At 44.9% G+C, this 57671-nt stretch carries 49 protein-coding genes and 1 tRNA gene (2 of these 50 running past the window's edge); 18 read left to right on the top strand and 32 right to left on the bottom strand.

Annotated elements, in window-relative coordinates:
- The 3 genes from polA to VNM22_11205 form a co-directional block, all read left to right on the top strand.
- Positions 1-1199: the end of a DNA polymerase I gene (polA, locus tag VNM22_11215; GenBank protein ID HWP47721.1), read on the top strand. Its footprint begins 1492 nt before the window's first position; 1199 of the gene's 2691 nt are visible here — the last part of the coding sequence; its start codon lies off the left edge, out of view; its stop codon occupies positions 1197-1199.
- A 105-nt stretch (positions 1200-1304) separates the two neighbouring features.
- A complete protein-coding gene (locus tag VNM22_11210; GenBank protein HWP47720.1) occupies positions 1305-1592 on the top strand; it encodes a hypothetical protein in 288 nt (95 codons plus the stop codon).
- Positions 1593-2066: 474 nt separating this feature from the next.
- Positions 2067-3746 carry an efflux RND transporter periplasmic adaptor subunit gene (locus tag VNM22_11205; protein ID HWP47719.1) on the top strand — a complete coding sequence of 560 codons (1680 nt, stop codon included), beginning with the start codon at positions 2067-2069 and terminating at the stop codon, positions 3744-3746.
- Between the two features lie 128 nt (positions 3747-3874).
- On the opposite strand, the gene VNM22_11200 is transcribed toward VNM22_11205, so the two are convergent.
- From VNM22_11200 to VNM22_11170, 7 genes are all read right to left on the bottom strand, one after another.
- Positions 3875-4060 carry a hypothetical protein gene (locus VNM22_11200; GenBank protein ID HWP47718.1) on the bottom strand — a complete coding sequence of 62 codons (186 nt, stop codon included), beginning with the start codon at positions 4058-4060 and terminating at the stop codon, positions 3875-3877.
- A gap of 183 nt (positions 4061-4243) precedes the next feature.
- Positions 4244-4585, bottom strand: coding sequence for a hypothetical protein (locus VNM22_11195; GenBank protein HWP47717.1), 342 nt, complete (start codon positions 4583-4585; stop codon positions 4244-4246).
- 372 nt (positions 4586-4957) lie between these two features.
- Positions 4958-5155, bottom strand: a complete 198-nt coding sequence (locus tag VNM22_11190; GenBank protein HWP47716.1) for a hypothetical protein — start codon at positions 5153-5155, stop codon at positions 4958-4960.
- Positions 5156-5244: 89 nt separating this feature from the next.
- Entirely contained in the window at positions 5245-6123 is an 879-nt protein-coding gene (locus tag VNM22_11185) for a hypothetical protein (GenBank protein ID HWP47715.1), read from the bottom strand.
- 166 nt (positions 6124-6289) lie between these two features.
- Positions 6290-6661 (bottom strand): gamma-butyrobetaine hydroxylase-like domain-containing protein, encoded by a 372-nt coding sequence (locus tag VNM22_11180; GenBank protein ID HWP47714.1) that lies wholly within the window; start codon positions 6659-6661, stop codon positions 6290-6292.
- 97 nt (positions 6662-6758) lie between these two features.
- A complete protein-coding gene (gene amrS / locus VNM22_11175; protein ID HWP47713.1) occupies positions 6759-7811 on the bottom strand; it encodes an AmmeMemoRadiSam system radical SAM enzyme in 1053 nt (350 codons plus the stop codon).
- Between the two features lie 567 nt (positions 7812-8378).
- Positions 8379-9206 carry a Stp1/IreP family PP2C-type Ser/Thr phosphatase gene (locus VNM22_11170; GenBank protein ID HWP47712.1) on the bottom strand — a complete coding sequence of 276 codons (828 nt, stop codon included), beginning with the start codon at positions 9204-9206 and terminating at the stop codon, positions 8379-8381.
- 377 nt (positions 9207-9583) lie between these two features.
- On the opposite strand from VNM22_11170, the gene VNM22_11165 reads away from it, so the two are divergent.
- Complete coding sequence (locus tag VNM22_11165; GenBank protein ID HWP47711.1) at positions 9584-11035, top strand: aldehyde dehydrogenase family protein; 1452 nt, start codon at positions 9584-9586, stop codon at positions 11033-11035.
- An 86-nt stretch (positions 11036-11121) separates the two neighbouring features.
- Here VNM22_11165 and VNM22_11160 read toward each other — a convergent pair whose 3' ends face one another.
- From VNM22_11160 to VNM22_11130, 7 genes are all read right to left on the bottom strand, one after another.
- Positions 11122-11994 (bottom strand): histone deacetylase, encoded by an 873-nt coding sequence (locus tag VNM22_11160; protein ID HWP47710.1) that lies wholly within the window; start codon positions 11992-11994, stop codon positions 11122-11124.
- A 301-nt stretch (positions 11995-12295) separates the two neighbouring features.
- Positions 12296-15523, bottom strand: coding sequence for an SNF2-related protein (locus tag VNM22_11155; GenBank protein HWP47709.1), 3228 nt, complete (start codon positions 15521-15523; stop codon positions 12296-12298).
- A gap of 3 nt (positions 15524-15526) precedes the next feature.
- The gene (locus tag VNM22_11150) at positions 15527-16924 is read right to left on the bottom strand and encodes an EH signature domain-containing protein (GenBank protein ID HWP47708.1); all 1398 of its coding nucleotides are present in this window, start codon (positions 16922-16924) and stop codon (positions 15527-15529) included.
- Positions 16921-17379, bottom strand: a complete 459-nt coding sequence (locus tag VNM22_11145; GenBank protein ID HWP47707.1) for an OmpA family protein — start codon at positions 17377-17379, stop codon at positions 16921-16923. The genes VNM22_11150 and VNM22_11145 overlap by 4 nt, the downstream gene beginning before the upstream one ends.
- Before the next feature lie 120 nt (positions 17380-17499).
- The gene (locus VNM22_11140) at positions 17500-17709 is read right to left on the bottom strand and encodes a hypothetical protein (protein ID HWP47706.1); all 210 of its coding nucleotides are present in this window, start codon (positions 17707-17709) and stop codon (positions 17500-17502) included.
- 11 nt (positions 17710-17720) lie between these two features.
- A complete protein-coding gene (locus VNM22_11135) occupies positions 17721-19580 on the bottom strand; it encodes a hypothetical protein (protein HWP47705.1) in 1860 nt (619 codons plus the stop codon).
- 567 nt (positions 19581-20147) lie between these two features.
- Positions 20148-20516, bottom strand: coding sequence for a DUF423 domain-containing protein (locus VNM22_11130; protein HWP47704.1), 369 nt, complete (start codon positions 20514-20516; stop codon positions 20148-20150).
- Between the two features lie 228 nt (positions 20517-20744).
- Here VNM22_11130 and VNM22_11125 point away from each other — a divergent pair, with 228 nt between their 5' ends.
- Entirely contained in the window at positions 20745-21779 is a 1035-nt protein-coding gene (locus tag VNM22_11125; GenBank protein HWP47703.1) for an MBL fold metallo-hydrolase, read from the top strand.
- Here VNM22_11125 and VNM22_11120 read toward each other — a convergent pair.
- From VNM22_11120 to VNM22_11065, 12 genes are all read right to left on the bottom strand, one after another.
- Positions 21766-22350, bottom strand: a complete 585-nt coding sequence (locus VNM22_11120) for a hypothetical protein (GenBank protein ID HWP47702.1) — start codon at positions 22348-22350, stop codon at positions 21766-21768. The two genes, VNM22_11125 and VNM22_11120, sit on opposite strands and share 14 nt — an antisense overlap.
- A gap of 5 nt (positions 22351-22355) precedes the next feature.
- The gene (locus tag VNM22_11115) at positions 22356-23525 is read right to left on the bottom strand and encodes a cysteine desulfurase family protein (GenBank protein HWP47701.1); all 1170 of its coding nucleotides are present in this window, start codon (positions 23523-23525) and stop codon (positions 22356-22358) included.
- Between the two features lie 2 nt (positions 23526-23527).
- On the bottom strand, positions 23528-24976 hold the full coding sequence (hemG, locus tag VNM22_11110) for a protoporphyrinogen oxidase (protein HWP47700.1): 1449 nt from the start codon (positions 24974-24976) through the stop codon (positions 23528-23530).
- 123 nt (positions 24977-25099) lie between these two features.
- Positions 25100-26053, bottom strand: coding sequence for a ferrochelatase (hemH, locus tag VNM22_11105; GenBank protein HWP47699.1), 954 nt, complete (start codon positions 26051-26053; stop codon positions 25100-25102).
- Positions 26054-26197: 144 nt separating this feature from the next.
- On the bottom strand, positions 26198-27226 hold the full coding sequence (gene hemE, locus VNM22_11100) for a uroporphyrinogen decarboxylase (protein HWP47698.1): 1029 nt from the start codon (positions 27224-27226) through the stop codon (positions 26198-26200).
- Between the two features lie 59 nt (positions 27227-27285).
- Positions 27286-28644, bottom strand: a complete 1359-nt coding sequence (locus VNM22_11095) for a glutamate-cysteine ligase family protein (GenBank protein HWP47697.1) — start codon at positions 28642-28644, stop codon at positions 27286-27288.
- Positions 28645-28964: 320 nt separating this feature from the next.
- On the bottom strand, positions 28965-30167 hold the full coding sequence (locus VNM22_11090; GenBank protein HWP47696.1) for a DUF4384 domain-containing protein: 1203 nt from the start codon (positions 30165-30167) through the stop codon (positions 28965-28967).
- Between the two features lie 226 nt (positions 30168-30393).
- Positions 30394-30756: a glycine zipper domain-containing protein gene (locus tag VNM22_11085; protein HWP47695.1), complete on the bottom strand. Its 363-nt coding sequence runs from the start codon at positions 30754-30756 to the stop codon at positions 30394-30396.
- Positions 30757-30886: 130 nt separating this feature from the next.
- A complete protein-coding gene (locus tag VNM22_11080; protein HWP47694.1) occupies positions 30887-31264 on the bottom strand; it encodes a hypothetical protein in 378 nt (125 codons plus the stop codon).
- 106 nt (positions 31265-31370) lie between these two features.
- Positions 31371-31949 (bottom strand): zf-HC2 domain-containing protein, encoded by a 579-nt coding sequence (locus VNM22_11075; GenBank protein ID HWP47693.1) that lies wholly within the window; start codon positions 31947-31949, stop codon positions 31371-31373.
- A gap of 4 nt (positions 31950-31953) precedes the next feature.
- Entirely contained in the window at positions 31954-32487 is a 534-nt protein-coding gene (locus tag VNM22_11070) for an RNA polymerase sigma factor (protein ID HWP47692.1), read from the bottom strand.
- A gap of 77 nt (positions 32488-32564) precedes the next feature.
- Entirely contained in the window at positions 32565-33260 is a 696-nt protein-coding gene (locus VNM22_11065) for a cytidylate kinase-like family protein (protein ID HWP47691.1), read from the bottom strand.
- A gap of 338 nt (positions 33261-33598) precedes the next feature.
- Between VNM22_11065 and VNM22_11060 the strand changes: the two genes are divergently transcribed.
- From VNM22_11060 to yqeB, 4 genes are all read left to right on the top strand, one after another.
- Positions 33599-33680: transfer RNA gene (locus tag VNM22_11060), tRNA-Leu, on the top strand.
- A gap of 126 nt (positions 33681-33806) precedes the next feature.
- The gene (gene dnaB, locus VNM22_11055) at positions 33807-35168 is read left to right on the top strand and encodes a replicative DNA helicase (GenBank protein ID HWP47690.1); all 1362 of its coding nucleotides are present in this window, start codon (positions 33807-33809) and stop codon (positions 35166-35168) included.
- A gap of 41 nt (positions 35169-35209) precedes the next feature.
- A complete protein-coding gene (gene alr, locus VNM22_11050; protein HWP47689.1) occupies positions 35210-36478 on the top strand; it encodes an alanine racemase in 1269 nt (422 codons plus the stop codon).
- 7 nt (positions 36479-36485) lie between these two features.
- Positions 36486-37289: a selenium-dependent molybdenum cofactor biosynthesis protein YqeB gene (gene yqeB / locus VNM22_11045; protein ID HWP47688.1), complete on the top strand. Its 804-nt coding sequence runs from the start codon at positions 36486-36488 to the stop codon at positions 37287-37289.
- Positions 37290-37326: 37 nt separating this feature from the next.
- Here yqeB and VNM22_11040 read toward each other — a convergent pair whose 3' ends face one another.
- The 4 genes from VNM22_11040 to VNM22_11025 all read right to left on the bottom strand — a co-directional run bounded on the left by VNM22_11040 (position 37327) and on the right by VNM22_11025 (position 40759).
- Positions 37327-38058: an ABC transporter ATP-binding protein gene (locus tag VNM22_11040; protein ID HWP47687.1), complete on the bottom strand. Its 732-nt coding sequence runs from the start codon at positions 38056-38058 to the stop codon at positions 37327-37329.
- A complete protein-coding gene (locus tag VNM22_11035; GenBank protein ID HWP47686.1) occupies positions 38048-38773 on the bottom strand; it encodes an ABC transporter ATP-binding protein in 726 nt (241 codons plus the stop codon). Before VNM22_11035 ends, VNM22_11040 begins: the two co-directional genes overlap by 11 nt.
- 171 nt (positions 38774-38944) lie before the next feature.
- Positions 38945-39883, bottom strand: coding sequence for a branched-chain amino acid ABC transporter permease (locus tag VNM22_11030; GenBank protein HWP47685.1), 939 nt, complete (start codon positions 39881-39883; stop codon positions 38945-38947).
- A 3-nt stretch (positions 39884-39886) separates the two neighbouring features.
- Positions 39887-40759 (bottom strand): branched-chain amino acid ABC transporter permease, encoded by an 873-nt coding sequence (locus VNM22_11025; protein ID HWP47684.1) that lies wholly within the window; start codon positions 40757-40759, stop codon positions 39887-39889.
- 780 nt (positions 40760-41539) lie between these two features.
- On the opposite strand from VNM22_11025, the gene VNM22_11020 reads away from it, so the two are divergent.
- From VNM22_11020 to VNM22_11010, 3 genes are all read left to right on the top strand, one after another.
- Positions 41540-42148 carry a hypothetical protein gene (locus VNM22_11020; protein ID HWP47683.1) on the top strand — a complete coding sequence of 203 codons (609 nt, stop codon included), beginning with the start codon at positions 41540-41542 and terminating at the stop codon, positions 42146-42148.
- Between the two features lie 211 nt (positions 42149-42359).
- Positions 42360-44525 carry an acetate--CoA ligase family protein gene (locus tag VNM22_11015; protein ID HWP47682.1) on the top strand — a complete coding sequence of 722 codons (2166 nt, stop codon included), beginning with the start codon at positions 42360-42362 and terminating at the stop codon, positions 44523-44525.
- Between the two features lie 194 nt (positions 44526-44719).
- A complete protein-coding gene (locus tag VNM22_11010) occupies positions 44720-45874 on the top strand; it encodes an acyl-CoA dehydrogenase family protein (protein ID HWP47681.1) in 1155 nt (384 codons plus the stop codon).
- A 68-nt stretch (positions 45875-45942) separates the two neighbouring features.
- On the opposite strand, the gene VNM22_11005 is transcribed toward VNM22_11010, so the two are convergent.
- The gene (locus VNM22_11005) at positions 45943-46275 is read right to left on the bottom strand and encodes a hypothetical protein (protein HWP47680.1); all 333 of its coding nucleotides are present in this window, start codon (positions 46273-46275) and stop codon (positions 45943-45945) included.
- A 151-nt stretch (positions 46276-46426) separates the two neighbouring features.
- On the opposite strand from VNM22_11005, the gene VNM22_11000 reads away from it, so the two are divergent.
- Genes VNM22_11000 through lpxA form a run of 3 tightly spaced genes read left to right on the top strand, consistent with a single transcriptional unit; the run spans position 46427 to position 52920 of the window.
- The gene (locus VNM22_11000) at positions 46427-51580 is read left to right on the top strand and encodes an AsmA family protein (protein ID HWP47679.1); all 5154 of its coding nucleotides are present in this window, start codon (positions 46427-46429) and stop codon (positions 51578-51580) included.
- 2 nt (positions 51581-51582) lie between these two features.
- Positions 51583-52047 carry a low molecular weight protein arginine phosphatase gene (locus tag VNM22_10995; protein HWP47678.1) on the top strand — a complete coding sequence of 155 codons (465 nt, stop codon included), beginning with the start codon at positions 51583-51585 and terminating at the stop codon, positions 52045-52047.
- 57 nt (positions 52048-52104) lie between these two features.
- Positions 52105-52920: an acyl-ACP--UDP-N-acetylglucosamine O-acyltransferase gene (gene lpxA / locus VNM22_10990; protein ID HWP47677.1), complete on the top strand. Its 816-nt coding sequence runs from the start codon at positions 52105-52107 to the stop codon at positions 52918-52920.
- A gap of 92 nt (positions 52921-53012) precedes the next feature.
- Here lpxA and VNM22_10985 read toward each other — a convergent pair whose 3' ends face one another.
- Entirely contained in the window at positions 53013-53183 is a 171-nt protein-coding gene (locus VNM22_10985; protein HWP47676.1) for a hypothetical protein, read from the bottom strand.
- Between the two features lie 716 nt (positions 53184-53899).
- Here VNM22_10985 and VNM22_10980 point away from each other — a divergent pair.
- The 3 genes from VNM22_10980 to VNM22_10970 form a co-directional block, all read left to right on the top strand.
- Positions 53900-54877, top strand: a complete 978-nt coding sequence (locus VNM22_10980) for a site-2 protease family protein (GenBank protein HWP47675.1) — start codon at positions 53900-53902, stop codon at positions 54875-54877.
- Between the two features lie 34 nt (positions 54878-54911).
- Positions 54912-55613 (top strand): HAD-IA family hydrolase, encoded by a 702-nt coding sequence (locus tag VNM22_10975; protein ID HWP47674.1) that lies wholly within the window; start codon positions 54912-54914, stop codon positions 55611-55613.
- A gap of 133 nt (positions 55614-55746) precedes the next feature.
- Positions 55747-57671, top strand: partial view of a hydantoinase/oxoprolinase family protein gene (locus VNM22_10970; GenBank protein HWP47673.1) — the 5' portion only. It continues 112 nt past the right edge of the window; 1925 of the gene's 2037 nt are visible here — the first part of the coding sequence; the start codon lies at positions 55747-55749; its stop codon lies beyond the right edge, outside the window.

Genomic DNA, 57671 nt, shown 5'->3' with positions numbered 1-57671 from the left:
AGGTAGAAATGCCCCTGGTTGAGGTGCTGGCTCAGATGGAGCGGAATGGAGTACGGATCGATCTGAACCTTCTTTCGGTTTTATCCCAAGAACTGGACCAGGAGCTGGATCGACTCAGTTCAGAGATCTATACCCTGGCCGGTGTTGAATTTAATGTGAATTCCCCGAAGCAACTGGGAGAAATCCTTTTTGAGAAATTAAAACTTCCGGTCATCCGGAAAACTAAAACCGGGTACTCGACCGATGTGGATGTCCTGGAAGAGTTAGCCAAGGGGCATCCCCTCCCTTCCAAAATTTTAGAGTATCGACAGCTCTCGAAGCTCAAATCCACCTATGTGGATGCTCTTCCGAAGATGGTTCACCCTCAGACAGGGAGGATTCATACCTCGTACAACCAGACTGTGACGGCTACAGGCCGTTTAAGCAGTAGTGATCCCAACTTACAAAATATTCCCATTCGGACTCCTATCGGTCGTCGTATCCGCCAGGCGTTTATTCCCGCCGATGGGTATCTTCTCCTGTCGGCAGACTATTCTCAAATCGAATTGAGGATTTTAGCCCATCTTTCGGGAGATGAAAAACTGATCGAGGCCTTCCGCCGGGATGAAGATATTCATACCCGAACGGCCATCGAAGTCCTGGGTGTTAAAGATGCCTCCAAGATGACCCCGGAACTCCGTCGGAAAGCAAAGGCCGTCAATTTCGGAATTATTTATGGAATCGGAAGTTTCAGCCTCTCTAAAGATTTAGGAATTTCCACGAAGGAAGCTCAGCAGTATATCAATAACTATTTTGCCCGATATGTAGGTGTTAAAAGATATCTGGACAAAATGATAGAAAAGGCCCGAACCGAAGGCTATGTGACGACCTTGCTTAATCGAATCCGATATATCCCGGAAATCAAAAGCAAGGATTGGAGTACCCGACAATTTGGGGAACGAACCGCCACCAATACTCCTATTCAGGGAACCGCTGCCGATATGATTAAGCTTGCCATGATCCGAATTCACCGGCAGTTAAAAGAGAAATTTCCGGAAGTTAAAATGATTTTGCAGGTTCATGACGAATTGGTCTTTGAAGTACCTGAAAACCAGGTCGAACTGGTTAAACCCCTGATTAAGGAAGGTATGGAGACGGTTCTGGAATTGTCTGTACCTATTAAAGTAGATATTCATGTGGGTAGGAACTGGAATGATTGATTTTTATCTAAATAGTAAATGGATATTTCTTAGAAGTTGTTTTTTGTAGAAACAGTCCCATAGGTATCCCATTAGGGCTGCGCCTACATCTGAAAAGGAGATCTTATGAGTGGTGAGATTACCCTAAGGTTGCAATCTGAGTATAATAATTACGAGCTTGAACAGTGCATCTTTCCTGAGTTTACAAATATTATGGATGGGTTTATCATATCCCTCAGGATGCTGGAAGAAAAACTCAATATCGAACTGGACAAAGATTACATTCGAGACCAGGTCAAAGAGCTGCTTTTAAGTCAGGTAAGATATAGTCTGGATAGAGTCATCCAAGACTCGGTCCGAAAAGCTTTAACAGACCTGGAACATAGAGGTATCAAGGTTCGATTTGTAGAATAAATCCATCCCCATCTCTCATTCTCAGGTTCTACCTGGGGATGAGAGATTTTTTGTCTTGTAAGAAATCCGGTGGCCCCTTCCTGCCAAACTCTCCTGCTAAAGGATTCTTTTCTCCCGGTTTCTCCTTCCCATACCGGAGAATAAGATTTCTTAAATACCCCGACTTTCACAAACTCCAACTGAATTTTTATTTTAATTAATTTTCGTAAATTAATAACCAAGTTATATAAAATTTTTATTGACAAAAGTAAATTAACCCCTTATAAGCAGAAGGAGTTTGGAGAGGCTTTTTTACAAACCCAAAAACAAGGGAAGTAGGGTGGTTCTACCCATCCGGAGATTACCGGTAATACCAGATCTGATAAGGAATCGGGGTGACGGGCCAGTCACTCCTGCGAGAGATTAGGCAATATAGTCCGTCAGAATGGGTGTAACAACCCCCAGATACTTCCTATTCTCTTTTCAGGACAGGTTATGGAGCCGAAATATTATCTGGTTTTAAAAAGACAAAGGCTTAAAATAGCTCGAATCCGGAAAATTTTGATTACAGGTTTTTTAATTTTCTTCGGTTTTCTCGGTTTCTTGATTTACCTCATGAACTCTTACTCCCAGGCTCAGAGTTCCGTAAACATGGGTTCTCTCACCTCGGTCCAGGTTCAACCCGTTAAAGTGGTAGAACTGGTCCAGGAAATAGGTACCGATATAGAAGTTCAACCTTCCTGGCAAGTTCACGTCACAACACCTATACCGGGGGCCAGGATTGCAGCGCTTTATGTGGATCTGGGCGATTATGTTGAAGAGGGTCAGGTTCTCTTGGAGTTGGACCCGGCTCTGTTGATGCTGGAGCTAAAGCAGGCAGAGGATGAGGTGAAAAGCGCAAAGGCCAGGTTAGAGGAGATTCAGAAGACCCAGGCGACGCGTCATGAAGAAAGGGTTGCCGCGGTTCATCGGGCAGAGGATGAGGTGAAGAGTGCAAAGGCCAGGTTAGAGGAGATTCAGAAGACCCAGGCAACGCGTCATGAAGAAAGGGTTGCCGCGGTTCATCGGGCAGAAGGGGAAGTAGAAAGTGCAAAGGCCAGGCTGGAGGAGATCAAGAAAATCCAGGAGGCCCGACATGGGGAGTTGGTTGCAGCCTTTCAACAAGCTGAGGAGGTCCTTCGGAGTATCCGTACCAGGGAGATTTCCAAATCTTCAGAACCTGCTCCTGCAGAATTTAACAACCGGCGGTTATTAGAGGATTTTGTTAGAGCTAAAAATACCTTAACCCATGAAAGTGTTATAAATCGATCTATGGTAACTTCGGCAGAAGCGACTTATAAGCTGGCCTTAGAAGCCGCGATCAAAGCCCGAAATGCTATGGCCAATGAAAAGGTACTGAACCGATCGGAACAGGCCGTAGCAGAGCTTGCCTATACCCAGGCCCTGGAAAATCTTGTAAAGGCCCAGAATCAATTAAAAAATGAAGAAGCAACCCTTCAATCCGAGCTGGCAGCAGCCGAAGCCAATTATACCACCGCTTTTGCCAGACGAACTCAAATTCAGTATAACCTGACCCATACCACCGTAAAAGCACCGGTCAGTGGAATCGTAATCGAGCAAAATATCCACCCCGGAGAAGTGATGACTCCCTATGAAGGCTCTTCCCGTAACCTTTTAACCCTGGGTGTTGTTGACCCTGCCGTGGTAATAGCAGGGATTGGCTCAGAGTCAAATCCTTCTGTTTATACCGGTCAACCGGCTCGCATTGTAGTAGAAGATCCTGCAGAAGCTGTTTTAGAAGGGACGGTGATTAAGATCGAACAGAACCCATCGAAGCCAGAGTTGAAAGTGTATGTTAAAATTTCAAACCCGAATTTAGCGCTCAAGCCCGGAGTATTTGCCCATGCCCGATTTCAAAATAAACGATTGGCCCCTGTTATTCCAAAAACAGCCCTTATCCATCCGGCAGATCCATGTATGGTATTGGTAGTTGACCCTGATTTTATAGTTCGGAAACGCCTTATTGAGGTAGGTCTTTCCATGGATGGACTTATTGAGGTGGTTCGAGGTATCCAAGAAGGCGAACAAGTGATAACCTCCGGGCAACAGTTTATAAAGGAAGGAGATAAGATTAAAATCGCTACGGATACTTTTGTAGCCTTAAACAGATCCTGAAGGAGAAGAGAGGGGTGTGGGAGTGTGAGAGTATGGAAGTATGGGAGTGTGGGGGTATGGGGGTATGGGAGACTAAGTACTTATACGTCCACACTCCCACACCCCCACACTCCTACATCCCTTCATTTTTACTTTTTCTGAACGACTTCTCCTTCTTCGATCTTTGGTTTCTCCGGCAAGCCTTTGGGATCGTTTCCGTTGGGAGTATGGAAAAGTTCTTTCAGATCCCTGCTTCCGGTATCGGCTTTTTCATCCAGCCTGGTTGTGACTTCCTTTTTTTGATTTGTAAAATGGGCAACATTGATTCCGCACATACTCTCCACTCCTTTATTTATTTTTTTAAGATATTATTAAAATCCCATTCTGCTACCTGCTTTATATTCTTATACCTGGACCTGAAGGAGTCAAGGAAATCTTGAGTTAATAAAGGATCCAAAAGGACGAATTTAATTTAAGCCGGGAAGTTTCCATAACTTAACAGGAGTTCAAGAGGAGAATTATTTTACGTAGTTAGCTCTTTTCATTCCGCAGAAAGGGCAAAAATTACTATAACTCGGGATTTGTTGCTCGCAGCGCTGACAGAAAATATTTCTAAACCCAGGTAGTACCGGCTGTTGTTTCGGAGTACTTTTTACCGTTTTTTGTTGTTGGATATTTTTATTTTTCTCTAATTCTTTGAAGGCAGAGCTTAAAAAGGCAAAAAGACCCATTCCCAGGCTAAAAGCCAGTGTTGCTGTGCCCAATATACCGAGTCCTAATCGGTTACCTGTTCTTTCTCGATAGCCGCAGTTAGGGCATTCATAAAGGTCTTTATATCCATCAATAGCGTAAAACTCCATTTGAACTCTTGGAGTATGGTTATAGCAGTATCTTATAGCCATATCGTGGGTTTTAATTCTAAGATGCAGCAGAATCGAAGGGGTGTCTTTTCTTTAAAAGATCGAAATCTTGCCAGCAAATTCAAAGGCAAAGGAAATTGTTTTAAAATGGAACTCCTTAGACACTGCATAATAGAACAAATATAAGAAGGTAAAATGAATGAACCTCAGTACTTAAATTGATAGGTTGTCTCAAGTCGCATGGAGGACCTCCCGGGTTTTAAACTTGTAGATAGGTTCGCCCCTGGAGGTCTATTTTGCCTTTGAGATATTTTTTAGTGCCAAAGCACACGAACTCTGTCTACAGCAAAAGATAAGCCAGCCCCTTTTGTTTCAATTTGATTCTTGCCGGGTAGAGTGAGGGGTTGAGGCCGGACTGGTAGTTCGTATATCGATGATCAGGTTCTGTCGAACCATTACGGCAAAATCTAACAAGATAAGTTGTAAAGTTTGTAAATGCTGCTGGAACTTGGGATCTTTCTCAAACTGGTCAAATTCGTCACTGAACCGGATAGTAGTACTGACTTCCATTTTTTAAGTTAGGTAAGTAAAACCTATTTCGCGCTGTTCTGGAGATGAAAACTTGCTGGTTCTGCGAAATAGGGCCTATGATAAAGTTTTTAAGGCGAATTTCCTTGAAGGCGGCATTTAAATTTTCCGTAAGCTCCCCGATATACCAGATACTCCGCTGTTCCGGTCGGTGAGGCAGCCGTAAAGGAAAATCGAATGGTTCCGAAGGTCATGGCATTTTTATCCAGTTGTTCTATAAAAAAAGTATTATCTATACTTCCATCCGGCTTTACTTCGGTTCCCTCATTGGTAATAAGGGTAAAATCGTTGTAAGATAACCGGCGTGAAGTATCGGATAAATTCTTTGCAGAAGCTTTAATAATTACAAAATTTAGAAACAGGTTGTTAAATTTAGCATCTTTGAGGGTTGTTGCCTCGAACCGGAACTTGATTAAAGGATTTCCACTGGAGGATATCACAATACTATCCTTGCAATCAAACTCTTCTTCCACGAAGGGCATGACTGGAGCGTTACTCTCTATATCTGTTATGTGTTCCTGTCCCTCCAGTTGACTTAATTTTATCTTTCTCTTCATGAGGTAGTTGGCTATCTTTCCAAAATCAATATCCGATTTTTTGTACTCTAAGATTTTGTTATCCTGGGTGATAACTTCAACCTTTTCCTCGTTTCGGATCATGTAACCTTTTGATCGGATGGCCTTACCATCTTTCAGATAGACGAGATTGGTTTCTACAAATTGAAATACGTTTTTATCTCCTGGAGTTCTCTTCCAATCAATATCGCTTACAGATAAATTCTGCTGTCTTCCGTCCTTAAGAGAGATCACCATTCTGGAGTCAAAAATCTTATACTGGGCTGCCGAATAAGACTGACCGCTTCGGGTATAAACCTCAAAACCCCAGGTCAGATAAGAAGAAAACAAAAAAGTGCTTATCATCCATATAGTTGCCTTGATCATTTTCCTCATGATCGACTCCTTTAAAAAATCGCCGGGGAAGATTCTGGACGATCCAGGGTGAGAAAAGACTTCAAGCCATCCATATGGCAAATAGCGAACACAGGGGAAGATAACACGGGAAATTAAAAATTGTCAATTAACAATTTTTAATTTTTAATTGAGGTGATCGTTGAGTTTATCCCTTCGGATTTCCTAAGGGATTTTGGTGTCTAGCCTGGACCACTTCACTGCAGGTTGCACAGGGGCAGAGATTTCTCAAATATTCGGCACCGTATAAACTTTCATGGGCATCTGCCCATTTAACACTGACTCCCTGACCCGGAAAGCGGCGAATTTCAAGGGGTTGAACCGCTGCCGGAGGGAAAGTCTGGTTTTTCTGCCTTACTTCCAGGCATCCTTTACAAGGGCAAAGACTTCGGAGTAAATCGAAAGAGTAAATACTATGGTGATGGTCTCCCCAGTCAACTCCCAACGCATAGCGCCCTACCTGACTGAGCCGGAGCGGTTGAAACTTTTCAGGCAGAGGTTGTATAACCTGAAGTTCCATGAAAGTAAACTATTAACCCCGAAGAGTATAAAAGTATGGAGGTACGGGAGTGTAGGAGTAAATACTCCCATACCCCCACACTTCCATACTTAAGGTCTTAATTCAAATAGATAGGAATCACCTGACCGCAAGAGCATCGATTCCCTTGCAGGTCATATTTTAAAATACTATGCCAGGAACGTCGGATCAGAAGCTTTTTACAATTTGGACAATAGGTATTTGCGCCCTCCGAGAATACATTACCAACGTAAACGTACTTAAGTCCTACTTCCATGGCAATTTCCCGGGCCTGTTCCAGGGTTTCCTTAGGAGTTGGAGGTAAGTCTAACAGCTTGTAATCCGGATGGAAGGCTGTAAAGTGTAAAGGTACTTCGTCTCCCAGATTATCCAAAATCCATTTGGATAGCTCTCTAGATTCCTCCTTTGCGTCATTGAGAGTCGGAATCATAAGGTTAGTAATCTCGATCCAAACGGAAGTTTCATGTTTGAGGATTTTTAAAGTTTTCAGAACCGGTTCCAGATGACTGAGGGTGATTTTGGAATAAAACTTTTCGGTAAAAGCTTTTAGATCCACGTTAGCGGCGTCGATATATTCATAAACCGATTTAAGGGCTTCCTCGGTTACATACCCATTGGTTACCATTACGTTCTTCAATCCGTACTGTCTGGCAAGTTTGGAAATATCCCTTACATATTCTGCCCAGATGGTAGGCTCATTGTAGGTATAGGCGATGCTTGGGCATCGGTACCGCAGGGCGTTAAAAACCACGGCTTCTGGGGATAATTCCCTTGAATTGACCTGATCAGCCTTTGCTTTGGAGATGTCCCAGTTTTGACAAAACTTACATCCCATGTTACATCCTGCCGTGCCCATGGAAAAAATCTTGGTACCGGGCAGAAAGTGAAATAAAGGCTTTTTCTCTATGGGATCGATATGAATGGCCGCAGGTCGTCCGTAACCCAGGGAATAAAGCTTACCACCTATATTTGCACGAATAAAGCAAAACCCGGTCTGACCTTCCCCAATTCTACAATACCTGGGACAAAGATAACAATAGACTTTGTTATTTGGAAGGGGTTCCCAGAAATCAGCTTCCTTTAAGTCTACTTCCTCAACTCCTGGAATCTCTTTAACAAGGGCTTCATTCATAAAACTCCACACCCCTTTTAAGAAGAAACATTAAAAAATAAAAATTTTATACTTATGTTTATAATATACCCCTTTAAAGGGATTAAATCAAGTAAAGCCCCTTAAGAAACCTATCCCTTTATACTTTCTTTCTTGGAGCTTTAAGTCTACTTCTACCCATTTGCAGTTTTCATATATTCATCCACGAAGGGGGTAAAAGTATGGGAGCAAATTTCCTTGTACCCCATCAGTATTAAAATGTGGCCTAAATGATAGGGGCAGCCAGATAGATCTGTTACTAAAGGCGCCCACACAAGGTCGTCACTACCCATTAGGCAACATCTTCATGGGGAATTGGTATTACACTGTTTACTTAATTTTGATCTCATAGGGCTGCTTTCACTCCCCGACTCCCCTCTCCCGCAGCGTGGGAGAGAGGCCGGGGGTGAGGGCCACTTAAACATTAAGCAAAATTAAAGTAACAACGCAGTATTACGCTTACACTTTCACATTTTCACACCTCTATACCCCCAATACCTCCACACTCCCACACTTCCATACCTTCATGGCCCTTCTAGGACTCAGGGTTTATTTCCTGCTTTTTACTTGGGTTATCAGCACCACCGTAATATTATCGTTTCCACCGGCTTCATTTGCCTTTCTGATGAGGGTTTTACAGATCTCCTGGGGGGATTTTTTCTCTAAAACTATGGCCTGAATCTCTTCATCCGACAGCATATCCCACAGTCCATCGGTGCAGAGAAGAATCCTATCCTCTGGATTCAAGGGATATTCATGATACTCGGGATCGAGACCAAAGGGAATTCCGACAGCCTGGGTAATGCGATTTTTAAGGGGACTCATCCGGGCTTCTTCTTTACTCATCCTTCCAAGCCTTACCAGATTGGCTACATGGGAGTGGTCCTGAGTAATTTGAGTTATATACGAAGTATTAATCACATAGACCCTCGAATCGCCCACATGACAGGTATAGAGGGTCTGACCATGAACAAAAGCAATGACCAGGGTAGATCCCATACCAAGGTATTCCTGGTTTGCTAAAATTATTTCCAGGATTCCCTGGTGGGTTATTTGGATAGCCTGAATCATCGTTTCTTTAATTTTTTCCCGATTTCTTTTCATCTCAGAAATACGCTTCAGGGTAAAGTATTCAGCGGCTATTCTGATCGCATGGGAGCTGGCTATCTCTCCGGCATTATGTCCCCCCATTCCGTCTGCAACAAAAAATATATCGCGCTCGGGTAAAAGAAGATAGCAGTCCTCATTGTTTCTTCTTTTTCTTCCCCGATCTGTGGCTCCATAAACAAATTCTTTCTTCACTTTACCTCCTGGATTAAGCCATTTTATAGAAATTCCATTTCCGGTTACCTGATTTTTGGTGATACCAATTTTCATGCCATAATCTTTCCCGTTTTGGATCAACTTTATTATCAACTACTTAGACTCTAAAAGCTCTCCCTCTAAACCCGAAACAGTGGATATTCCTTTTAAAAACCATCCAATTATTAGACGCCGACGGGAAATCTATGAAAGGAAAGAGGGGATGGGCATTTTATTGTATTCAAATAATTCTCGGGTACCTCTTGACTTTCCGCTCAAGAGGAGGTTAAAAATAATAAACTGACAGGTATTAAAGCCAGAAGGTTCTTCAAATTTTAGGAGTAAGTTTTCAGCGATCGGCTATGAGGGATCGGCTTGGGAAACCGGAGTACTCTTTCTCTCCCTTTTTAAGGGCCGAAGGCTTATGGTCGTTGGCTGAAGACTTTTTAAAGATGCCCACAACGTATAAAAATTTTATTGATGGGGAATGGGTGGAGTCTTCTTCAGGTAAAACTTTTCCCAATATAAATCCGGCCGATACCGATGAGGTTATAGGCTATTTTCAGCAATCTAATGTAGAGGATGCCCGAAGGGCGATAGAAGCTGCCGTCCGTGCCCAGGAAAAATGGGCGAAAGTTCCGGCGCCCAAGCGTGGTGCGATCCTTTACAAAGCAGCTCAGATGGTGGCCAGTCGGGTCGATGAGTTGGGGGAGATTTTAACCCGGGAAGAAGGAAAAACGATTGGAGAGGGGAAAGCAGAGGTTCTTCGAGCTTCTCAAATTTTAAGTTTCTTTGGTGGAGAAGGGGACCGATTTCTGGGTGATGCCGTCCCATCCCCCCGAGAGAATGTATTCGTCTTCACCATGCGGAAGCCCCTTGGAACGGTTTCTCTTATTACTCCCTGGAACTTCCCCATTGCAATTCCGGCCTGGAAAATCGCTCCGGCTCTGGTTTCCGGAAATACCGTAGTTTTTAAGCCTGCTTCCTTAGCACCCCTGACCTCCCTAAAGCTGGTAGAAATTCTCCATGAGGCCGGGCTTCCCAAGGGAGTTTTAAATTACATTACGGGACCCGGTTCCACCGTGGGACTCGAGATGGTCACCAATAAAGCCATCAAAGGGGTTTCTTTTACAGGATCTTGTGCCGTAGGGCAGGGAATTTATCAACGTACCCAACAGAACATGGTCAGAACCCAGCTAGAGATGGGGGGTAAAAATCCCACTATTGTTTTAGCCGATGCCAACCTGGAAGAAGCGGTTAACATAACCATCAACGGTGCATTCTTCTCTACTGGTCAGCGGTGTACGGCCACCAGTCGGGTTATTGTGGAAGAACCCATTCTGGACAAATTTACCCAATTGCTCATCGAAAAAACAAAGGCCCTCAAAGTAGGAAATGGTTTGGATCCTTCGGTTCAGATGGGTCCTTTAGTGGATGAAAACCAACTGAAAACCGTATTGAGTTACATTGAAATCGGGAAGAAAGAGGGGGCGACCCTTCTGCTGGGTGGGAATCGATTAACCGGTAAGGAATATGATAAAGGCTATTTTGTGGAACCGACCATCTTCAAGGATGTAAAACCTACCATGCGGATCGCCCAGGAAGAGATCTTTGGTCCGGTCCTGGCCATTATGCCCGCAAAAAACTTCGACGAAGCCCTGGAGATTGCCAATAATGTTCAGTTTGGACTCTCTGCATCCCTCTGCACCACAAATCTATCTCGAACCTTTGAGTATGCCAATCGCATTGAAGCAGGGGTTGTTAACGTCAATCTTCCCTCTGCCGGAGTCGATTATCATGTACCTTTCGGCGGTATGAAAGACTCCAGCTCAGGGCATCGCGAACAGGGTCGGGTAGCCATCGATTTCTATACCGAGCTTAAGACGGTTTATATTAAGTATTAATGAATGGGGCGATAGGCAACAGGTTACAGGCGGTGATTAACGAACAGAAGGGCAGGTTTCTCTATGCCGGACTTAACCTGGCCCGGTTATTTTCTGCCCAAGGCCTGTTGCCCATCGCTTTTTTTTACCTTTTCAGCCGCCAGGCGTACCGTCTGAAAGTGAATATCGACAGTGTCCTGGATATTCCGGGCATAACCACCTGCCATGGTGATAGCAACCGGAATTCCTGCTGCCTGACAAAGGTTAAAAACCAGGCGATCCCGTTCGGCGAGTCCCTGTTTGCTCAAGGCAAGCCGTCCCAGTTTATCGTCAAAATAAGGATCTGCACCGGCCAGATAAATGGCAAGCTGGGCGTTGGCAAGTTCGAGGGCCCTGGAAACACCCCATTCCAGGGCTTCCAGATAGGCAGTATCGTCTGTCCCATCCTCTAATTCCACGTCGAGGTCGCTCTTTTCTTTATCAAAGGGGAAATTATTCACCCCATGGATGGAAAAGGTGAAGATCGTTGGATCTTCTGCCAGAATCGACGCCGTGCCGTTTCCCTGATGGACATCGCAATCTATGATCACCACGCGTTGCACATGTCCTTCCGCTTGCAGGGCCCGGGCTGCGATGGCACTGTCATTAAACACACAATATCCTTCACCGTGGTCTCGGAAAGCATGGTGCGTTCCCCCGGCCAGATTAGCAGAGAATCCGTCAATCAGGGCATTACGGCAAGCTCCAATCGTTCCTCCTACCGAACGACGGGCCCGTTCCACCATGGCCGGAGACCAGGGAAATCCAATACGTCGCAATTCCTTGGGGGTCAGCTCCCCATTCTTTACCCGTCGTACATATTCTGGGTCATGGACCCGCTGGATCTGCTCATCGGTAGCCGGATCCGGAACCAGCAACTCCCCGGGCCCAGCAAGCCCTGCTTCTATAACCCGCTGTTTGAGAAGCGAATATTTTTGCATCGGAAAGCGATGTCCCTCTGGAAGAGGAAGTACGAAATGGTCACAGTAAAACATTTTCATAATTTTATCGACGACTCAATAAAAGATATCCCTTTTCTAATCCCATTTCTACGTTGAAACGTTGCCTAAACTGTAGGGGCTGCCCTGTTTAAGGGGGATTCCGGGTGATCGCCCTGTAGGTTCTACGACATTTCTATTTAGATTTAGTCTAAGCAAATCCAAAACCAACAGCTAATGCCCCGCCTTAAAATTACTGCCCCTTCCTATTCTTACATTCACAGAAGAGTCTAATGAGGTATTTCTATATGAGATTGGATAACCGACATTGTTCCATTTCTTTTATTTCTGTAAGGTATAAAGGACTTACTTCAAGAAACCTGAGTATTTCGGTACGATCGAAAACATAAACCTTGTTAAGCTGGGCAAGGTTTAAAGCACTTTGGGTTAAAGTTTGATTGGTCACGATACCCAGCGAAAAAGAAGTCTGATATCTTTGTTCATAAAAGCCCTTGGATTTGAGGATTTCTCCTATAGCCGTATCACCAACCGGATTTCTGGAATGTTTGGTCTGAAGGAGAATATTATGCCCTTGAGAACGGGCGATGATGTCTGCGCCTTTGTCATTGAATTTGGGTGTAAGCTCTACCTGATAACCTTTCTTTTGCCAGAGCACGGCTATAGCTGCCTCAAACAGATAAGGATCTAGGGCATCTAAATCTTCCAGGGTAAAAGGTCGAAAAGTTGGAATTTCTGATGGGGTTTCAAGCACTTCATGGAATATCTCCTCTGGTGTGACTTCAGCACGTTCAGTGGGAAAGAGTGAGACACTGGCCAGCTCGCGTTTTCGTTCCAACAATTCATCGAGGATTACATCGAAGGATTTAAAATTCGGAGCCGTTGCCATAGGCAGATAGACGTAAACCTCTTTCTCTTGACCAATTCGATAAACCCGATCAGTAGCTTGATCTTCCTTGGCGGGATTCCAGTGTCGGGAATAATGGATTACATGGTTAGCGGCTGTGATATTCAACCCAACCCCAGCGGCAAGAGGTGACATAATGATAGCGTAGAACCCCTCCTGGCGTTGAAATCGATCAATAGCCTGTTGACGACTTTCTTTAGAAGATATACTACCCCATCGACTTATTGGGGTATCCCCATTCACAATACTTGCCCGAATATGAAATTTCTCCTGAAGAACCCTCGCTAAAAGCCGTTGAGTTTCTCGCCGGTCCGCAAAGAGAATGACTTTTTCTCTCCGCTCCTGGATGGATTTTAGAATTTCAACGGTGATCTGAAGCTTCGCAGAAGTCGTTATCAGTTTATCTACATGGAATTGGTCGATTTGTTTGTCTGGTAGAAAGGGATGATCTGAAATATCCCGCAGGGTCCAAAGGACATGAAGAATTCTATTCTGACGGTCTGTGGCATTGTTCTGAATACTCTTTGCTTGTGCAATTTCTTCCAGGTATCTCTGAAATTGTATTTCAGGCATCGCACATTCGCAGCGATGCTGAGTTTTCTTTGGTAACCCCTGGAGGATATCCTTCTTCAAACGCCGCTTAATATAAATCCCGATCCGTTTCCGCAGAGATTCTCCCAGTTGCTTCACATCGATATCTTTATTCTTTAAAGGATTTTGGTACTCTTTGGCAAACTCTTTGGCACTGCCCAATAATCCAGGAACTACAAAATCCATAATACACCACAAATCCACCAGTGTATTTTCCACAGGGGTTCCGGTAGCTGCAATTTTAAAGTCAGCCTTGAGGGCTTTTACAGCATTAGTAACCAGGGTACCGGGCGTTTTGATTTTTTGTGCTTCATCTAGAATAACCACCGACCAATCTATCCCGCAAAGCTTAAGTTGTTGCTTCCGTAAAGTTTCATAGGTGGTCAGAACAATCTGCCTGTTCTTTAAGTGGGTCCCGTTTAGGAATTCGGGTAAAGGAGAACCGTAGAACTTGAGAATTTTCAACACACAGGGTTCAAAGAATTTAGGATATTCCTTTTCCCAATTTTCCAGTAGGGAAACAGGTGCAACGACCAAATAAGGTTTATCCTCAGTGTTTAAAGTGGTATTATGCCAGTCTATAAATGCCAACATCTGTAATGTCTTACCAAGTCCCATATCATCGGCTAGAAGTGCGCCGGAATAACCATCCCTATATAGGGATTGTAGCCAGGCAATTCCCTCTTCTTGATGTTCAAGAACTTGCACGGTCATTTTGAGGTTGGGAGGATAGCTATATTGATGATGGAAAGTTTCTGTAGAAAGAACAGGTTTTTCAAAAACTTCTTCATGTTCCAACTGGTCGATATTTTCTTTGATAATCAGGACTTTTTTCCTTGAGGCATCCTCTTGAACCGGTTCGTAAGGATTTTGGAATTGATGTTCTGCCGTTCTTAGAATGATATCGGTTTCAGAAAGTGGAATCTGAACGCCTCGCCATTCCACAAAATTTTCTCCCTCTTGTAATGCCTTTTCACATAACCTCTTAAATTCTTTAAGTTCTGCCGGGCTCCTAAACCCAATTTTCTTTTTATCTCCATTCGACGCTTCTATCAAAATACCGGGGATCCATTGGGATTTATAAGGACTAATAAAAGTATAAAACCGAGGTTTGTAGAGTCCAATATCGATAACGCGTTTGCTGAATTGATCCAGGTCAATAATATCTGGATCAAAAATTTCCTGGGGCTGCTCAAGAATTTTTCTTTTCTGATCTCCTTGAACTCGACGATAAGTCTTGATCTTTTTCAATTCTTGTTGCTGAGGTTCTGAAAAGGGAATTCGGGTTCTTTTACCCTTTTCATCTTGAAGCGTATAAACAGCCTGAACCGTGTGGAAAAAATCAAATTTCTCTTCAAATTGCCGGGCATTGACTCCCTCCACTTCGGGTAGAATTTCAAGGGTATCGCCTTGGCCGATTTTAGGTTTTAAGCTGAGGTTTTTAGGTACCACAACCTGTTCGTTTTCTAGATAGCTGTCCAGTATTGCTGCAGACTTTGCAGAAAGTTCTTTGATCTCTGCAAAACGAAGCAGGTTACCGTTTAAGTTTTTCATTTCGGGAGGCAGTGCATTGAACTCATCCAAAGCATTACAAAGGGCAAGTTGTTGGGAAGAAAGCAGATATTGGGTACCATCTTCCAACTTCAAGAGGCATCCAATACGTTCTCCAAAAAGTTGTCGGCCTTGAGGATGCTCATAAAATCCCCATTTAAATTGAAAATCTTGTTGCTGTAACATTCCACTGGCATCTACCCGGATATCGAAGGGATAGGGTGGTGGAAGATTGAGTAGTTGTTGATCTATTGTAGATAGTGTACAGATTTCTTCATGGGGAACCAATATGGAAGTCTCATCAGCCAGAGCTTTACCGTTATCAAGGAGTTCTCGGAATAGGAGAACCTGGGCGTAGGCGTTAGCAGGGAAGGGATAATTATTCCATGATTTCAGAGGAATTGGTTGATCCCCATCCCCAAAACTAAAGATCCAATACTCAGGAGAAACCTGCCAGGTTAACATGGATTATATCTCCAGATGGGTTTTAAGCCACCGGGAAAGGGAACATTTCCAACCGGCGGTATGAGAGAGTCTTCCTTCATTCTGTATAGAAGTTAATGGTTTCCGGTTTTTAGAATGTCGTAAGGCATGAATAGATAAAGAATCTTGAAGGATATCAGGACAGATAGGATTGGTTTTCCGATAGGCATAAAAAGCACCCCCACATTCACTAAATTCGACAAAAACATAATCTTTTACCACCATTACAAAGGCTCTCTGACTTCGTTCAGCATTTTTAATAAATCCAAAATGAGTCTTCAAATACTCTTCTTTGATTCGGTAATCTCCGGAGAGCTGAACTCGATCCTGACGATGACCGTAAATTTTAAAATTCGATATATGTCTGGAGTAATGTAACCAAAACGCTTTTCTATCCTCATCCATGGTCAGTTTTTCAAAAAAGATGACAATGAATTGCTGTGTCAGCCACTGATTAAGAATTGTTTGAGCCTTCTTTAGATCACTTTTATCTGTCTCATTGGCACCTGCCCATGGTAACCATTTATCATCTCGTATCGGATCTCCAATTAGTTCGAGGGTAGATACTTTAATCCGTTCTCTAAGTTCTGAATGATCACCATTTTGTAACTTTAAGATTATTTTACAGAGGCATTTTTTTGAAGTATCCAGAGTTCGGTGTTGTTTCAAGAATTCAAGGATATCTGGAATATACTGTTCAAATTGTTGCTTCCGCATCACCAGGGATGTAAAGGCTTCTCCAACCGTCGAAAAGTATTCATAACCCTTCATGGAGTCAGGTAAATCTAGATACTGCCATACCTCTGAAAGCTTCTTTTGATTTTGGATGAGATTAAGTCCGAGAGAAATAGTCCCCTGGTCTTCGATATAAAATGGAGCCTTATGTTTAAGGACAAGTAAGGTTTGATTGTTTCCAGAATACCGGTTTATCTTCTCACCAACGAACCTCCTGAGTCGTTCTATTCCCGGATAACTCCAGTTTTGCAAGAGGGTACGAAACAATCCCCCTAACATTCCATCACGCCAATATTTGTTGATAATCTGTAAGGCAAGGGGAAGAAATGCTGAACTCAGGATAGATAACTTAGGATTTTCTTTAGGATAGGCCAGTGAACGAACAAGCTTGCGCACTTTATATAAAGTATCGAATTCTTGCTTTAGAACTTCTATCCCTTTTGGAGCAAGGGCCATAAACGTTTGATAGATTTCACCAATGTCAGAGGGTTCTCTTTTATTTCCCTGATTTTTCGCTGCTATATCTGCCAGGGCTTCAGTAACCTTTTCAATGCTCTCTCGGGTTTTACGAGAAATAATATATCGGGCGTCTGCGGCAAACTGATTGGGGTCAAAATAGAAATTAAGTAATGATTTCGCACTCGTCATTTTGCTCTCTCCTGCTGAGCCAGGATTTTACCAATTTGACTTTCGGCATCTGTACGTACACGAAATTCAACCCGGCGTGAGGCTTCTTTATCTTCTTCTCCGTTGGGCTTGATAATAAGTTTGCTGGACGAAAGACCATTAGCTGTGATTTTATCTCGGGCCCATTGTTTAAGCGTATCATCTTTAATCATCTGGAGAACATAAATCAAAACACTTCGCGTTCTATCCTGGGAAAGTTCCATGTTTTTAAAATAGGCTGTTTCTGGATCAATCTTATATTCCATCCACTCGCTTGAAGTATGGCCTTCAATCCTTATCTCTTCGATATTGTCTTTATACTTCGTGAACAGTAGCTTAATATATCTGGGGAAGAAGTCATCTAATATTACTTTAAATTTTTCCTTGAGTTCCGCTTTACCCTGATCAAATAGTACCTCAGGTTCCTTAAATCGAATAGATAAAGTATCTCTTCGCAGTTCAGCTCGCCACTTTTCAAGATCATTCTTGAATTCATTAAAAAGATCTTTATACAGTTCATCCTGGAGCTTTTCATAAGTTTTAGCAATCTGTTGAACCTAGTCGGCAACTTTTTGTTTTTCTTGAGCCAGTCTTTCAGCTCTATCTGCTTCGTCTCTCTTTCTTCTATACTCGTCTTCCAGCTTTAGTAAGGTAGCAGAAAGAAGCAGTATAAAAATCAACAGCAGAGAGGCCATTAAATCCCCTACCGACATGATAAAGGGATTATCTTCATCAGAGGATTCTAAGATCTTTTTTCCTTTTAACATGATTACTTATCCTACGAGCTTTGACTACGGAGTTTGTTTGCAAGATCGTTCAATACTTCTATACTTTCGCTTAGTTCCTCAATACTTCCAGAGATGGAATGCACGGCCTGAGAGAACAGGTTTGTAAATTGACCCAGAGCATTGTTAAGACCCTCTCGCGTTGTCTCCTGATATCGGGATAGTCCTTGTTGAACCTCAGAAAAAATATCACGCAAACCATCTTGGATCTTCTTGAATTTACTGGCGTAATCCACCGCAACTTCCTGAGCTTGTTTAAGCGATTCTTGAAGCCTTAGAAGCGTACTTTGATTGGTATTAAGAAATTCTTTAGTTTGTTGGATGAACTGTGTAGTAGACGTTTGTAAGTTATTACTGCTTAACTCCAGGTTTTTTACAACCGCTACTAATCGAATTGAGAGAGGTTGTAATTGTTCAAGTGCTCCTTGAACTTCGCTATTTGCTGTGGTCATAGATTCGGTTAGTTTCAAACCTTTTTCAAGTATATCTTGTGAGGTTGAATTAAGCTTCTGTACAGTCTGCGAAAAAGCTTCTAAAGACTCAGAGATTCTCTGGCTTGTTTGTTGAAAGGAAGCTGGTAGTTCGGATAGGTTTTCACTGGCTGCTTTAACAATATTTCCCAAGGTTTGCATCTGTATTTCCAGAGAATTTGAAAAATTATCCATCAACTCTTTACTAATCTGTTGGAAAGAATTCGGTATGGTAGACAATCCAGCTTCCATGTCGACAATGTTTTTTTTCAGATCCTCTGTAAGGGTTTTAAAGTTGTCTTCTAGACTTTCTATTTGTAATTTTGCCGAGTTGAATAGAGGTGCAGAAAACTGCTGGCCTATTTCTCCGAGGAAATTTTTTAAATCGGAAACAGCCTGTTCTATAAAAGTATTAGAAGATTCTTCTTCCAAGCTTTGTAATTTCTGTATCTGGGCAGTTAATTCCTTCAGGCTGTCATCTATTTTGTTTAATAAAGGAAACAATTGGATATTAAAGGTGCGCTGTACTGTCTCTTGAATTTGATCTCTAGAAGCGTTTATGATTGTTTCTGTAGCCAAACTAATCTTATCTGCTAGATCTGTAGAGAAAGATTTGAGGGCTTTTGTCTGCTCTTCGGCTTCTCGATGTAAATCGCGAAATACATGAGCCGGTAATATTTCTGTGTTTTCTTCATTGTGAAAAACAAAAAGCTCTCCTAATAAATTTCTAAGCAATCTAGCTTCATCTTCCTGAGCATATCGCAACTCGTCTACCTTTTTTAGCCTGAATTTTTGATCCAGAAGAGTACAAAGGCTGCTAATTCGTTTACCTACCTGATTGAACCAAAACTTTTCTAGCACTCCAAACATAAGAGATAATAGCATCCCCCAAACAGAAGACACAAACGCTGTGCCCATACCAGATAAAAGGGTTTGAATACTTCGCTCAATTTTTTCCGTGGATCCAATATCAAAATTTGCAATACCAACAGTTAAGCCTACAAACGTTCCCAGAATTCCTACTCCAACCAAAATACCCGGTACAGCCAGCCAGTAACGAAGAATCAATCGATGACTGAGAATACTTTGCTCATTGAAATAGATTTCGGCATCTTCGCTGGTCTTGGGTCGATTCTCACTCAGAAAGGTTTGAGCATATTGCATCCAATTTTCTTTTAGGAGATCTTTCTTTTGGATGGAGTCTATGGAAAAACTTTTTTCCGTCTGGCGGAGGGTGGTGATAATGCGGTAACATCTTAGGAATAACCAGACCGCAGAAATTACGAAATACAAAATGGTACCGAGAACCCACCAGGCCGTGAGCGTATTATCATCTAAGGTAAGTAAAGAGTGGAAAGGAAAAAGTTTATAAAGAAAATTCATAATTTAGCTTTTACCAGGGTTATGTTCCATGTACTCGTCCCCTTAGTATCGATAAAAGCCCCCCAAAAACGGTTTTATACCGTTTTTTCCTCTAGCTAAATTCAATCTTTAGACTGAATTAGCATTAACGGTTTTTATTGTCAAGCTAAACCTCAGACCTGTGGTAATGACAAATAGAAGGGCTATTATCTTGAAGCAGGGTAAAAATAAAAAGGTTAATACCGATTGTTATTGAAAATAACTAATAGAAAAAAGATAGTAGGGACACGGCATGCCGTGCCCCTACAGTTCCTATTTAATGAAGACGACAAACCCTGAAGGAAGTTAAACCGGTTGGATCTTTTCTTTTTAGTAGGACTTTAAGTACGGGCGCAAGGCCTTGTGACCTTACGAGGCGTTAGAATAGCACGTGGGGAATTCGTTAGTTTGATAGGTTCGTTCAAAGATTCCGTAAGGGTGTACGACCGTGCGCCCCTACTATCCTTCCGGTGTTTGTCCACTCGAGATCAGGCTGAAGTGCTTTAGAGATATTATACCCTGACATTTGCAATATAGGGAAATGGTTATTTATCCCCGCAAACCGGCTACTATCAAACATACCCAACCCCCCAGGAACGCCAGACCACCAAGAGGCGTAATCGCACCCAGCCATCGAACTCCGGTAAGGCTGAGAAGATAAAGGCTTCCAGAAAACAGGATGGTTCCCAGGACAAACAGCCAGCCGCCGGCTACAACCAGGGACCCGGGCCACCGGGTATAAGCCCAGCCTACAACCAGCATAGCCAACGCATGATACATCTGATAACGCACCCCTACCTCAAAAATAGTGAGCAGGTCGGCTGGTAATCGTTCCCTCAAACCATGGGCTCCAAAGGCTCCGGCAGCCACTCCGATAAAAGCAGAGATGGCACCTAAGGAAAAGAAGAGTCGTTCCATACTCGTAAACCTGACGTCTCCAGGCTAACTTTGCCAGCTAAATTCCCAGATCTGCCTGAAGAATCTGCTTGAGATCTCTCAACTCTTGTACTAGCTTGATAGAAAGAGGTTATTACCTTCTATTTTAATTTTTTCAGCTAAAATTTTGTAGCGTTATTTGTAGGGTTATACGAAAAAAGCCAGATTAAAACTTCGGATAATGTTTCTTTAGACTTTGTTCACCTCAATATGGGTAAGAATCCTCATACCTTTCAAGGTTTTCAAAACAACTATCCCCATGACGCCCATACGTTTATAGACTTTCTCAAGTGGAGGTGGAATCGTCTATGGGGGCGAAGATCGAATAATCCGAAAAAAGAGAGCTATCATTTCCCTTTGGCCAAAAATGATCCTGCTTTCCTTCGTCGAAATCGCACCGAGACAACTTTAACCTGGATCGGGCATGCCAGCTTTTTACTCCAATTGAAAGGGGTCAATATTCTGACAGATCCCCACTTAACCGGACGTGCCTCTCCACTTTCCTGGATGGGTCCCAAACGGGTGACACCGCCGGGACTTGCCCTTGAGGATCTTCCTGTCATCGATATGGTATTTATTTCCCATAACCACTACGATCATCTGGACACATCCACGGTGAAGCGGCTCTACCAAAAGCAAGGCCCAGGAAAGAGCCCCCACTTTTTTGTGCCTCTGGGACTCAAAATCTGGTTTACCAGGCTGGGTATTTCAAAGGTAACGGAGCTGGATTGGTGGGAGAGCATTCAAAGCTTTGGGTTTACTCTGTATGCAGTTCCGACTCAACACTTCAGTGCCCGTACCCCCTTCAATAAAAACAAGACTCTTTGGGCGGGTTGGGTCATTGCACATCCGGACTTTAAATTTTTCTTTGCCGGAGATACCGGATACTCCCTCGATTTCCTGGAAATCGGGCGCCGGTTGGGACCCTTTGACCTCTCTGCTCTTCCCATTGGAGCTTATGAGCCACGCTGGTTTATGAAAGCCATGCACATCAATCCCGAGGAGGCCGTGCAAATACATCGAGATTTAAACTCCCGATACTCGGTTGCTATGCACTGGGGAACCTTTAACCTCACCGATGAGCCTATGGATGAACCCCCCAAACGCCTGATGGCAGCGCGGGAAGCCGCCGGTCTGGCTCCTGAGACCTTTTTCTTAATGCAACACGGTCAGACGATCCATTTGGATCCTTTGATGAACAGGCATGAAAAAGATAAGAAATCTATAAATCTTAACGTCCAATAGCCTTTTCAAAGCAATAATCGAAAAGAAGTTCCCATTCACGCTTCTGGATCTGACGACAGAGCATGTCGGCCGGTGAACGACCTTTTAAGCAGGCTTCGCATAAATCAATAAAAGCAAAAGGATCCCATTTTGCCTGATGGATCAAGAAGGTGGTAGATGCATGGGGAGTCGAGGCTGAAGCCAGTTCCGCGGCTGCAAGTCGAAGGGATTCAAAAATAGGAAAATCCCCAACCCGCCGAAACCAATACTTACTGTTGGAAAAATCCGGCTCCCGACGATGCATCAGACCATGCCAGTAACTTCCTACAGGAGTGGAAATCGCTTGACTCAAGCGATGAGATTCATCCAGAAAATCATGATAAAGCCAGATAGCTGCTAAACAAGCATTGGCCATATCTCTATCTACGATTGAATGGGGCGCAAAGGCCTTCTCGGGGGTTAACGCTTCAAGGGTCTTCCGTACCTGAAGGTTAGGGACACCTGCATCCAGGGGATTTAGACGCTCTTCTTGAAGAAGCTCCTTAAAAACAGGCGTATAGACAGGGACACTTCCTGGAACTAATTCTTTCATTTTGATCACCTCCCCGCTTCAATGGGAATATGCGTGGCATCTCTTTGCCTTATTTGCTGAACGGCTTTTACCACTATCTCAATGGCCTGATCGATTTCTTCTTCTGTGGTCATTTTACCCGTGGAGAAACGAATAGTTCCCAAGGCATATTCTAGGGGAACTTTCATAGCCGCCAAAACTGATGAAATTTCTACAGAACCTGAATGACAGGCCGAGCCGGCCGAAACGGCAAGACCTTCCATTCTTGACAGGAGAGTATTCGCTTCCAGGTTTGCAAAACCTATACTTAAGGTATTGGGCAATCGTTTTTCAGGATGCCCATTTAATCTTATTTGATCCAGTTTCTGTTCCAGACCTTTGTGCAATCGGTCTCGCATTTTTTTCAGGGTGAATAGATTCCTGGATAAATCGCGTTTGGCAATTTCACAGGCTTTTCCAAGACCTACAATTCCAATTACATTTTCCGTACCGGCCCGCAAATTCCGCTCATGACCTGCCCCATGAATTAATTTCTGTAACTGAATACCCCGTCGAATATACAAAGCTCCAATTCCTTTCGGAGCATAAAGTTTATGCCCGGCAAGGGATAGAAGATCTACTCCCAGCTCATCTACGTTGGTAGGAATCTTGCCAACCGATTGAGCCGCGTCGGTATGGAAAATAACACCGTGTTGTCGGGCAATTCGGGCAATTTCCGATAAGGGCTGAAGGGTTCCAACCTCATTGTTGGCATGCATGATACTGATTAAAATAGTTTGAGGTGTCAGGGCTTTTGCCAGGGTTTCTACCTCTACCAGGCCAAATTTATTTACAGGTAAATAGGTGACCTGGAAACCCTGGGTCTCTAGATATTTACAAACGTTTATTACAGCCGGATGTTCAATTGTAGAAGTGATGATATGATGGCCTTTGTGACCATAAGCAAAAGCAACCCCTTTAATGGCGTGATTATTGGACTCGCTCCCTCCACTGGTAAATATAATCTCCTCTGGGCTGCATCCCAACAAATCGGCCACCTGCTCCCGCGCTTTCTCAATGGCCTTTTTTGCTTGTATACCGTACCAATGGGAACTGGAGGGATTCCCGAAATGTTCATAGAGATAGGGTTGCATAGTTTCGGCAACTTCCAGATCGATAGGAGTGGTAGCATTATAATCTAAGTAAATGGGTTTCATCTTCAGGTCTGAGGGCCGGAAGAGAGTTGAAGATACTTCAACACCTTCTCAGCCGTTAAAGCACCACTGTGGATACAATCCGGTATACCAGGCCCCCGATAGGCATTTCCGGTTAAGAAAAGTCCCGGATGATGGGTTAGGAGTCTTTCCAGGGTAGTTAAGCGATTCAGATGCCCGACCAGGTATTGCGGCATGACTTTTTCCCATCGATACACCCGGGTTAAAACGGGTTCCTGGGTAATTCCCGCGATTTCTCTCAGCTCTTCCCGGACGATTTGAATAAGAATCCGATCCTCCAGCGAAACCAGATCTTCTTGGTTAGCTCCGCCTATGTAGCATCGAAGCAAGATCTTGTCATCGGGAGCCCGATGAGGATATTTATTGGAAGTCCAGGTAGAGGCAATGATTCTACGATTTTCAACCCGGGGAACGACAAAACCAAATCCAGGGGGTAAGTGGGCGAAATCCGATTTTTTATATCCCAGAGATATGGTAACAGTTGAAGTATAGGGAATTTCTCTTAATACAGCCGCCAGGGATGAATTAAAGCTTTCTACAAAGTCTGCTGCTATATAAGCCGGTGTGGCTAACACTATCACGTCGGCCTGGAGAATCTCTCCGTTGGCCAAAGTTAGGTGGTAAACAGGCTGTAGAGAGGAGGAATCCGAAGAAGGCTTTATCCAGACCACAGGTTTACCCTTTATAAAAGATATCCGGTTTAGTTGGGTAGTCAAAGTCTGAACCAGTTCTGTAAGACCGCCCCGGAGGGTTACGAATAGGGTCCATTTGGAGGGGGTTTTTAGGGACTTCGGGATTTCCCGGCGTTTACGTAACATACCCCAGATCAGGCTTCTATATTCTTGCTCCAGGGTTTGGAAATTCGGAAAGGTAGCCTGAAGACTCATCTGATCTATCTGACCCGCATAGATACCTCCCAAAAGGGGTTCTGCGATTCGTTCCAAAACCTCTCGCCCCAGGCGACGGCGTATAAAGGCTCCTAGGGATTCATCTTCTCTTCCCACTTTGCGAGGCAGAAGTAAGTCCAGCCCCATCCGAATCTTTCCGGGTAGGGAGATCAAACCACTCCGAAGAAAGGATCTGATCTGAGTGGGAATCATAAAGGTTAATCCTTCGGGTAGTTCTTCCAATCTTCCTCTAGAAAACACATAGGTTTTACGCTGATCTTCCCGCGTGCCTATCAAACGATCTGTCAAACCCAGTTTTTGACAAAGCTCTAAAGCCCAGGGTTTGGTGGACAAAAAAGAATCAGGCCCCCCTTCGATGACAAAACCGTCTACTACTTCTGTAAGGATAACCCCTCCCAGGCGTTCTCGTCCTTCGATGAGGTAGCAATCTACTTGATCCCCCAAAGAGGCCAGTTGCTCCTGGATAAAGTAAGCAGTTGATAGCCCGGAAATTCCGCCACCTACAATGATAATTTTTTTAGACACAACCGTTTAAGAATGAGGGTATGGGAGTATGGGAGTGTGGAAGTATTTACCCTCCCACTTCCATGCTCCCACACCCCCACACTCCCACACTCCCACACCTCCACACTCCCACACTCCCATACTTTATAAAACTGCCAGGTGCTCCAAAATAACCGAAGCCAGAGCTTCTATAAAAAGAGGATCGGTGTTTAAAGATTCGATTCGTTCTAAATGCATACCCTTGGCAGTTGCTAAATTCTTAAACAAGATGTCGATATCGTAGAGGATTTCCACATGATCGGAGACAAACCCTACAGGAGCCAGGAGAACATTTCGATATCCCCTGGTCCAGAGATCTTCTAGGGTGGCTTCAACGCTGGGTCCTAACCATTTTTCCGAGGTTCGCCCCTGGCTCTGGTAAGCGAAATGCCAGGATACAGGACCAAGGCGTTGCAGAATCCCCTCTACGGTTTGCTGTAAATGTTGAGGATAGGGATCGCCCTCCGCAAGGATTCGTTCCGGAAGGCTATGGGCCGTAAAAACGATCTGGACCTGATTTCGAACGGAAGCAGGGAATCGGTCGAGTGCTTTTTTCACATGTTGAGCGATGGCTTCAAGGAATAACGGATGAGTATGCCAGCTTTCCACATAGGAAATATGGATATGCCCGTTCAGCTCGGCTTCTGCTTCTTTCACCTTCTCAATGTAAGCGCCGACACTCAGGCGAGAATATTGAGGGGCCAGAGCTAAAGCTATTAAGCGCTTCACACCATCATCGAGGATTTTTTTAAAAGTTTCTTTAATATAAGGATGCCAGTGTCGCATACCCAGGTAAACCCGATAAAGATAGCCCGATGACTCATGCCCGGCATTTAACCGCTCCTGCAAAGCCCGGGCTTGATCTTGCGTAATTTGGGGAAGAGGGGATTTACCTCCAATAAGTCGGTATCGATTTTTAATTTCCTCAACTAACTCAGGAGCCGGTTTGCGACCTCCCCGAATATCCGTGAAATAGGCTTCAAAATCATCCAGGGAATCCGGGCTTCCGTAGCTCATGAGGAGAACTCCTATCCTCTCAGGATTAGAGTTACCTGACATAATTTAAGAGGATGGGGGTGTGGGAGTGTGGGAGTATGGAGGTGGGAAAGTGTAGGAGAATATACTCCCATACCCCATCCTTTCACACTCCCATACTTCCATACCCCCATACTCCCACACTCCCACACCCCCACACTCCCATCTCTATCTTTGACTGAGTTCATGGACCATCTGGACCGTCGCGATGACATTTTCTACAGGAGTTTGTGGTAGGATACCGTGGCCCAGGTTGAAGATATGACCGGGTCGGTTTCCGACTCTCTGTAGAATCTCTTTTATTCGTTTTTTAAGCTCCGGCAAAGGGGCGAAAAGCGCTACAGGGTCCAGGTTTCCCTGAATAGCTATATGATTACCTAGACGGTTCCAGGCTTCATCTATATTTACCCGCCAATCGACTCCTATCACATCACTTCCGGCTTCTCTCATCAGTTCCAGAAGTGCAGCCGTTCCGGTTCCAAAATGGATGATAGGTACATTTTCTCTCTTCAGATTTTGAATAATCTGACGGCTAAAGGGGAGTACGTATTCCCGGTAGTCACCCGGGCTGAGGCACCCGATCCAGCTATCAAAGAGTTGGACAGCCTGAGCACCTGCCCGGATTTGGCTTTGCAGATAGGCCGTAACTACCTTGGCCAGCTTAGTCATGAGACTTCTCCAGGTTTCAGGGTCTTTATACATCATAGATTTTGTGAGGACATAATCTCGAGAGTGTCCTCCTTCGATCAGGTAGCTGGCCAGGGTAAAAGGAGCTCCTGCAAAGCCGATGAGAGGGATGCGATTGTTTAACTCGCGGCGAACGATTCGGATGGCCTCCAAAGTAAAAGGGACCATTTCTTCGGGTTCTATGGGGCGGAGTGCTTCAACAGCCGCTTTATCTCGAATTGGGTTGCGGATCACCGGACCTTCTCCCTGTGCAAATTCCAGTTGGATTCCCATACCCTCTACGGGAAGAAGAATATCGGCAAAAATGATGGCAGCATCAACCCCTAGCTTTTCAATAGGTTGAAGGGTCACCTGTGCTGCCAGCTCGGGTGTTTTACAGATGGTGAGAAGGGTATATTTCTGACGAATGGCCCGATATTCGGCCATATATCGTCCGGCCTGCCGCATAAACCAAACCGGGGTACAATCCACCACTTCTCGCTTGCATGCCTTCAGAAAACGATGATTCATTTTGATCCGGAGTCAAGGGTCAGGAGATCAGAGGTTAGAATAGCCTCTGACCTTTGGACTCAGTACCGCGAGTAATCAATTAGCTTTCGAATATCCTGATTCCAGGCTCCCTGCCATAGTTCTATCAAAACTTTACCGGGAGAAGATTTGTGACGGGAGATAAAATCTTGCAAAGGATCGAGATATATCCGTTCGTCTTGTTGGGATTGATTTAAGACCCGCTGACGTTTCAGCCCTTCCAAACTGATTTGAACAAGCTCTTGAACTAAATTTAAGAGGAGGTAATTGCGAATTCGGGCTTCCAGTCCTTGGGAACAGACATCCCAACTTAATTTAACCCATTCCTCCAAACTCCAGTCCTTGATCAGTTCCCAGGCGGCTTCTTTGGCCAGATCATCGTAAAAAATTCCTTTCCAAAAAGCCGGAATCGAAAGAGCCAGGTCGGGTTTAGGATGATCAGCACTTCTCAACTCGATATACTGTTTAAGACGTGCATCGGTAAAAATCGTGGATAGGTGGAGTTCCCAATCTTCCCGGGTGGCCTGATATCCTTTATATCCAGACTGAAGGTATTCACCAAAAGGGATTCCATCCATTTCAATCCACTGGCGGTTGCGTTGGATAAACAGCATGGGAACCCGAAGAGCATAATCAACGTAATCTTGAAATCCGGGATTGGGTTTAGAAAAAATCTCCGGAATGATGCCACAGCGGTCGGGGTCGGTATGGTGCCAGACGTAATAGCGCATGGTGATAAATCCGTTGAGCTGGGATCCGTAAAATGGGGAATTAGCCACCATAGCGGTAACTACAGGGGATAACCCAAAAGCCAGCTTCAGCTTCTCCATGGCATCCTGTTCACCGGTAAAATCTACAGCAGCCTGTACGGTTGCCGTGGCCTTCATCATATAATGGCTGAGAGGGCCCTTATTTTTTAAATATCGGGACATAATCTTGTAGCGACCCTTGGGGACCCAGCCGATTTCTTCTATTTTACTGACCGGTTGCATTCCAATCCCCAGGAAAGCGATTCCCATAGGTTTGGCAATACTATTAAGCTGCCCCCAGTAGTCTCGAAATTCCCTGGCCAGAGTATGTAAGTTATCATAAGGGGAGCTACTTAATTCTATCTGACCCCCCGGTTCCAGGGTGACCCGTGAATTGCCCCGCTGAAGGGCAATGATCGCTTCTCCTTCCCAAATAGGTTGCCAGTCGAACTTCTGAACCATCTCCGTCAGGATGGCCAGAACACCTTTTTCACCGTAGTAGGGGATGGCTTTTCCACTGTCTTCAAATACCCCGACCCCTTCACATTCCATACCGATTCTCTGCTTAGAAGGGGGTTTAGCTACCTGCTGAAAGTACTCTCTAAGTTCTTCCCTGCGGGTAATGGGGTGTTCCGATGTACCTACCTCCATATTGATCTCCTCTGCTAAGATATTACCTTGAACAGTTCCATTGGTTAACTAAACAGTACGACCTTTTCCGTTGGGATGTAAACTAAGGGATAGGATATCCCCTGGGATTATCTCAACCCTTCAGGCCACATTCTTACGGTGAATGGGTATAAGGTAATATCCTATGGAAACCCTATTTACGTCAATATATTTTGATAGGGGGAGATTTTTTCTTGGGCTGAGGTATTGAAAACAACAGAAGAGTTTGAGCAGGAAAAAAGGGGTGTAAGGCTTAGATCAGGAGCGCAGAAGAGTGATTTGCGCTCCCTTTTTAAAAAATTTTAATATCGGGGTCGTTCTGGGCGACTCAATTCATCTTCACGTGCCTGGAATCGGGATCTATCTACCCAGATTTTCAATTCAACCCGCCTATTCTGTAAACGGCCTTCTGGCGTGGCATTGGAAGCTATAGGTCTGGTTTCACCATATCCGATGGTGGTAATCCGAAAACGTTCGACCCCCTGGCTAATCAGGTAATCTGCAACGGATTCTGCCCGTCTTTCCGATAATCTTAGATTATAACTTTCACTTCCTACACTATCGGTATGACCTTCTATGACCACCCGGGTTCTGGGATAACGATTAAGAATATCTGCAACCTGGTTGAGACGATCCCTGGCTCCAGGTCCAAGAGCTGTGGAGTTGGTATCAAAGAGAATAGAGTTTGGCATCGTTACAACCAGACGACCCCGTTCCTTTCGAGTCCTCAGCTCCGGAATTCTTTCGAATTCCCGTCGCTGATTTTCCAGATATTCATCCTCTAAACGGGACGGAGGAGGAGGATTATCCCACTCACCGTAGTCCCATCCTCGATCAACTACCCGGAAAAAGCATTCTGCCGTATCATAATTTCGATAAGTATCCCCTCGAGGTTCTACCCTTAATCTTTGAGCCAGGTTGGTTTGCACACGTTCTTTCAGGGATTTAAACATTCTTTCATTACTTTCATACCCAGACCTCTCTCCCCGGAGTCCCCACTTATAGACCCATTCTGGCTCTCCCTGGTTATAATCCCAACTGTAATAGGGATCTAAGGAGAAAACCGCTTGAATATATTCGGTTCCGGCAGGACCCTCGACTACCAGATCATAATCATATCCTCGACCCGGGATCCGATAAGTTTGTCCCGCATTTACACGGTTATTCGGGCGATATCGATTGGGAAATAAAACTTTCACCTGTCCCCGAGTATCCACATCATAAACGGTAACATATCCATCTTCATTGGCTCTAAAGGAAACGGTTACCGTCTCTCCTGTATAATAAGATCCATTGCACCCCCTATCTAACCAGACATCCACCTTGGGTTCTCTAACCCGGGGTCGGGGAACCAGTTTAAGTTGTGGATTGGACATACTTGCATCGGGGTATCGAAATTCGGGAGTTGGGGGTGGATTTTGTGCACTAACCCCGGCCGGCCATCCACTTATCATAACCAACAAAATTACAGACAGATAAATTGAAAATCTTTTTATATGCTTCATGGGATCCTAACCTCACATTATCTTCTGGTCAAGAAAATACCCTCCTGACACTACCCCTTAGATCGGTAGGAACAATCTCTATTCCTCCCAGGCCAGGAAGGACTATCTTGCTTTGGAAGATCCTCAACAGAGGAGCCCTCGTGGGCAAAATCTGGGCCGAGTTTCCGATTGTTCCTACGCATTCAGGGGTCTATAGAGAGTGCTTTGCACAAGGGTTCTATCCAACCTACCTTCTAATTGTTGAGTTTGGGGCCGGTACCACATAACTTCTCGTTGCTGGACCTTTATAGCCGTAAGGGTAATTGCTGTACCCGTAATTGTAAGGATAATTGCTGTAACCATAATTATACGGGTAACCATTACGACTGTTGTAAGTATCTATTCCATGGCCGATGACTGCTCCGGCAGTCCCGCCTAGGGCCGTTCCGATCAAAGTACTCTGGGTATCATGGCCGATACCATAACCGATTAAAGCCCCTGCACCGGCACCGGTAACAGCTCCAACTTGGGTATTATAACCAGCACAACCGGATACATAAACCATCATTCCTGCCAACAGTAGCACAAATAAAAATTTATTTCTACTCATGATAAGGTCTCCTTTTTGTTCATGGTCCTTTGTCCATGGTCCCTGGTCTATCCCTTCAGGGAGTATAGTCCTGATCAGGATCACTGGCCTCCCTTCCGCCTAGACCATAGACTATGGACAAAGAAAGGTTTTATCGTCGCTTTGCTTCTGCTTCTGCTCTTTTGAAGGCTCCAAGGGCATTTTCGGTTTTTCCCTCGGCTTCAAAGACTTTACCCTTCTGGATCCATGCCGTAGCTCGTGTATCCGGTTGGGTAAAGTAGTTTAAGCTGTTATCTATGATTTGATGGGCGATTGCATATTGTTTAACCCGAATGAGGTTTGTGATGACGGCAGTCAACTCTAAAGCCACCAATTCTTCATTTTTTCCCTGCAATTTAAGTTGAAACAACTCATTCATTTCTGCTGCCACCTGAGGATAATTTTGGTTTTTAAAATGAATCCGAATGCGTTCATGGATGGCCTCCGCCTGCTTCCGTTTTATCTCCCCTGCATCTTGAGCATACCCCATGTCTATAAGGCCTAGGACCCCTGTTATTATAAAACAAAGTAACACCCTTTTTACTTTTATCATCTTTGATTAACTTTTCTTCTATAAGATCCCAAATGGTCTTTTCTTATAGAGAAAACGGATTTTTCTCCAGGGTCTCGCTCTCTGAAGGAAATGAAGACCCAAAGTAATTCACATTAAGATCCAGGGAAACCTCTTTAAAAGTATCAAACGGATTGTCGTCTAAACTCTCTATAACTTGAGAACCAAACGGATTAATCTCTAAGCTTATATGGGTCGGGCTGTGCTTTTCAACCCAAGCCATCAAAGTTCGCTTTTCCTGATACTTATCATACAAACTGAAGGTCATCAGGATCAGCAGGATAGCTGCCAGGGAACCAACCAGGGTTGGTGTATGGATAAAATAAGCATAACGTGCTATCAAGTCTTGAAGAGTGGAGAGGACCCTATCCCAGAAATCAACTTTTTTCCTGCTAATCTGCCGCTCTATCCGTATCCAGATGGCGGGATCAGGATCAAAAACCTCGGCTTCATCCATCATAACCTGCATCTTTAGCAAAGATTCATACTCAGTCTTACAATTCAAACAAGTCATCAAATGCGTACGAAGTTGCGCCGCAGTTTTCTCGTTCAATTCCTTATCGATATAGGCTGAAAGTTCCTGGCAACAAAGTTGACAGTTCATATCGTTAATTTAAATACTTTTTAATATGCTCTCGAACTTTAAGTCGAGCCCGGTGAATATCTGTTTTGACTGCAGGAACGGAGCGTCCTACAATCTCTGCAATTTCCTGGTAGCTATGATTTTGAATAGCCGCCAATATAAGTACGGTTTTTAATTTTAAAGGAAGCGAATCCAGGGCCGATTGAACAACATCACTTAATTCTCCATGTAAGTAGGCTTCTTCCGGGGTTTTTTCTGTGCTGGGTATTTGAATAGCTTCCTCCTCCAAGGGTTTAACCCGAGATCCATGTCGTCGTGCCTTTTGATATACTTCGTTTCTGGCAATACTGAAAAGCCAGGATTTAAATCGGCTATCATCTCTTAAGTTTTTAAGATCTTGGAAAGCCTTTACAAAGGTTTCTTGGGTTAAATCCTCCGCATCTTCTTTAGACCCCGTCAACCGATATACAAAATTGTAGATGTCTTTTCCAAAAAGTTTATATAGTTCGTGAAATGCGTTTACATCATCTTGTTTGGCCTTGCTGACAAGATCAATCAACTATCTCTTTACTCCAGAAATTAAGGTTTTCAAAAAGCATTTTCCAATTTAAGAGATGAGAGGAAAGCAAAAAAGTTTCAAAAAATTTGTTTCCATATCCACAAAATAGTTTGGGCAGAGTGATCAAGGCCCAATTTTGCAGTATTAAGAACGAGATGATAGAGGGTAGGATCTGAAATATAGGCATCATGATAGTGTCGGATATAATCCGAACTGTTCAGGTCGACTTCATAGATAAGGTTCTCGGCTTCCTCACGGCCCAAGTTTTTTAACTCCATAACCCGCTGAATTCTAAACTCAAGAGGAGCTACGATCCGCACATGGAGGGTCTTTGGAAAATCTTGAAGGATACATTGCCCACCACGACCTATAATAACAACCCCTTTTTCCCGGGCAGCCAGTCTATGCATAAGTTCTCGCATCATCTTAGCATAGATTTCTGAATCAAAGCATCCTGTGGTATCGAAAGGGGTTACCGGTCGATTCAGTTTTTCTTCCAATTCCTTCCGTTTTTGTCTGTCGATATAACTTTCCAGGTAATTCAGTATATTCTCGATAGGGTGAAGATCAAAAAATTTAGAGATAAATGCTTTCCGATCACTGTGACGTTCCTGGTCAAACTCTTCTACAAGTTTCTCATCTACTCCCACTCTTAACGCAATTTCATAAATTAATTCTTTATCAAACAGATCGAACCCCAATAGTTCGGCTACCCTTCTTCCGATATCGGTTCCCCCTGCACCAAATTCTTTGGATATGGTAACAACAGGCATATCAAGCTCCTCCTCTTTGTGACTTACAGTCAAAACAAAAGGCAAAAACCTGGACCTTGCCTTTCGGATGAAAAATTTTCGATTTCTTTAAGAATTAGCTAACTTAGTTTAAAAGTCAAGGGTTTTATTGGGAACTGAAGTCCGAGACAAGTGTAGAGGTTACGCATTGAAGGTTGGGATAAAAAATCTTTCTCCGAAGTCTCCAGGTTAGTTTCTACTTTTATTCTAATCTCTAACTTGCGGCCCCCCCCGGACTCCTAACTGTTACATTTTTATTGACAGAAACCGATCTACGCATTATTCTGTTACTGTAAATAGGATGATAAAGGTTAAGATATGCCGAAGTGGTGGAATTGGTAGACACACCATCTTGAGGGGGTGGCGAGGAAACTCGTGGGGGTTCGAGTCCCCCCTTCGGCATTATTAAAGACCTGATTCACAAGTAGAACATCTTACGCCTTTATAACTTTCATCCAGCGAGTCTCCCTCCTTTGTTTTTCTTTAGTTCCATGATGTTAGGTATTATACGTTACGTATTATGTGGTTATGGACAAAGTCGCTAAAAAGACCTTTGAAAAGCTCCCACCCCATGATCTGGATGCAGAGCAATCTGTTTTGGGAGCTATTTTAATCGATAACGAAGCCCTTTATAAAGCATTAGAGCTCCTCAGACCGGAAGATTTCTATCATCCTTCCCATAGTAAAATTTTCGAGTGCATGATTACCCTTTCGGAGCGGGAAGAGGTTATCGATTTTCTCACCCTAAAAAACGAATTAGAACGGCGCGGACAATTAGACGAGGTGGGAGGCCCTCCGTATATTGCAGCCCTGGTGGATGTAGTTCCTACGGCTGCCAATGTAGAATTTCATGCCCGGATCGTCCATGAAAAATCCGTTGCGCGACGGTTGCTTCAGGCGGCTATTCAAATTACTACGCGTTGTTATGACGAGTCGGAAGAGATCGACCAATTAGTGGAAGATGCCGAACGGCTGATTTTTGAGATCTCTGAAACCCGAATTCGAGAAGGATTTTCTCCCCTGAAGGAAGTTATCAAAGAGAGTTTTAAAACCATTGAAAGTCTTTACGATAAGAAGGGATTTATTACCGGTATCCCCACGGGATTCATTGAGTTAGACCGGCTTACCTCGGGATTACAACCCTCCGATCTGATTATTGTGGCGGCCCGGCCTGCTATGGGAAAGTCTTCCTTTTGTCTGAATATCGCACAGCATGTTGGCGTAAGGGAAAGGATTCCTACTGCGATTTTTAGCCTGGAAATGTCTAAGGAACAATTGGGAATTCGTCTGTTATGTGCAGAGGCTCGGGTAGATTCTCATCGGGTTCGAACTGGTTATGTATCTCGAGAAGATTGGCCGCGCCTTTCGGCTGCAGCAGAAACCCTTTCGGCAGCACCTATTTATATTGATGATACTCCCGCGATCTCTGTTCTAGAAATGCGAGCCAAAGCCCGACGACTTAAAGCGGAGCGTGGCCTCGGATTGATTATTGTCGATTACCTTCAATTGGTACGATCCACGAGGCGACATGAAAATCGTCAGCAGGAAGTTACGGAAATCTCCCGATCTTTAAAAGCCCTGGCCAAGGAATTGAACGTCCCCGTTATTGCACTCTCCCAGCTAAGCCGGGCTGTAGAAACCCGATCGGACCGAAAACCCCAATTATCAGACCTTCGTGAGAGCGGTTCCCTGGAACAGGACTCCGACGTGGTCCTCTTTATCTACCGTCCCGATGCCTATGATCCCGAAGAACAAGAAGGTATCGCCGAAATTATCATCGGTAAACAACGAAACGGCCCTGTCGGGACTGTTCAACTGGCCTTTATCAAAGAGTACACACGGTTCGAAAATCTAGAGACTTCTCACCGGAATGAAGGACAACCTTTTTAAAATAACCTAAAAAAATATAAAAAAATAAGAGGAGAGGGAGAATGGGAGAACAGGAGAACAACTACTTGCTCTCCTATTTTCCCGTTCTTCCCTCTTTGGCTTTGCGTCCTACCTTTGTTGAAGTTGATCTGGAAGGTCTGATCTATAACTTTTTCCTCCTCCGGAATCATGTAGGAAACCAGGTTGAAATCTTACCGGTTATTAAAGCAGATGCCTATGGCCACGGGGTTTTACCTGTTGCCCGTGAATTAATTCAGGCGGGAGCCAAGAAATTAGCCGTAGCAACCCTTGAAGAAGGAATAGAACTACGAGAAGCTGGCCTTCAGAACCCCATTGTGATCTTGGGTGGAATAGTGGACCGACAGGTCTCCCAGGTTATTACTTATCGGCTAACCCCCTTTGTTTTTGACTTAAAAACTGTACAGGCCCTTTCTCATCAGGCCATTCAAAAGGAGAGAATTGTAAAAGTCCATGTTGAAGTCGATACCGGCATGGGACGCCTGGGCGTTCCCTACACAGAAGCCCTCGGTTTTCTCGAAATCCTTTTTACATATCCTGGAATAGAACTGGAAGGTCTGGCAACCCATTTTGCTACAGCCGATGAACCTGAAGATGAATTTGTCAAAATTCAGATCCATCGGTTCTATCAAATTTACCATCAGGTCAAAAAAGCGGGCTATCCGATACCATTTTATCACATCTCTAATAGTGCCGGCCTGCTAAATGCACTGGTTAGCGACCAGATGAAGCAGTTTGAAGGGGTCACCGGGGGACTGACCCCCATTTTTAATATGGTAAGACCCGGCATTGCTTTGTACGGAATTCCCCCCTCCCCAGACCTGGCTTCTGTACTTCCATTAAAGCCGGTCATGAAATTTAAAACCGAAGTGGTATTCCTTAAAAGAGTTTCCCCAGGAACCCCTATCAGCTATGGAAGGAGTTTTATAACTTCTCAAGAAAGCCTCATTGCTACCCTACCGGTAGGATACGGAGATGGATACAGTCGGTTTTTATCCAACAAGGGAGAAGTCTTAATTCAAGGGAGGAGATGTCCCATTATAGGCCGGGTTTGTATGGACTTCTGCATGGTGGATGTATCCAGAATTCCCCAGGTAAGGGTGGGAGATGAAGTTGTTTTGCTGGGAAATCAAGAAACTGACCAAATCACAGCTACTGAGGTAGCTGCCTGGATAGGAACGATTCCCTACGAAGTTGTCTGCTCCATCGGTCGCAGAGTTCCACGGGTCTACCTTAAAGAAGGTAAAGTGGTCTGCGTTCGAGGACATGACCAGGTATACCGCTACTCTTAGAGGAAAAATGCCCTTAGATCTGAAAATTTTAATCCGGGGCGGTGGCGAAATGGCAACGGGCGTTGCGCATCGATTGGCTCGGGCTCATTTTAAGGTTTGTATAACCGAAATCCCACAACCTCTGGCAGTCCGGCGAGAAGTTTCTTTTAGTGAAGCCATCTACGAGGGGGAAAAAGAAGTCGAGGGGATTATAGCCAGATATGTCGACTCTTTAGAAAAGATTTTTCAGGAATGGGAAAGGGAAGCTATTCCCGTTCTAATAGATCCGGTCGCCTCTATCAAGGCGGATCTAAAACCAGATGTTTTGATCGATGCTATACTGGCAAAAAAAAATCTCGGAACCCATCTATCCGATGCCCCTCTGGTTATAGGTTTGGGTCCCGGTTTCCGGGCTGGTGAGGATGTTCACATGGTAGTGGAAACCAATCGGGGCCATCACCTCGGGCGGTTAATCTTGAAGGGTTGTGCCGAAGCAGATACGGGAGTTCCCGGGGTCATTGGTGGATATACTTCTGAACGGGTATTAAGGGCCCCAGGACCTGGAAGGACTCTGCACATGAGAAAGATCGGAGATAGGGTAAAAGCCGGAGAAACGGTTCTATATGTCGGTCAAACTCCCGTAAAAGCCCAGATTCCAGGAGTCCTTCGGGGACTTATTCGGGAAGGAATCCAGGTTCCCCAGGGAATTAAAGTGGGGGATATTGATCCCAGGGGAATTCTGGAACATTGCTATACCATCTCAGAAAAAGCCCGAGCCATCGCAGGAGGAGTTTTAGAAGGCATCTTGATGGTGTTTAATGGTACTTCATAAATCCAAACCCGACCGGGAATCCTTAATCCTCTAACGATTAGACCCCTAAATAGTATTTTTTCACAAGCTCGTGTTTGCCCAGTTCTTCAGGATTAAGACCCTCAAGTTCAATTTTCCCTTCAATGAGGAGGTAGCCCCGATCTGCTACTTTTGCTGCCTGATGAAAGTTTTGCTCGGCCATCAAAACTGTTAACCCATACCGCTCCTGGAGCTCCTTGATTTTTGCAATTACTCGACTGACCCAGACAGGTGCTAATCCAATAGAGGGTTCATCCACCAGGAGAATGCGTGGCTGAGCCATGAGAGCTCTGGCTATGGCCAGCATTTGCTGCTCTCCTCCACTTAAAGTACCCGCCAATTGATGCCTGCGTTCTGCTAAAATAGGGAAAGTTTCAAAGCAAAAGGCCAGATTTTGGCGTAAACTTTTACGGGCTTCTTTACGATAGGCCCCAACCAGCAAGTTTTCTTCGACGGTCAGTTTCGAGAACAGCCTTCTCCCTTCGGGAACCAGAGAGATTCCTAAATTTACAATCTCTTCCGGGGATCTGCCCGTTAACTCCATAGGTTGACCGTTCAGTTCCAGATATATTTCACCCAGGTTGGGAACCACTAGACCCATTATGCAGTGAATCAGGGTAGTTTTGCCATTACCATTGGTACCCAGGAGAACCACCATCTCTCCCTCATTTAACACCAGGGATATACCATGCAAGACCTGGACCGCTCCATAACCGGCATAGATATCTTTTATAACTAATCTACTCGCCAAGATAGATCCTCTCCACCTCTTCAATTTTCACAATTTCTTCCGGCGTCCCTTCTGCAATCTTACTTCCGGCATTGAGAACTACTACCCTCTGGGAAAATCCCATGACCGCTCTCATGATATGTTCAACCATCACGACGGCAATACCTTGCCGATTTAGCTCGTAAAGAAGTCCAAGAAGTTCGTCTACTTCCCCGGTAGACAATCCGGCCATGACTTCATCTAACAGGAGTAGTTTTGGTTTAATCGCCAGCGCTCGGGCCAGTTCTAACCTTCGCAGATCAATTTGAGTCAATTCGGTGGATTTTACATTCCTCTTTGAGATCAACCCAACCCGCTGAAGAATCTGCTGGGCCTCGTCTACTACCTGGGATTGTGAGGATTTTTCATGGGTCGCATACTCAAGGGGTATGCATACATTATCCAGAACGGTCATACTTGGGAAGGGCCTGGGAATCTGAAAACTTCTGGCAATTCCCAGTCGGGCCCTCCGGTAAGCCGGCCATGTGGTAATCTCTTGTCTATGAAAAAACACTTTGCCCCTATCACAGGCTTGAAGCCCGGAAATGATACCGATTAAGGTAGACTTTCCCGAACCGTTCGGCCCGATTAAACCAACTCTCTCGCCTATATAAATATGTAAGGAAACCTCCCTCAGGGCCTGAAAACCTCCAAACCGTTTGGAAATTTTTTCTACTTCTAGAAGTGGTACCGACATTAATTTGCTACCAAAACAGTAGGGGCGTAAGGCCTTACGCCCCTACGCCCGTACTAGTATGGAAGTGTGGGGGTATGGGAGTATGGGGGTATAAGTACTTATTCTTCCACACTTCCATACTCCCATACCCCCATACCCCCATACTCTTATACTTCCCCGATGTCCTCCCAGCTAAAGAATCTTTTTCCGGTAACGTCTGATGAGTCCTACGATACCGTCGGGGGCCAGAATAACAAATCCAACGAGTAGAAGGCCTACAATCAGCAGGTTAAAGACCGAGGAGACGGTTACGGTGACGGCTTGCTGTAAGGTGCCTAATAGTAAAGCCCCGATAACCGGTCCAGACCAGGTGGTTGTACCGCCGATCAAAGCCATGGCCAGACTGTTAACCGTTACATCCATTCCCATGGTACTCCGGGGTTCCAGATAAGTGATATAGTAAGGAAACGGTGCACCGGCGACTCCCATAAAAAATCCACTTATCGTAGCCGCTAACAGTTTCAGTTTAAACACCGGAACACCCAGGCATTCTGCAGCCTCTTCATTATCCCGGATCGCCGTAAGCCCTCTACCGATCCAGGATCGTTCGATGTATCGCGCGATAAAGATGGTCAACAGGGCTAATAGCACCATGAGCAGGTATAGAAACTCTGGATAGGTAGAAAAGGGGGCTACAGGTTTTGGTCGATGTACATACAGGCCCCTTGCTCCTCCCAAGGCCGGTGTACTTACGATAACCGTCTCAAGGACAACGGCCAGAGCCAGGGTTGCGATGGCGAAAAAAACACCCCGCAATCTCAACGTGAGACATCCGATGCCCATACCCAGGATGGCCGATACAAACCCCCCAAAAATCAGTGCAACGGGTAAGCTCGTTTTGAGATTCAGAATTAACATCGCCGCCGTGTAAGCTCCCAGAGCAAAAAAAGCTCCTACACCAAAATTTACATATCCCGTATACCCTCCCAGGATATTCCACGCCGTCGACAGAATGATATATTGCAAGATTACATAAGCAGCGAAATAGAAATAAGCCAGGTGAAAGATCAGCGGTACGGCCATGCCGACTGTTAGACAAACGATGAGAATCGGTACAGCTAATTTTTTCAAAAATCACCTCCCAAAAAGTCCCGATGGCTTGATCGCCAGCACCAGCAAGAGGATGCTGAACGAAACCGCCAGGGCCCAGGCCGGGCCGTAAAATGTCGAGGTAAGACTCTCGATTATGCCCAGGATCATGGCAGCAACCCAGGTACCCCCTATGCTTCCCATACCACCTAAAACGACTACGGCAAATGCTCTTCCTATGAACTCTCTACCGGAAGAGGGTTCTATAGGATTCATGATGATCATAAGAGCTCCGGCAATACAGGCAATTGCGATGGAAAGCCCGAAGGCAATAGATTTAACGGCCATCGGATTTGCACCCATCAACCTGACCGCCGTACTATCCTGAGACACCCCCCGGATGATCCGGCCCAAAAATGTTCGGGACAGAAAAAGATACAAAACCACTGTAATAAGTAATCCGACAATAAAAGGAAAGAGCAGGCGTAAGGGGATACCCAGAATGCCAATATGTACCGATTGACCGGTGTATCTGGACTCCACCAGCCTGTAATCCACTCCATAGGTCAACAATAAACTTACTTCAATCAAAAAAAGGATACCAAAAAAGAATACCAGTCCTCGCAAGGACTGTTCCCCTTTCTTTTCGAAAAAATGGTAATATCCTCGATAGAGAATCCATCCAAATCCATAAAAAATAGGCGCCAACAAAAAACCGGCCAGGATGGGATCCATACCCATCCTAGTATTAAGTGTATAAACCCCGTACCCACTAAGAATGGCGAAAACCGGATGGGCAATATTGGCAATGTCCAGCAATCCAAAGGAGAGGGAAAGTCCCATGCTGATGGTTGCGTAAAATCCTCCCAGCAGAATTCCTGTGACCACTGCGTTCACCAATAACTCAAAGCTAAACATACTCATTCACAAAGTCTATCTGATCCTCGCAAGAATTTGGAGAATGGGTCGAAAAAAAAACAGTTAATTTGCCTTAGCGTAATTCCCCAACTGGTTCAATCCGCGCTAAGCGAACCAAATCAGAAGTAAACTTATCTTTAGGGAGTAGGAGAGTCAAGCAAAAAATCAAAGGTCTCCCTATACGGGATGCAAGTTCATGGGATATCTTGTTGAATACCTTAGCAAAGATAAAGATAGAGGAGACTCAGGGCAAAAATAATCTTTGTGGCTTCCAGACCTTTACGGTTTACACGAACTGTTCAATGGAAAAGGAAGTAATACCAAATAAATATTGAAATCCAGATCGACTCCCCAAGCCCCCCCTTTCCTGTAGGGATGAGGGGCCCCCCATCCCTACATTCAGGAGAAGGGGTTCATCGGAAGCCAGCCAGGAGATCTTCTTATTTCTCCCTTGTGGGAGAGGGACCGGGGGTATACGCGCCAGGATAAGAGTGAGATCCCTGAGAGGGCCCCCTTAATGTCAAACGAGACGCTTAACCTGCTAACCTTCCCCCGCTTTGCAGGGGAAGGTACTTTGAAGCGAAGTTCCCTCCCCTGTGAAACGGGAGAGGGACAGGGTAGGGGCACTTTAACCTGGTGCCTATGAGGGCCGGGGGTGAGGGGAGAAGAGGAATAATCCAGAATTAACTTTACAAAATATTACACAGGCTTAAAAAATTTTTGACAGAATGCCCTGAAATCCTGTATATAACCTTTAAACCTAAAAAGGAGCTTGCTTAGATGAAAACTTTTATATTCAGCATGATTCTTTTTCCATTTTTTATGGGTATGGTCACTACACGTCTAAATGAAGAGTTAAAGACTCAATTTCCCGTGAAACTTAAGGAAGGTTACTCGCTTTTCATTCAGACGGAGGAAGGATGTAAACCTATCCAGGCCTGTTCCTGGCTCACTGCAAAGAAAGGAGATCAGGAGATCAAAATCGAAACCATCCAGGACCTCTCTCAAGTCATAGAAGAAGTCCGGGATGAAAAAGAAGCCCTTGCTCTGGTCAATTTCTTCACCTCCGAGTCCTATGGCTTTTTATTTAAAGATAGTCACTGCCGGACTCTTCAAAGAAAGACAAGTCCAAACCAGAAATTCCTGGTGGTGGATGAACAGACTTATCAGGCCTGGAAATTAGAAGAACCCAAAGTAGAACGAAAAGACGGTCAATTCCGGATTATTCGATTTCTGGCCTGCTATCCTCAATTGGATAAAGGAGAAACCGAGGCCAGACTTGTCAAAGTCTCTGAAGTGGTGGACAAAACGGGGAAATATGAAATGATAGGTAAGGAGGTCATTGCAAAGGGACCGGAAGTCCAAAAACTCTTGCCGTATTACAAATGATCTTTTACCCCGGGTCTCCGGTATTTGGTACAGAAGGTTCCTGATGCCGGGTAAGTCAAGGTGTAAAGTGCCCTCGGGCACTCCAGCTATAACCCATTGATCGGTCATATAGATGTTGCATCTGAAAGGTAGTCTGTTACGAATAGATTATCAACCCATTCCTGTGCTTCGGGTTGAAAAGTACGGGAACCAAAACGGGTAAGGGAGAATTTTGGTCGGAAAAGACAGAGCGAAACAAATTATAGACCTGGCGCTGAGCCAGAGTCGAAAAGTTCTTACAGAAGTAGAATCAAAGGAAATCTTGGAGGGATATGGAGTTTCTATTCCCCAGCAGGTATTTGTTCCTTATTCAACAGAAAAGTTACCGGTTAAGCTTTTACAGGCTGTTGAGGAAATAGGATTCCCGGCGGTTCTGAAAATTGTCTCTCCCCATATCCTTCACAAAACGGAGGTACAGGGGGTTAAATTAGGGATTACTTCTCTCCAGGAGCTACAGGCAGCTTACCAGGAGATCCTGGTTAATGCCCAGACATTTGCCCCACAGGCTGAAATTCAAGGGGTCCTGATCCAAGAGATGATTTCTCAGGGTCGAGAAGTGCTTATCGGAGTCAGACGGGATCCGGTTTTTGGTCCTTTTATCCTTTTCGGCCTGGGGGGTATTTGGGTTGAGATCTTCCAGGATACTACCCTGCGGGCTTCTCCCCTTTCACGGGAAGAAGCCTGGACCATGATCGGTGAAATTAGAGGAAGTCCTCTTTTAAAAGGTTACCGGGGGGAACCTCCTTTGGATCTAGAGTCCCTGGTGGAAACCCTTTTAAAAGTCTCCCGTTTGGTCGAAGATCTGGAAGAGATTCAAGAGATGGATCTTAATCCGGTTCTGGTTCGGGAATCCGGAAAGGGTTCTCTGGCTCTTGATGCCAGAATTATTTTAAGCAGGCCCCGGTGGACAGGTGATAAGGCATGGACCTGGGTTTCAAGAGATAGTGGACAGAAGGCCTTAGACGCGTTATTAAATCCCCGATCCATTGCCGTAATTGGAGCTTCCAGGAACCCTGGAAGTTTAGGAGAGCGACTTTTCACGAATCTCCTCCAACATGAGTTTCAAGGTAGACTTTATCCGGTAAATCCCAAGGAAACCCATTTACAGGGACTACCCTGCTATCCCTCTATTCGGGAAGTCCCTGAGCCGGTAGATTTAGCCTGTTTGGTGGTTCCTGCCGGGGCTATTCCGGGTATTCTCCAGGAATGCGGGGAAAAAGGGGTTAAGTCGGCTATTGTGTATGCTTCCGGTTATGCCGAAGCGGGAGACTCCGGTGAAGCTCTCCAGAGGAATCTGCTTGAAGCAGCTAGGATCGCCGGGATTCGGTTTTGTGGTCCTAACGCCATGGGGATCGTGAATACGGCAGCTCATGTTTTTGCCAATTTCAGTATGGCCATGCAAACGGATTCGATTCCACCCGGAGAGATTGCCTTTATTACTCAAAGTGGCGCCTTGGGTGGATCCCTGTTAAGTCGCCTTTTGGAGCAGGGAGTTGGGTTTAGTTACTTTATTGCTTCCGGTAATGAAGCCGATCTGGAAACCGCGGACTATTTAGAATACCTGACCCAAGATTCCCATACCCGAACCATCGTCCTCTTCCTGGAAGGGGTTCAAGATGGGCCCAAATTCCAGCGAGCCGGAAGAAAGGCTTTAGAAGCAGGAAAACCGGTCGTCGTGTTTAAGAACGGTCGTACAGAACTGGGCGGGATGGCCGTGAAATCTCACACGGGAGTTTTAGCAGGAAATGACCGGGTCTACGAAGCTATCTTCAAAAAGTTGGGAATGATCCGGGTTTATCAGGTAATGGATCTTTTTGATATAGCCCTGGCTTTGACCTGGCAACCCCTCCCTCAAGGAAAACGCATTGGAATTGTTTCCACTTCTGGTGGCGCCTGTAGTCTTATGGCAGATGCCTGTATCGAAGCCGGCTTAGAAGTACCTCAACTTTCCGAAGAAGTGGTAAGTAAAATTCAACAGATTATTCCTCCTTTTGGTTCTGCTCAAAACCCCGTCGATGTGACAGCCCAGGTTCTGGCTCATCCAAACCTCTATCAACAAACCCTCCAGGCAGTCTTGGAAGATCCCCATATCGATGGGATTATCGTCCTGTTGACCACCCTGCGAGAGCCTATTGCCTCTGAATTGGCCTGTGGAATTGTAGAAGCTGTCCGACAAAATAGAGAAAAACCCATCCTGGTCGTATGGACTATCGCCAAGTCCTTAGCCCAACAGGGTATCGCGCATCTCATGAATCACCGGATCCCAGTATACTCGGTCCCGGAAACAGGCGTCAAGGCTATGAAAGCCCTCGTGCAGTATAAACAGTTTGTTAAATAATAAAAGACTATACCTTTGCAATTTTAAAAGGTTTATCCCTGAAGGGGTCAAAAGTATGGAAGTGTGGGAGTATGGGGGTAGAGGGGTATATTCTCCTATACTCCCACACTTCCGTACTTCCATACTCCCACACTTCCATATTTTCACAGTCCTTTAAGGATAAAAATGTAAAGGTGTAGTTTGGATATTAAAGTATGGACTTCGATCTTACGCCGGAGCAACAAAATCTGAAACAAATTGCCTATGATTTTGCTAAAAAGGAAATTGCGCCTTATGTGAACCAATATGATGCTGAAGAACGCTTTCCCATGGAGATTGTAAAAAAAGCGGCTTCTCTGGGGTTTACGGGAGGGGTAATCCCGGAGAAGTATGGAGGAGCCGGATTGGATTATCTTTCCTTTACCCTCATCATCGAAGAAATCGCCCGGGTTTGTCAAACCATGGGCGCAATCCTCTCTTTACCCAGTGGACTTGCGGGTTCCGGTATTCTTACCTATGGAACGGAAGAACAGAAGCAAAAGTATTTGGTTCCATTGGCTCGAGGGGAATGTTTTGCCGGAACCGGGGTTACAGAACCCCATTCTGGGACCGATGTGGCCGCTATGGAAACTACCGTGGTCAAGAAAGGGGATCGTTATATCATCAACGGTCGTAAGGCCTGGATCAGCATGCTTAATGAAGCCGCGTTTTTTCTTACCTTTGCAACCCTGGATAAAAAGCTCAAGTCCAAGGGAATTTGTGCCTTTATTGTAGAAAAACACTGGCCCGGCGTCAGTGTAAAGCCGGAGAAGAACAAAGTAGGTTTCCGACCTCTTTCGACCGGTCAATTGATCTTAGAGGAGGTAGAGGTTCCGGCTGAAAACCTGGTGGGAAAAGAAGGTGAGGGCTTTAAAGTGGCCATGTGTGCCGTAGAAAATGGCCGTCTGGGAGTTGCTGCTCGCGCCGTGGGTTTAACTCAGGCCTGTCTGGACGAATCGGTGGCTTACGCCCAACAACGTATTGTCTTCGATCAACCCATCGGACGATTCCAACTGGTTCAATCCATGATTACGGATATGGTCGTAGGGGTCGAAAGCGCCCGATATCTGACCTATCGTTTAGCCCATTTGAAAGACAAAGGGCATGCCCGGGTTCGGCGGGAAGCATCCATTGCAAAAATGTACGCAACCGATGTGGCCATGCACGCTGCCGAATATGCCGTTCAAATTCACGGTGCTTATGGGTGTTCCTCTGAGTATAATGTGGGGAGATATTTCCGAGACGCCAAGTTCCTCCAGATCGTAGAAGGTCAAAACCAACTCCACAGGGCTTTGATTGCGGAATACGCCCTGGGATACCGACGGGATTAAACCTTTGTCCATTTTTCTATCGTCTGTTGTCCGCTGCTTAGGATTTCCTACATCGGACAATGGCCTACTTACGGCAGGTTCAAATCCTCCCGTGGTAGATCGGGAATCTTGGGTTCTTCGAGAGTCTGTTTGATGATCTCTTCGGCGGCTTCTACCACAGCTTCTGCCTCATTTAAAATGGTTTCTTCGTAAACAATCATAATAAAATCTCCGCAATAGACCAGACTGTGGATTTCCCGTAAACGGTCATGGGACTCCCGAACCCATCGGTTAATTCGGTCATCTACATCTGGAGTTATATCAAAACGTTTGGTTAGCTTCACCTTCAACCCAATCTGTTCCTCATGGCCCGTAGTCAATCCTAAACAGCGGACAACGGACCCAGAATAAAAGGCAGTCAACAGATAATTCCCTTGACCCTCATCGTATACGTAACTTATAGTTTATAATATAATCTGCTATTGCAATAGCAACCAATTTGGAAATTATTTCCACTTATTGAACTAAAGAATTTAGTGGATGTCAACGACAATAACCAGGAAAAATGGGATTATGAGTAAAAGAGCCAAAGTGATCCTCCTCCTTTTTATTTCCCTGGGGGTCCTTTTTATCCTTATCTCGACGCTGGCAGCTCTATTAATCGATCTGAATAAATATCGACCCCTGGTGGTTACAAAGATCGAGGAGACTTTACACCGAAAAGCTTATATCGGCCAAATTAAACATACCCTCTGGACCGGCTTAGGGGCTGAGATTAACCAAGTTACCATTCTGGATAAGGATGAATCCCGTCCTTTCATCCATGCCGATCAGGTCGTTGCCCGGGTCCGATGGATTCCGCTGTTGTATAAGAAAATAGAAGTTTCAACTTTAGTGCTTAAAAATCCCCATATTTTTTTGGAACGTGCCGAGAGTGGGGTCTGGAATTTTGAAGATATTTTACCTGTAACTCCCACAACAGCCTTTGAGAAATCAGATGGTAAGGAGATGGGAGAAAAAAGAAACCCAAAGATTCAGGGAGATACGGAGACTCGAAGACCTGGGGATTCTTTTATCTTCTCACCTCAGGTCGTCTTTGCAGCCTCACAGGCCCCTTCCCATCAAGGATCACGAACAACAAACGGTGGACAGGAACTGCCTCCTTTTTCTATCGATCTATTCAGAATTGTTAATGGAACGGTTATGATCCAGGATTTTAAGGTGAATAAAGAAACGACTTTCTCCCATATCAACCTGGAAGCTCAAGACATTGCCCCTGACTCCCGGGTTCCCTTTACATTGACCACATCTGTTAATGGAGAAAAACCTTCCACCGGAGGAACTACCAAATCTACTCCTGCCACCATCCATGCCTCCGGGACGATTGGTCCACTTCCTCGAAAGGGTCATTGGAAGGATATGGAATTTGCCCTAAAAGCCAGACTGGAAGAGGTCGATCTATCTCGCTTTGCCCCCTATTACAAAAGGCATATTGGTGCAGAACTCATTGATGGTGCAGTGGGAGGAGAAATTAAACTTACGGGTAAGTTAGGGGCTTATATCAACTCCGAGGGGACACTCAAAGTTACGGACTTTTTATGGAAAGACCCGGAAATCTTTACTTCTCCGTTAAAGGGAGTGAACGCAGCCGTTGATGGGGCCCTGTCGATAAACCTTCGGGAAGGAGATTTAAAGGTTGTTCATTCCAATGTCACAACTGCAGCCATCATGATGGATATATCCGGTGAGGTTGAGAATGTAAAGACAAAACCGCAAATAAACCTGTCTATTAAACTCGAAAATCTGGACTGGAATAAACTCTTTGCGCTCTTTCCCCCCGAAGCACGTCCTACCTTATTAAGAACCGATGGCCATCCTCCGCTTCACCTGGAGGGGATCGCAAGTATTGCCCTTCAACCCCAAGGCTCTCTCCAGGATCTTACCTTGACAGGGACTATTGACCTCAAGGAAAGTCAGATCCAATACAAGAATATCTTTTCTAAACCCCGAGGAGTGCCGGGGCAGATCGTCTTTGAAGGTCACTTTGGAGGAGATACTTTAACCCTTTCCAATCTGGCGGTGAATATCAACGACGTGCAAATGGTCGTGGCAGGAACCGTAGGAGATTTAAAAACCGGTGAGCCCGCTGTAGATTTGAAAATAACCTCCCAGTCCTTTTTACCCGAGAAACTTATGGAACTCTTCCCCCGTACGGCAGGGATTGATTCTAAATCTGCTTCTAAAGCCTCCTCAAGTCCGGATCGTGTAGAGGGAATAAAAATCTCAGGGCCCGGGAATTTGACGATCTCCCTTAAAGGAAAGCTCAAAGACTTACTGGCCGAGGGTTCGGTTAACTTTGACCAGAGCGAACTGAGATATAAGTCTCTCCTTCATAAAGCTCCTGACGTCCCCGCGAATTTAGCATTTAGTTCAAAGCGTAGAGAAGATGAGTTCAACCTGGAGAATCTGACCCTTCGGTTAGGTCCTTTGGTACTCAACGCTACCGGTTCGGTTACGGGAATCGGTTCAAAATCTGATTCCCTATCTCCCTCCATTCATCTGGAGGTAGTAACCAATAAATTTAAACTCGATGAACTCCAACAACAACTGACACCGGCCAGTACGTCTTTGCTTCCCACCGATGTAACTTTGACGGGTCCGACGGAGTTGAAACTCCAGGTGGAAGGTCCCGTAAATAAACTCCAGGTAATGACAGATCTGGACTTGACCGATAACGGGATTCGTTACAAAGATCTCTTCTCGAAGCCTGCTAAAATAAAATCAGATCTGAAGGTTGAAGCAGGATTAGACGCAGGCCAATTCAATATCGACAATATCACCTTCTCCCTGGAAGACATGGTTTTGAAAGCTACCGGAACTATCGGAAGTCCTGGGAACCCGGACTTAAATTTACAAATCGATAGTAATACCTTTGAGGTTGCTACCCTTTTAAAAGCCATTCCCGTAGCTTCTGGCTTCTTGCCTGAGGAAGTCATTTTGTCGGGTAAGACCAGCTTTAGTATAAAACCTAAAGGGAAACCGGAAAATTTGACCCTGGTCGGAAATATCAATCTGGATAAAGGCTATCTTCAGTATGGTCAGGTTTTCCAAAAACAGGTGGGAGTCCCGGGTAATCTGGATTTTAATGTAGAGATCAAAAAGGATGACCGTACTGGGCTTTCTTCACTGAACCTTTCCAACTCTTCCCTTCATTTGGGGAACTTAGCCCTACGTATAGATGGTTCCATTGAAAATCTCCAAAATCCAAAACTTAACCTGGACCTCAGTACAAACCCCTTTGACCTGGTGGAATTTCAAAATAAGTTGCTTCCCACCGTGTCCCTGGCCGATCTAATTTTAACAGGCCCCGGCCAGCTCCAGGTGCATGTGGAGGGGTCTCCCCAGGCCCTGGAAATAAAAAGCGGCGTAGATTTAACAAAAAACCAGATCCGTTATAAGGATTTTTTTGTAAAACCGGAAGGGGTTAAATCAGATCTGGCTTTAGAAGCCGGCCTGAGTAAAGGAGATGTGACCCTTAAAAACTTGACCCTTCTGTTGGAGGATCTCCAGTTGAGGGTTAAAGGAATCATAGCAAGAACCTATAACGGAGCTTCACCCCAACGCGAACCTCAGCTTAATTTAGATATTGTAACCGATGAGTTCGATATACAAAAACTTTTGCAGAAATTACCCCGGGTCAAATCCTCTTTACCTAAAGGTCTTGATTTAACAGGTCCGACCAGACTCCAGGTTAAAACCGCAGGTCCTCCCTCTAATCTTCGTCTAACAGGTTCCGTCAATTTAGACAAAGGAGAAGCCAGCTATGGGATCCTGTTTAAAAAAGCCAGCGGCATTCCCGGGCGATTGGAGTTTGATGTCATCGCCAAAAAGGAACGATTTGAAATAGAAGCCCTTAGGCTCAACATTAATGATTTGATTCTGGATATAAAAGGCTTTATAACCGGTTTTAACCCAACTGGAGTGAAGTCTTATGCTTCGTCGTTATGGGATCTTCACCTGCGATCCAATGCCTTTGCTTTTAACCCCTGGATTCTCCAGTCTGAGACTCCCGATGATCAGGGAAAAATCGACCTGGACGTGAGCCTGAAGGGGAAATGGGAAGATATTGCAGAAGGTCGGGGAATTAACGGGACCATTAATTTTAAAAAGGTCCGGCTGGCCCTTCCCAATTTACCCAAATCCATCGAAAATCTTTCGGCTTCTGCCGTCTTAGCAGGAAGAGAAATAACCGTAAAAGATTTAACAGGCCAGTTGGGAAGCTCTGTTTTTACAGGTAATCTAAATATCAGGGATCTGAACGCTCCTAAGGTTCAATTTGATCTCCATGCTTCTAAACTGAATCTGGATGAATGGATGGAAGGAAAAGATCTGGAAAAGAAAGCCTCCTGGAAGAAGAATCCGGAAACCTGGGAGTATAGAGACTCTGAAAGGGGTGAATTACCCATTTTTTTTGTTGCTGCTACCCCATTTGCAGACCAGGCCCCGGAACCGATTCAGCTTGTCCAAGACTCTAAACCCTCCAGGTCCCGTAAACCTGCCCCTGGAGAAGAAACTCCCCTTCCTAAGATGAAGGAAGAAAAACCCACCGGGTCCCGAACTCCTCAGCCTGTGCAGAAAATTCCAGGGTCCGGGTCCCTGGAAGACTTACTCAGGAAAATACAGGCCCAAGGAACGATTACTGTAGACCAGGGGACAGCCAAAGAATTCGATTTCTCCCGACTGACTACCCAGGCTCAGATGACCGACCAAGTCATTCGCTTGAATAACCTGGTCTTCAATTTTTATGACGGAACCCATCAGGGAGCTGCGGTAATAGATTTAAACACTACCCCAGCGGTTTACGAAGTTACTACCCGGCTGACCCAAGTTAATGCCCGTAAACTTTTTGCCGAAAAAACCTCCTTGAAACACGTCATCTACGGATTGCTTTTTGTTAACATGAAGTTGCAGGGAAAAGGATTCGACACCCAGGTACTGAGTAGAACCCTTACAGGAAGTGGCGATCTGGAGATACGAAATGGAAAATTCACGGCTTTTAGTATCTTTCACGAGCTGGCTCCACTCTTTGAGTGGATAGGTCAGATTGGAAAGGCTAAGGAATTCCTGGCCTTGAGTGAGCAATTTAAGAAAGCTCCTCCGGATACAGAATTTTCCCTGTTTAAAGGTCACTTTAACATTCGGGATGGACAGGCCGGTACCGGGGATCTGATGATCCAGGTAAGAGATCCCACCCAAAATCTTAACATGGATTTAGAGATTACAGGAAATCTGGGTTTGAATAATACGGCCCTGGATTTGACGGGCCGGATCAGTTTTTTCAAGGATTTTAAATACTATCCAGAATTAGTTAAATATTTTCCGGAACGTGATGGAAAAGTAACGATTCCTTTCCCTATTCCTATTGAAGGAACACTTTTTGAGCCGGAATTTAATCTGGCCGGTATTCAAAACAGTGTAGTTAAATTTGCAGCAAATATAGCCCTTCAGAAAGGAATCCAATTGGGATTGGATAAAATTTTTAAAAAGAAAGAAAAAAACACGGAACAGGATGTAGCGTCGCAGACCTCCTCAGAGCAGCAGCCTTCTCCGGAACCACAACCTCCTTTGGAATCCCAGGAGAAACTGCCTGCTCAGAAAAAACCTGAGGAGGTACTGGAAGATATTTCTAAAGGTATATTGGATCAAATTTTCAAAAAGAGAAGATAAATATGAAAACGATCCTGTTTGTCTGTACCGGAAATATCTGTCGAAGTCCTATGGCAGAAGGTCTTCTGAAGAAAAAGTTAATTGAAGAGGGTATCACCAACGTTCGCGTTATCTCTGCGGGAACCTGGGCTTATCCCAATACAACCAGTACACCGGAAGCTATTCAGGCAGCTCTGGAGAAAGGGGTAGACATCTCCGGTCATAGAGCCCGACCTCTTTCCAGGGAGATTATCCAGGAAGCCAGTCTTATTTTAACCATGAATGAAGACCATAAATGGGAGGTGGTTCGATTAGTTCCTGAAGCCCTTGAGAAGACCTTTGTTTTAACCGAATTTTCCAACAATACCCTGAAAAAAGGAGGGGTCCAGGACCCCTATGGGGGTCTTTTGGAGGATTATCGAAGATGTCTTTGGGAGATTGAAGAAGAACTTCCCTCGGTTTTGAATTGGGCCCGTCAGTATGCTTGAGAAAGGGAAGCTGGAAAGGTAAAAGGAAAGGGTTTCTTTCGCTTCTGATTTTTGAATATGGTTATTCATCCTACAGCCATCATAGATCCTAAAGCTGAAATTGGAGCCGATGTATTTATAGGCCCTTACGTCATTATTGAAGGAAATGTTAAAATCGGTAGAGGAACAAAAATTTATGCACGAGCCCATATTCTGGGGGCAACGGAGATTGGGGAAGATTGCCAGATTCATATGGGAGCTATTATTGGCCATGAGCCCCAAGATCTGGGATTTAAAGATCAGGAAAGTCTTCTAAAGATCGGTCATCGGAATATTTTTCGGGAAAATGTAACCGTTCACCGGGGGACTCAGAAAGGATCCATGACCTATATCGGCCATGATAATTATTTCATGGGAGGGGTTCATATTGCCCATAATTGTACCATTGGAAACAAGGTAATCTTATGTAACAATGCTCTGGTAGCCGGTTATGTCCAGATTGAAGACCAGGCCTTTATCTCCGGGGGGGTGGTTATCCATCAATTTACCCGGATTGGAAAACTTGCCATGATAAGTGGCTGGTCTGCTCTGTCCAAGGATGTCCCCCCTTTTCTCATTGCCCAGGGAAGGAATTGCGTTAAGGCGATTAATGTCGTTGGATTGAGACGGGCCGGATATGCTCTTTCTGTACGAAGGGAGATCCAGCGGGCTTTTAAAACCCTCTTCAGATCCGGTTTAAATATCCACCAGGCCCTCTCGATGTTGGAAGCTCAAGAATTATCCCCCGAGGTTCGTTACATGATAGAGTTTATCAAAAGTAGTAAACGTGGGATCTGTAGGGGAAACCCCCGCAGGCAGACCAGGATTTCCGCGGAAATGGAAGAAGATGAATGACAGATTGGTTGTTGGTTGCCTGTTGTCCGTTAGGAGGAGTCAAAGCAGGAAACAACGGATAACGGACTACACCCAACCCCCTAACCTAACCCCTAGAGACTCTGGACCTCAAAAATTTCTTCGGCACATTCCGCACAATGAACCACATCCTCCGGACTGTAAGAACAAGCCGGACAGCACGAAGCCCCACACTCTAAACAACCCAGGTCGTCTAAATAGGAATCAATCGGATGACCACAGTATTGACACGTCTTTGGTATCATAACCCCCTCCTGACTCGTTGAAAAATTAAAATTCATCTTTTCTAAGAACTAAAAAAGGCAATTTTTATACCAGTTTTTCACAACATGAAGGGTATTTTCGTTAAGTTATGGAGAACTAAATAGTTGCATTCTTACAGCCGGGATTCTTTTAGGGAATTCTTTTCCTTTTCCAGATACGGGATGAGATATTCTTGTCCCAGTTCCAAGGAGGCTTCTGACCCGGAAGAGGGGGAAATAAAGAGGAAAAACCGGAATGGAAGGGGCAGAGAAGTGGGATATCCCGGTCGCATATGTGACTTTTAAGTCCCACTTCCTCTCCTCTTTTAGGGGAAGAAGAGGTTGGCCTGTACCCGCATGTCGGTCCGCAACCCCGAGATATCCTTGCGAGGAGTGAGGCGAGTTGAAGCCCAGAGCAAAACCGGGGAGACAAAGCCATCTTATGGCTTAAAGGGATTATCTTGCTTCACTCACCAAAGCACACAGGCGAAAATGTTCTGTTATTGTCAGTCCGTAGAGTTGTTCCAACCAAAAAAATTTGCATTCTACTCCCCGAGATTGTATGATAAATCTGTGTAGACAGGAGCCTATCCCCTGTATTCTTCGAGTGACTCGAGGTCAAAGTGAAGTACCTGTTGATAAACAGAGATAGCACTTAACCTTTTAATTTTTTTTTTAATTTCCCGCAAACTCAACAAAGAAAAAAATAGGTAAATTTCATGAGAGAAAGAGACTTAGACCTGAATTCAGATGGATTTTTAGAATCGGCGCGAGAAAGTCCTTTTCCTGTTACCCTGGAAGCTGCCCAAAAAGGGCCCAGGCCATGGATCAACGTGCTCTTATTTATTCTGACCGTATTCACCACTACAGCAGCCCATGGTTTTTTTTACTCGATTCCCCTGCTGGCTATTTTATTAAGTCATGAATTCGGTCATTATTTTCTGGCGAGAAAACATGGGATCAAGGCCACGCTCCCTTACTTTATTCCAGCACCTCCCTATCTTCCAGACGGAACCCCCCTTTTTTTCTTAGGAACTTTCGGGGCTTTAATTAAAATCCGTTCCCCCTTTTATGATCGACGGGCTCTTTTCGATGTAGGCGTAGCCGGACCCTTAGCCGGAGCAGTGGTGGCTATTCCGGTTACCCTGATCGGACTCTATTTATCTAAAATTGAGCCAGTTCCGGCTCATACTTCCGGTTTCATCAGCTTAGGTTCTTCCCTCTTATTTTCTCTTCTAGGTAAATTAGCCCTGGGGGATCTGCCCCAAGGTTATGATATTTTCCTCCATCCTATGGCTCTTGCTGGATGGGTCGGCCTTCTGGTTACTTCGCTCAATCTCATTCCCGTAGGACAACTCGACGGTGGCCATATCATTTATGCCATGTTCGGAAGAGAAAAGCATAAAAAACTACCTAAAGTGATTATCCCGATCCTGACCCTGTTAGGAATTCTTGGATTAAACGGTATGATCTTGAAGATATGGGGTGTGGAGGAATCTCCCATGCTCTCCTTCTTAGAAACTGTAGGCTGGCCGGGCTGGTTCTTATGGGTTCTTATCCTCCTCTTGATGGTTCGACTCGGGCATCCGGCCCCTGTTAACCCCTACACACCTTTAGATCGAAAGAGAAAAATCCTGGGATGGATCTCCTTAATTCTTTTTATCTTAACTTTCACTCCTTCTCCTATTACTATCTAGATGATTACGGGATCTTGAGTAAAGATTGAAGGGTATGAAGTCTTATAAGGCAGTACTTTTCGATGCCGGAAATACACTTCTGTATACCTCTCCGTCGGTAGCCGAAATTTATCATATCGTGGCTAAGGAATATGGTTGTTCGGCCTCTATAGAAGACGTTCGAGAAGCGGCTAAAAAAGTTTATAAGGAATTCGATGCAGCATTTCTTCAGGCGAATTCAGAGTATCGACACTCAGACGAAGAAGACCGGCGGCGATGGGCCTTGCTGATCAAATCCACTTTTCAGCAGGTAGGATTCGACCGGTGCTTGGATGAGATTACGGAAAAACTGCTGGAGACCTTTAGAAACCCTGCCATCTGGCGGCTTTTTCCGGAGGTTATGGAAGTTTTACAGCGATTAAAATCAGAAGGGTATAAACTGGGTATTGTCTCTAACTGGAGCTCTGCGCTGTTGGACCTGTGTACAGCCCTGGAACTGGAGCCTCATCTGGATATCACCCTGGTATCGGCAGTTGTCGGCTGGGAAAAACCCAGCCCCTTCATTTTTCAAAAGGCACTCTCTTTATTAGAGGTTTCTCCAGAAGAGGCTATTCATATAGGAGATTCTTACCATCATGATATTCTTGGAGCTCAAAGCGTAGGTATAAGGGCCGTTCTCATTGATCGCCTGGGTACCAGTAATCATTCCTGTCCACGTATTAAAGATCTTCGGGAGCTTTATTCGCTATTAACATAATCTGCCGCCCATTGTCCGTTATCACTCCCTAACCGGCACAGGAGGATGGGTAAGTTAGAAACAGCTCCAGGTAGAATGAAAAACCGTGACCCATCATCCTGCAACGGACAAAGGGCTTTGGCCAATAGGAAGAATGAAAATCGGTGTTGATATTGGGGGGACCTTTACAGATTTTGTTTTTGTAGAAAAAGGGAAGATTTTCACGGCTAAACTTCTTTCAACACCTGCCCATCCAGAACAGGCCGTATTGGCGGGGCTCAAGACTATCGAAGAAATCGAGGAACTCTCTTTACAAAGGGAGGGCCTGTTTCAGGATTCTGTGCTTATTCATGGCTCCACCGTTGCGACCAATGCGCTTCTGGAAAAAAAAGGAGCCCGGACGGCCCTCATTACAACCCGAGGATTTGAAGACATTCTGGAGATCGGGAGACAAAATCGTCCACGAATCTATGATATTTTTGTGGAAAGACCCAAGCCTTTAGTGCCTGCTTCTCTACGATTTGGGATTTCCGAACGGGTCAATAGCGAAGGAGAGGTCATTTCGCCCCTCAATCTTCAGGAACTTCCTGAAATTATTCGGCAATTGAAGGCCAACCAGATCGAATCGGTTTCGGTATGTTTGCTTTTTTCGTTCCTCTATCCTGCCCATGAACAAAGCATTCTAGAGGCGTTAAGACAGGAGGGGTTTTTTGTCTCGGCCTCTCATCAAATTCTTCCAGAGTTCCGAGAGTATGAGCGGATGAGTACCACTACGGTTAATGCCTATGTTTCTCCTCTGATGCATCGTTACTTATCCGGTTTAGAAACAAAAATTCCCTGCCGGGAATTTAAAATTATGCAATCCAACGGCGGAACCATTTCCTCTCAAATGGCCAAAGAAATCTCGGTGCACACCGTGTTTTCTGGACCGGCCGGAGGGGTGGTAGGTGCAAAATATATGGCCGATCTGGCCGGGTATTCCCATATTATCACCTTTGATATGGGTGGAACCTCTACTGACGTCTCCCTTTGCCCTGGAGAATTAAAGATTACTTCTGAAGCTTCCATCTCCGGATACCCTATCCGGGTTCCGGTCCTTGCCATCCATTCGGTGGGAGCCGGAGGAGGTTCTCTGGCCTACTTCGATGAAGGGGGGGCTTTGCGGGTTGGACCCGAAAGCGCCGGGGCCGATCCGGGTCCAGTTTGTTATGGCAAAGGGGATCAAATCACGGTGACCGATGCCAACCTCCTGTTGGGAAAATTGGATCCTGATTATTTCCTGGGGGGAAAAATGAAATTGGATTTAGAAAAGACCCGGGAGGTTTTTTCAAAAATGGCCCGGGCTAACCGGATGGACCAAATTACCCTGGCCCAAGGTATCTTAGCCGTAGCCAATTCCAATATGGAAAGGGCCATCAAGGTCATCTCTGTAGAAAAGGGTTATGATCCTCGGGATTTTGTCCTGGTTTCCTTTGGAGGAGCCGGCTCTCTCCATGCCTGTGATCTGGCCAGAGATCTTGCCATCCCTAAAGTTCTGGTCCCTCTTAATCCAGGGGTTCTTTCAGCCCTGGGTATGGTCCTTGCGGATGTTGTTAAAGACTATTCACGAACCGTTATGATGGATAGCGAAACGGCTCTGGGGGGAGGACTGGAAGCGCCCTTTGATCAACTGGCCCGTCAAGCAATAGCGGATTTAGCCCGGGATGGGATTCCTCAAAAGGATATTCTGCTGGAAAAATTTTTGGATATGCGCTACGTGGGTCAATCCTATGAAATTTCCATTCCCATCTCCCGGGAAACGGAGAAAGATTACGTGAAAAAATTCCATAGTTACCACGAAATCCTCTACGGCCACTGCAATCCGGCCGAAAAAATGGAAATTGTCAATATCCGCATCCGCGCCCGCTATATTACCGAAAAACCGCAAATCCCATCCAGAAATCTTTCAGACCCGGATCCTTCCCCGGCCTTACTAAAGAAAAAGGAAGTTTATTTCCAAGCTCCAGGAGAAACCCGAGGTTGTATACCCTTACTTACCTCTTTTTATCATAGAGACCAGTTAAATCCGGGAAATCAAAT

The organism is Candidatus Limnocylindrales bacterium (assembly GCA_035559535.1).
In the GTDB taxonomy this organism is placed as follows: Bacteria; Moduliflexota; Moduliflexia; order Moduliflexales; family JAUQPW01; genus JAUQPW01.
Note: the sequence above shows the minus strand (reverse complement) of the source record. Positions and strands in the feature narration are given on the sequence as shown.

Bases quoted from the DNA above. Each gene is read 5' to 3' on its own strand.
- VNM22_11210 (HWP47720.1), top strand. From the start codon at position 1,305: ATGAGTGGTGAGATTACCCTAAGGTTGCAATCTGAGTATAATAATTAC.
- VNM22_11205 (HWP47719.1), top strand. From the start codon at position 2,067: ATGGAGCCGAAATATTATCTGGTTTTAAAAAGACAAAGGCTTAAAATA.
- VNM22_11200 (HWP47718.1), bottom strand. From the start codon at position 4,060: ATGTGCGGAATCAATGTTGCCCATTTTACAAATCAAAAAAAGGAAGTC.
- VNM22_11195 (HWP47717.1), bottom strand. From the start codon at position 4,585: ATGGAGTTTTACGCTATTGATGGATATAAAGACCTTTATGAATGCCCT.
- VNM22_11190 (HWP47716.1), bottom strand. From the start codon at position 5,155: ATGGAAGTCAGTACTACTATCCGGTTCAGTGACGAATTTGACCAGTTT.
- VNM22_11185 (HWP47715.1), bottom strand. From the start codon at position 6,123: ATGAGGAAAATGATCAAGGCAACTATATGGATGATAAGCACTTTTTTG.
- VNM22_11180 (HWP47714.1), bottom strand. From the start codon at position 6,661: ATGGAACTTCAGGTTATACAACCTCTGCCTGAAAAGTTTCAACCGCTC.
- amrS (HWP47713.1), bottom strand. From the start codon at position 7,811: ATGAATGAAGCCCTTGTTAAAGAGATTCCAGGAGTTGAGGAAGTAGAC.
- VNM22_11170 (HWP47712.1), bottom strand. From the start codon at position 9,206: ATGAAAATTGGTATCACCAAAAATCAGGTAACCGGAAATGGAATTTCT.
- VNM22_11165 (HWP47711.1), top strand. From the start codon at position 9,584: ATGCCCACAACGTATAAAAATTTTATTGATGGGGAATGGGTGGAGTCT.
- VNM22_11160 (HWP47710.1), bottom strand. From the start codon at position 11,994: ATGCAAAAATATTCGCTTCTCAAACAGCGGGTTATAGAAGCAGGGCTT.
- VNM22_11155 (HWP47709.1), bottom strand. From the start codon at position 15,523: ATGTTAACCTGGCAGGTTTCTCCTGAGTATTGGATCTTTAGTTTTGGG.
- VNM22_11150 (HWP47708.1), bottom strand. From the start codon at position 16,924: ATGACGAGTGCGAAATCATTACTTAATTTCTATTTTGACCCCAATCAG.
- VNM22_11140 (HWP47706.1), bottom strand. From the start codon at position 17,709: ATGTTAAAAGGAAAAAAGATCTTAGAATCCTCTGATGAAGATAATCCC.
- VNM22_11135 (HWP47705.1), bottom strand. From the start codon at position 19,580: ATGAATTTTCTTTATAAACTTTTTCCTTTCCACTCTTTACTTACCTTA.
- VNM22_11130 (HWP47704.1), bottom strand. From the start codon at position 20,516: ATGGAACGACTCTTCTTTTCCTTAGGTGCCATCTCTGCTTTTATCGGA.
- VNM22_11125 (HWP47703.1), top strand. From the start codon at position 20,745: ATGGGTAAGAATCCTCATACCTTTCAAGGTTTTCAAAACAACTATCCC.
- VNM22_11120 (HWP47702.1), bottom strand. From the start codon at position 22,350: ATGAAAGAATTAGTTCCAGGAAGTGTCCCTGTCTATACGCCTGTTTTT.
- VNM22_11115 (HWP47701.1), bottom strand. From the start codon at position 23,525: ATGAAACCCATTTACTTAGATTATAATGCTACCACTCCTATCGATCTG.
- hemH (HWP47699.1), bottom strand. From the start codon at position 26,053: ATGTCAGGTAACTCTAATCCTGAGAGGATAGGAGTTCTCCTCATGAGC.
- hemE (HWP47698.1), bottom strand. From the start codon at position 27,226: ATGAATCATCGTTTTCTGAAGGCATGCAAGCGAGAAGTGGTGGATTGT.
- VNM22_11095 (HWP47697.1), bottom strand. From the start codon at position 28,644: ATGGAGGTAGGTACATCGGAACACCCCATTACCCGCAGGGAAGAACTT.
- VNM22_11090 (HWP47696.1), bottom strand. From the start codon at position 30,167: ATGAAGCATATAAAAAGATTTTCAATTTATCTGTCTGTAATTTTGTTG.
- VNM22_11085 (HWP47695.1), bottom strand. From the start codon at position 30,756: ATGAGTAGAAATAAATTTTTATTTGTGCTACTGTTGGCAGGAATGATG.
- VNM22_11080 (HWP47694.1), bottom strand. From the start codon at position 31,264: ATGGGGTATGCTCAAGATGCAGGGGAGATAAAACGGAAGCAGGCGGAG.
- VNM22_11075 (HWP47693.1), bottom strand. From the start codon at position 31,949: ATGAACTGTCAACTTTGTTGCCAGGAACTTTCAGCCTATATCGATAAG.
- VNM22_11065 (HWP47691.1), bottom strand. From the start codon at position 33,260: ATGCCTGTTGTTACCATATCCAAAGAATTTGGTGCAGGGGGAACCGAT.
- dnaB (HWP47690.1), top strand. From the start codon at position 33,807: ATGGACAAAGTCGCTAAAAAGACCTTTGAAAAGCTCCCACCCCATGAT.
- alr (HWP47689.1), top strand. From the start codon at position 35,210: ATGGGAGAACAGGAGAACAACTACTTGCTCTCCTATTTTCCCGTTCTT.
- yqeB (HWP47688.1), top strand. From the start codon at position 36,486: ATGCCCTTAGATCTGAAAATTTTAATCCGGGGCGGTGGCGAAATGGCA.
- VNM22_11035 (HWP47686.1), bottom strand. From the start codon at position 38,773: ATGTCGGTACCACTTCTAGAAGTAGAAAAAATTTCCAAACGGTTTGGA.
- VNM22_11025 (HWP47684.1), bottom strand. From the start codon at position 40,759: ATGTTTAGCTTTGAGTTATTGGTGAACGCAGTGGTCACAGGAATTCTG.
- VNM22_11020 (HWP47683.1), top strand. From the start codon at position 41,540: ATGAAAACTTTTATATTCAGCATGATTCTTTTTCCATTTTTTATGGGT.
- VNM22_11010 (HWP47681.1), top strand. From the start codon at position 44,720: ATGGACTTCGATCTTACGCCGGAGCAACAAAATCTGAAACAAATTGCC.
- VNM22_11000 (HWP47679.1), top strand. From the start codon at position 46,427: ATGAGTAAAAGAGCCAAAGTGATCCTCCTCCTTTTTATTTCCCTGGGG.
- VNM22_10995 (HWP47678.1), top strand. From the start codon at position 51,583: ATGAAAACGATCCTGTTTGTCTGTACCGGAAATATCTGTCGAAGTCCT.
- lpxA (HWP47677.1), top strand. From the start codon at position 52,105: ATGGTTATTCATCCTACAGCCATCATAGATCCTAAAGCTGAAATTGGA.
- VNM22_10985 (HWP47676.1), bottom strand. From the start codon at position 53,183: ATGATACCAAAGACGTGTCAATACTGTGGTCATCCGATTGATTCCTAT.
- VNM22_10980 (HWP47675.1), top strand. From the start codon at position 53,900: ATGAGAGAAAGAGACTTAGACCTGAATTCAGATGGATTTTTAGAATCG.
- VNM22_10975 (HWP47674.1), top strand. From the start codon at position 54,912: ATGAAGTCTTATAAGGCAGTACTTTTCGATGCCGGAAATACACTTCTG.